This is a genomic window from Pseudomonas sp. ME-P-057, from assembly GCF_030208975.1.
Classification (GTDB): Bacteria; Pseudomonadota; Gammaproteobacteria; order Pseudomonadales; family Pseudomonadaceae; genus Aquipseudomonas; species Aquipseudomonas lutea.
This window is the reverse complement of sequence record NZ_JARVSX010000026.1, coordinates 56480-112423: the sequence shown is the minus strand read 5'-3', so window position 1 is coordinate 112423 and position 55944 is coordinate 56480. Positions and strand designations below refer to the sequence as shown.

The 55944-nt window shown below is 59.9% G+C and carries 53 protein-coding genes and 2 pseudogenes (1 of these 55 running past the window's edge); 28 read left to right on the top strand and 27 right to left on the bottom strand.

Annotated features, from left to right (window positions below; genetic code table 11):
• Positions 1–885 precede the first annotated feature (885 nt).
• The 3 genes from QRN48_RS14970 to QRN48_RS14960 all read right to left on the bottom strand — a co-directional run bounded on the left by QRN48_RS14970 (position 886) and on the right by QRN48_RS14960 (position 7147).
• Positions 886–1986, bottom strand: coding sequence for an endonuclease NucS domain-containing protein (locus tag QRN48_RS14970; protein ID WP_285351407.1), 1101 nt, complete (start codon positions 1984–1986; stop codon positions 886–888).
• A gap of 237 nt (positions 1987–2223) precedes the next feature.
• Positions 2224–2913: a DUF6933 domain-containing protein gene (locus tag QRN48_RS14965; protein WP_285351406.1), complete on the bottom strand. Its 690-nt coding sequence runs from the start codon at positions 2911–2913 to the stop codon at positions 2224–2226.
• A 103-nt stretch (positions 2914–3016) separates the two neighbouring features.
• Positions 3017–7147, bottom strand: coding sequence for a CheR family methyltransferase (locus QRN48_RS14960; protein ID WP_285351405.1), 4131 nt, complete (start codon positions 7145–7147; stop codon positions 3017–3019).
• A 474-nt stretch (positions 7148–7621) separates the two neighbouring features.
• Here QRN48_RS14960 and QRN48_RS14955 point away from each other — a divergent pair, with 474 nt between their 5' ends.
• The 3 genes from QRN48_RS14955 to QRN48_RS14945 are packed head-to-tail and all read left to right on the top strand — an operon-like array spanning position 7622 to position 9049.
• Entirely contained in the window at positions 7622–7843 is a 222-nt protein-coding gene (locus tag QRN48_RS14955; RefSeq protein ID WP_037017900.1) for a PLDc N-terminal domain-containing protein, read from the top strand.
• A complete protein-coding gene (locus QRN48_RS14950; RefSeq protein WP_274603724.1) occupies positions 7844–7972 on the top strand; it encodes a hypothetical protein in 129 nt (42 codons plus the stop codon).
• A 15-nt stretch (positions 7973–7987) separates the two neighbouring features.
• On the top strand, positions 7988–9049 hold the full coding sequence (locus QRN48_RS14945; protein WP_285351402.1) for a chemotaxis protein CheB: 1062 nt from the start codon (positions 7988–7990) through the stop codon (positions 9047–9049).
• 38 nt (positions 9050–9087) lie between these two features.
• On the opposite strand, the gene QRN48_RS14940 is transcribed toward QRN48_RS14945, so the two are convergent.
• The gene (locus QRN48_RS14940; RefSeq protein WP_285351401.1) at positions 9088–9486 is read right to left on the bottom strand and encodes a DUF1652 domain-containing protein; all 399 of its coding nucleotides are present in this window, start codon (positions 9484–9486) and stop codon (positions 9088–9090) included.
• 226 nt (positions 9487–9712) lie between these two features.
• Between QRN48_RS14940 and QRN48_RS14935 the strand changes: the two genes are divergently transcribed.
• The 6 genes and pseudogenes from QRN48_RS14935 to QRN48_RS14910 all read left to right on the top strand — a co-directional run bounded on the left by QRN48_RS14935 (position 9713) and on the right by QRN48_RS14910 (position 15919).
• Entirely contained in the window at positions 9713–10555 is an 843-nt protein-coding gene (locus QRN48_RS14935; protein ID WP_191945647.1) for an SRPBCC family protein, read from the top strand.
• The gene (locus QRN48_RS14930; protein WP_285351399.1) at positions 10555–11724 is read left to right on the top strand and encodes a zinc-dependent alcohol dehydrogenase; all 1170 of its coding nucleotides are present in this window, start codon (positions 10555–10557) and stop codon (positions 11722–11724) included. The genes QRN48_RS14935 and QRN48_RS14930 overlap by 1 nt, the downstream gene beginning before the upstream one ends.
• 388 nt (positions 11725–12112) lie before the next feature.
• Positions 12113–12268 (top strand): annotated as a pseudogene (locus QRN48_RS14925) (con-10 family general stress protein); the annotation flags it as partial.
• 342 nt (positions 12269–12610) lie between these two features.
• Positions 12611–12961: a con-10 family general stress protein gene (locus QRN48_RS14920; protein WP_037017891.1), complete on the top strand. Its 351-nt coding sequence runs from the start codon at positions 12611–12613 to the stop codon at positions 12959–12961.
• A gap of 208 nt (positions 12962–13169) precedes the next feature.
• Positions 13170–15365, top strand: a complete 2196-nt coding sequence (locus QRN48_RS14915) for an ATP-binding protein (protein ID WP_285351396.1) — start codon at positions 13170–13172, stop codon at positions 15363–15365.
• Positions 15366–15367: 2 nt separating this feature from the next.
• Entirely contained in the window at positions 15368–15919 is a 552-nt protein-coding gene (locus tag QRN48_RS14910; protein WP_037017885.1) for an ATP-dependent Clp protease proteolytic subunit, read from the top strand.
• Here QRN48_RS14910 and QRN48_RS14905 read toward each other — a convergent pair.
• Together QRN48_RS14905 and QRN48_RS14900 are read right to left on the bottom strand one after the other, a co-directional pair.
• The gene (locus QRN48_RS14905) at positions 15916–16167 is read right to left on the bottom strand and encodes a hypothetical protein (RefSeq protein ID WP_191945643.1); all 252 of its coding nucleotides are present in this window, start codon (positions 16165–16167) and stop codon (positions 15916–15918) included. The two genes, QRN48_RS14910 and QRN48_RS14905, sit on opposite strands and share 4 nt — an antisense overlap.
• Positions 16168–16394: 227 nt before the next feature.
• Positions 16395–17447 carry a M42 family metallopeptidase gene (locus tag QRN48_RS14900; protein WP_285351393.1) on the bottom strand — a complete coding sequence of 351 codons (1053 nt, stop codon included), beginning with the start codon at positions 17445–17447 and terminating at the stop codon, positions 16395–16397.
• Positions 17448–17649: 202 nt separating this feature from the next.
• Here QRN48_RS14900 and QRN48_RS14895 point away from each other — a divergent pair, with 202 nt between their 5' ends.
• From QRN48_RS14895 to QRN48_RS14880, 4 genes are all read left to right on the top strand, one after another.
• Positions 17650–18432, top strand: a complete 783-nt coding sequence (locus QRN48_RS14895; RefSeq protein WP_285351392.1) for a DUF421 domain-containing protein — start codon at positions 17650–17652, stop codon at positions 18430–18432.
• Positions 18433–18434: 2 nt separating this feature from the next.
• Positions 18435–19169, top strand: a complete 735-nt coding sequence (locus tag QRN48_RS14890) for a DUF421 domain-containing protein (RefSeq protein ID WP_285351390.1) — start codon at positions 18435–18437, stop codon at positions 19167–19169.
• Between the two features lie 133 nt (positions 19170–19302).
• Complete coding sequence (locus QRN48_RS14885; protein WP_191945640.1) at positions 19303–20472, top strand: hypothetical protein; 1170 nt, start codon at positions 19303–19305, stop codon at positions 20470–20472.
• A 10-nt stretch (positions 20473–20482) separates the two neighbouring features.
• On the top strand, positions 20483–21208 hold the full coding sequence (locus QRN48_RS14880) for a ferritin-like domain-containing protein (protein WP_285351388.1): 726 nt from the start codon (positions 20483–20485) through the stop codon (positions 21206–21208).
• Positions 21209–21394: 186 nt separating this feature from the next.
• On the opposite strand, the gene QRN48_RS14875 is transcribed toward QRN48_RS14880, so the two are convergent.
• The 4 genes from QRN48_RS14875 to QRN48_RS14860 form a co-directional block, all read right to left on the bottom strand.
• Positions 21395–21847, bottom strand: a complete 453-nt coding sequence (locus QRN48_RS14875; RefSeq protein ID WP_285351387.1) for an REP-associated tyrosine transposase — start codon at positions 21845–21847, stop codon at positions 21395–21397.
• Between the two features lie 393 nt (positions 21848–22240).
• Positions 22241–22534, bottom strand: a complete 294-nt coding sequence (locus QRN48_RS14870; RefSeq protein ID WP_191945638.1) for a hypothetical protein — start codon at positions 22532–22534, stop codon at positions 22241–22243.
• Between the two features lie 80 nt (positions 22535–22614).
• Positions 22615–23790, bottom strand: coding sequence for a baeRF3 domain-containing protein (locus QRN48_RS14865; protein WP_285351384.1), 1176 nt, complete (start codon positions 23788–23790; stop codon positions 22615–22617).
• A 17-nt stretch (positions 23791–23807) separates the two neighbouring features.
• On the bottom strand, positions 23808–24233 hold the full coding sequence (locus tag QRN48_RS14860) for an HPF/RaiA family ribosome-associated protein (RefSeq protein WP_191945686.1): 426 nt from the start codon (positions 24231–24233) through the stop codon (positions 23808–23810).
• A gap of 234 nt (positions 24234–24467) precedes the next feature.
• Between QRN48_RS14860 and QRN48_RS14855 the strand changes: the two genes are divergently transcribed.
• Complete coding sequence (locus tag QRN48_RS14855; protein WP_285351383.1) at positions 24468–24665, top strand: hypothetical protein; 198 nt, start codon at positions 24468–24470, stop codon at positions 24663–24665.
• Positions 24666–24963: 298 nt separating this feature from the next.
• A pseudogene (locus tag QRN48_RS14850) lies at positions 24964–25719 on the top strand (ZIP family metal transporter); the annotation flags it as partial.
• 114 nt (positions 25720–25833) lie between these two features.
• On the opposite strand, the gene QRN48_RS14845 reads toward QRN48_RS14850, so the two are convergent.
• Positions 25834–26523 carry an SOS response-associated peptidase family protein gene (locus QRN48_RS14845; RefSeq protein WP_350310430.1) on the bottom strand — a complete coding sequence of 230 codons (690 nt, stop codon included), beginning with the start codon at positions 26521–26523 and terminating at the stop codon, positions 25834–25836.
• A 447-nt stretch (positions 26524–26970) separates the two neighbouring features.
• On the opposite strand from QRN48_RS14845, the gene QRN48_RS14840 reads away from it, so the two are divergent.
• Together QRN48_RS14840 and QRN48_RS14835 are read left to right on the top strand one after the other, a co-directional pair.
• Positions 26971–27240: a DUF2934 domain-containing protein gene (locus QRN48_RS14840; RefSeq protein ID WP_285351377.1), complete on the top strand. Its 270-nt coding sequence runs from the start codon at positions 26971–26973 to the stop codon at positions 27238–27240.
• A gap of 105 nt (positions 27241–27345) precedes the next feature.
• Positions 27346–28617, top strand: coding sequence for a cytochrome P450 (locus tag QRN48_RS14835; RefSeq protein ID WP_285351376.1), 1272 nt, complete (start codon positions 27346–27348; stop codon positions 28615–28617).
• A 65-nt stretch (positions 28618–28682) separates the two neighbouring features.
• On the opposite strand, the gene QRN48_RS14830 is transcribed toward QRN48_RS14835, so the two are convergent.
• From QRN48_RS14830 to QRN48_RS14810, 5 genes are all read right to left on the bottom strand, one after another.
• A complete protein-coding gene (locus tag QRN48_RS14830; RefSeq protein WP_285351374.1) occupies positions 28683–29519 on the bottom strand; it encodes an MBL fold metallo-hydrolase in 837 nt (278 codons plus the stop codon).
• 215 nt (positions 29520–29734) lie between these two features.
• Entirely contained in the window at positions 29735–30616 is an 882-nt protein-coding gene (locus QRN48_RS14825) for a LysR family transcriptional regulator (RefSeq protein WP_285351372.1), read from the bottom strand.
• Between the two features lie 57 nt (positions 30617–30673).
• Positions 30674–31426 carry a maleate cis-trans isomerase family protein gene (locus tag QRN48_RS14820; protein WP_285351370.1) on the bottom strand — a complete coding sequence of 251 codons (753 nt, stop codon included), beginning with the start codon at positions 31424–31426 and terminating at the stop codon, positions 30674–30676.
• A gap of 408 nt (positions 31427–31834) precedes the next feature.
• The gene (locus QRN48_RS14815) at positions 31835–33220 is read right to left on the bottom strand and encodes an MFS transporter (protein WP_052075361.1); all 1386 of its coding nucleotides are present in this window, start codon (positions 33218–33220) and stop codon (positions 31835–31837) included.
• Positions 33221–33833: 613 nt separating this feature from the next.
• A complete protein-coding gene (locus tag QRN48_RS14810) occupies positions 33834–34775 on the bottom strand; it encodes a LysR family transcriptional regulator (RefSeq protein WP_191945630.1) in 942 nt (313 codons plus the stop codon).
• Between the two features lie 122 nt (positions 34776–34897).
• On the opposite strand from QRN48_RS14810, the gene QRN48_RS14805 reads away from it, so the two are divergent.
• Together QRN48_RS14805 and QRN48_RS14800 are read left to right on the top strand one after the other, a co-directional pair.
• Positions 34898–36073, top strand: coding sequence for a fumarylacetoacetate hydrolase family protein (locus tag QRN48_RS14805; RefSeq protein WP_285351369.1), 1176 nt, complete (start codon positions 34898–34900; stop codon positions 36071–36073).
• 217 nt (positions 36074–36290) lie between these two features.
• The gene (locus tag QRN48_RS14800; protein WP_037017843.1) at positions 36291–38075 is read left to right on the top strand and encodes an IlvD/Edd family dehydratase; all 1785 of its coding nucleotides are present in this window, start codon (positions 36291–36293) and stop codon (positions 38073–38075) included.
• 185 nt (positions 38076–38260) lie between these two features.
• Here the strand turns inward: QRN48_RS14800 and QRN48_RS14795 are convergent, their stop codons facing one another.
• Positions 38261–39166, bottom strand: coding sequence for a LysR family transcriptional regulator (locus QRN48_RS14795; RefSeq protein ID WP_285351366.1), 906 nt, complete (start codon positions 39164–39166; stop codon positions 38261–38263).
• 115 nt (positions 39167–39281) lie between these two features.
• Here QRN48_RS14795 and QRN48_RS14790 point away from each other — a divergent pair, with 115 nt between their 5' ends.
• The 6 genes from QRN48_RS14790 (at position 39282) to dxs (ending at position 46154) form a co-directional block, all read left to right on the top strand.
• Complete coding sequence (locus QRN48_RS14790; RefSeq protein ID WP_285351364.1) at positions 39282–40295, top strand: zinc-binding alcohol dehydrogenase family protein; 1014 nt, start codon at positions 39282–39284, stop codon at positions 40293–40295.
• Between the two features lie 45 nt (positions 40296–40340).
• Positions 40341–41540, top strand: coding sequence for an L-dopachrome tautomerase-related protein (locus QRN48_RS14785; protein ID WP_285351363.1), 1200 nt, complete (start codon positions 40341–40343; stop codon positions 41538–41540).
• Between the two features lie 28 nt (positions 41541–41568).
• Entirely contained in the window at positions 41569–42222 is a 654-nt protein-coding gene (nfsB, locus tag QRN48_RS14780) for an oxygen-insensitive NAD(P)H nitroreductase (protein ID WP_285351361.1), read from the top strand.
• Positions 42223–42980: 758 nt separating this feature from the next.
• Positions 42981–43223, top strand: a complete 243-nt coding sequence (locus tag QRN48_RS14775; protein WP_037017828.1) for an exodeoxyribonuclease VII small subunit — start codon at positions 42981–42983, stop codon at positions 43221–43223.
• Entirely contained in the window at positions 43220–44107 is an 888-nt protein-coding gene (gene ispA, locus QRN48_RS14770; protein WP_285351358.1) for a (2E,6E)-farnesyl diphosphate synthase, read from the top strand. Before QRN48_RS14775 ends, ispA begins: the two co-directional genes overlap by 4 nt.
• Positions 44108–44264: 157 nt before the next feature.
• The gene (dxs, locus tag QRN48_RS14765) at positions 44265–46154 is read left to right on the top strand and encodes a 1-deoxy-D-xylulose-5-phosphate synthase (RefSeq protein ID WP_285351356.1); all 1890 of its coding nucleotides are present in this window, start codon (positions 44265–44267) and stop codon (positions 46152–46154) included.
• 357 nt (positions 46155–46511) lie between these two features.
• On the opposite strand, the gene ribA is transcribed toward dxs, so the two are convergent.
• The 10 genes from ribA to nrdR all read right to left on the bottom strand — a co-directional run bounded on the left by ribA (position 46512) and on the right by nrdR (position 54098).
• Positions 46512–47129 (bottom strand): GTP cyclohydrolase II, encoded by a 618-nt coding sequence (gene ribA / locus QRN48_RS14760; protein ID WP_037017819.1) that lies wholly within the window; start codon positions 47127–47129, stop codon positions 46512–46514.
• 106 nt (positions 47130–47235) lie between these two features.
• On the bottom strand, positions 47236–47982 hold the full coding sequence (locus tag QRN48_RS14755) for a substrate-binding periplasmic protein (protein WP_285351412.1): 747 nt from the start codon (positions 47980–47982) through the stop codon (positions 47236–47238).
• Positions 47983–48034: 52 nt separating this feature from the next.
• Entirely contained in the window at positions 48035–48544 is a 510-nt protein-coding gene (locus QRN48_RS14750) for a phosphatidylglycerophosphatase A family protein (protein ID WP_037017816.1), read from the bottom strand.
• On the bottom strand, positions 48541–49506 hold the full coding sequence (gene thiL / locus QRN48_RS14745; RefSeq protein ID WP_285351353.1) for a thiamine-phosphate kinase: 966 nt from the start codon (positions 49504–49506) through the stop codon (positions 48541–48543). Before thiL ends, QRN48_RS14750 begins: the two co-directional genes overlap by 4 nt.
• Positions 49507–49543: 37 nt before the next feature.
• A complete protein-coding gene (gene nusB, locus QRN48_RS14740; protein WP_037017811.1) occupies positions 49544–50044 on the bottom strand; it encodes a transcription antitermination factor NusB in 501 nt (166 codons plus the stop codon).
• Positions 50041–50517 (bottom strand): 6,7-dimethyl-8-ribityllumazine synthase, encoded by a 477-nt coding sequence (ribH, locus tag QRN48_RS14735; protein WP_037017809.1) that lies wholly within the window; start codon positions 50515–50517, stop codon positions 50041–50043. Before ribH ends, nusB begins: the two co-directional genes overlap by 4 nt.
• A gap of 147 nt (positions 50518–50664) precedes the next feature.
• Positions 50665–51756 carry a bifunctional 3,4-dihydroxy-2-butanone-4-phosphate synthase/GTP cyclohydrolase II gene (gene ribBA / locus QRN48_RS14730; RefSeq protein WP_037017807.1) on the bottom strand — a complete coding sequence of 364 codons (1092 nt, stop codon included), beginning with the start codon at positions 51754–51756 and terminating at the stop codon, positions 50665–50667.
• 17 nt (positions 51757–51773) lie between these two features.
• Positions 51774–52445, bottom strand: coding sequence for a riboflavin synthase (locus QRN48_RS14725; protein ID WP_037017805.1), 672 nt, complete (start codon positions 52443–52445; stop codon positions 51774–51776).
• Between the two features lie 46 nt (positions 52446–52491).
• Positions 52492–53631 carry a bifunctional diaminohydroxyphosphoribosylaminopyrimidine deaminase/5-amino-6-(5-phosphoribosylamino)uracil reductase RibD gene (gene ribD, locus QRN48_RS14720; RefSeq protein WP_191945620.1) on the bottom strand — a complete coding sequence of 380 codons (1140 nt, stop codon included), beginning with the start codon at positions 53629–53631 and terminating at the stop codon, positions 52492–52494.
• A 2-nt stretch (positions 53632–53633) separates the two neighbouring features.
• The gene (gene nrdR / locus QRN48_RS14715) at positions 53634–54098 is read right to left on the bottom strand and encodes a transcriptional regulator NrdR (RefSeq protein WP_037017800.1); all 465 of its coding nucleotides are present in this window, start codon (positions 54096–54098) and stop codon (positions 53634–53636) included.
• Positions 54099–54273: 175 nt separating this feature from the next.
• Between nrdR and QRN48_RS14710 the strand changes: the two genes are divergently transcribed.
• The 3 genes from QRN48_RS14710 to trxA all read left to right on the top strand — a co-directional run.
• Complete coding sequence (locus QRN48_RS14710) at positions 54274–54726, top strand: YbaY family lipoprotein (RefSeq protein ID WP_037017798.1); 453 nt, start codon at positions 54274–54276, stop codon at positions 54724–54726.
• A complete protein-coding gene (locus tag QRN48_RS14705) occupies positions 54723–55388 on the top strand; it encodes a class I SAM-dependent methyltransferase (RefSeq protein ID WP_191945619.1) in 666 nt (221 codons plus the stop codon). The genes QRN48_RS14710 and QRN48_RS14705 overlap by 4 nt, the downstream gene beginning before the upstream one ends.
• Before the next feature lie 137 nt (positions 55389–55525).
• Positions 55526–55944, top strand: the start of a protein-coding gene (trxA, locus tag QRN48_RS14700) for a thioredoxin (RefSeq protein WP_037017791.1). The gene runs 454 nt beyond the window's last position; only the first 419 of its 873 coding nucleotides appear in the window; the start codon lies at positions 55526–55528; the stop codon falls past the right edge of the window.

Sequence of the window (55944 nt, the reverse complement as noted above, 5' to 3'; positions counted from 1 at the left end):
GCGCCAATGCTAACGGCCGTTAAAAAACTCGGCGAATTATGAACTAAATCAGTAGCTTATATTTTGTTTGATGGGAGCCGGCTTGCTGGCGAACCTGGTTGATCTGACGACGTTGCGGCGTCTGGACAAATGCATTCGCCAGCAAGCCGGCTTCCATCAAACAAGATGCTCACTTAGATGTACCTGCTGAAAAATGAACTGTGGGAGTGAGCTTGCTCGCGAAAAAACCCAGTACATGCACTGAATCTTCCGAGGAAGTTCGCCTTTTTTACCAGTCAGGCGCAGCTGTAAATCGCATTTGATCACTAAACCGTCTGGCTGGCCCTGCAGCACTCGGCTGAGGTTTTGCGCGATATAACCGGTAATCTAGCGAAGCCTGAAACATCATTGACAGTGGCAACTTGCAAGGTGAGACAGTTGTTGCGAATAAAGCAACAACTGCCTCTTGCTGGAAAACTACCCCAGTCGAGTACCTCAACCTCGCGGCATCGCCTGCCTAATCGGATTTTCGGCGCTCACGCTCGACGGGGAGCACCCGCACCCGTACGCACTGGCGCTGCGGTCGGTGGGTCCATAACAGATTTGCTGCGATACGCCCGACTACATGTCGCGGCGCTAAATCCTTCGCGCCGCAGAGGCCAACTGCTAAGAATTCCTTAGCAGTTCGCGGAGACCGGGCACGCCGGGGTAGAGTGCATCAAGCACCTCACCCTCGATGTCAGCATCTCGGAAGACTATCGCTGGGCCCTAATGCCGACTCCCTGAACAACAAGCCCGCTATGTCGAGATATGCTTTGACAGCCCATTACAATCAGCGGGTCCTTGTTCAGATGATGTGCATTCCTGAGCTGCGACTGACAAATTTCCTCCGACTCCATCAAATCGCTAGGTAGCCTTTGCGTCATCATCAAAACTTGGGAAAAAGGTTTTTAACCGCTCTACCGTCCAGCGCCACTTCGGAGTGCTCGGCCGGCAAATTGTATTTTGATTACCAAAGAATCCAATCTCGCGCACCGCTTGCGAAAGTGCGACGGTCTGCAGCCATTCGACGCCGACAAAATATTCGCAGCGCTCTAAATCATCCAAGAACTCGGCGTGATAACTGCCCCGCTTCGCCGCATCTAGCACAGGGACGTCTACGCCATCTCTCATGACAGTAAAAGCAGTGGCCGGAGCTGCAGCGGCAATGACCCGGCATACGCCAACATAGCCTTGCTGCGGAACGTTCACCCACACACGGTCACCCGGGGCGAGGACTCGAAGAGTTTTGCTGTACCAACTTCCACCGCCCCCGGAGATGAAGCCGAACTCAATCGCGTCATCCCAAGACCTTGCCGATGAAGCCCCGTATGAGCAATAGAACTCCCCGTTCCACGGCTCATTCTGAGTCTCTCCCGTTGACGCGGCGTTAACCTGAGTCTGCGCAGGATCAAGCAGCCACGAGCGGCTAAGCAACTGACGCTCGCCCGCCTGGAAGATCTGGAAACAGAGGACATTTATTGGGATATCCCGCTCGCTCAAGTAGGAGACGATGCGCTCACTGCTCGCGTCCAGCTCTGTTGCGACAATGATCAGCTGATGGCTGTTGTTTAGATCGCCTTCACCCAGCATGCGACCAAAACGCTGCCGAAAGTCTTCGCCCAAGCTTCTGCCAGGCCGGAAGCGCTTGTAGATCAACTCGATTTCGTCGCTTCTTAACTTCTCAACCCAAACCGCGTAATCAATCGCTTGAGCAACGACCTCGCGAGGGGTGCGATCACGCTTGAGCTCAATGAGCACCAATGCACCGTCAGGAGCCACAGCTAGCAGGTCAATCCGCCCGCCCATCCCAGTGCTTTCCTGTCGCCCGATGAGCATCCATTCGTCTGAGAGGATATCCGGCGCATTCACGATCATGTCTTCGAGAAACTGCTCGCTTGGCAACCGGCTCGGTACAAGCTTGGTGGGCGCAGCGTCTACGGTCCAAATATCCGTTTTGATTGGCAAAGCTCATTCCTTGGAAAAAAAACAGCGGAAACCACTTTATAGCGTTTTGCCGAGATTAGACGTTGGTCAGCATGTGGAAGACCCAAATCGGGCTAGTGCCGATGGCGATTATTTTTTAGCCATCCGCCCCGGCACGCTTCTTCAATAAACAAAGGGTACCGGACAATAGTCCACGCAGTGGCCAGGCAAAACGTGTTGGATAATCTGAGGCCGTGGCTCAAACCCAGCACGTTTCTGTCAATCCTCATCCCCAATCTCAACCCCCCGTCGCATGCTTCTCAACCGGCTATAACCCTCATCGATCTGCGCCTCGGTCATGTCCATGCCCAAGCGCGGGCAGGCCTGCTGGAGTTCCCGCTGCACGGGTATGAAGCTATCGGTGCCTCGGACCGTTCGAATCATGCTGTTCACTGAAGCATCAAACTCAACCAGATCGTCGTACTCCACCGCCAGCCCTCGCCCCTCATAGGCGTCATAGGCGGCAAAGCCGAGGACCTCATTGAGGTGGCCTTGAACGCTTCGGTCGCCGCGCTTGAAAAAATGCACTGGCTTGAGGCTTTCGTCCCACGCATCGATGCGCCGCTGGAGATCGGCGCGATCCGGCATTTGCTGCCGCACGTTGACCGCGAGTTCAAGCAAAGAACCGATATACCGGCGGGTGAACTGCTCAAGAAAACCTTGCACGTCGTTACGCTTGAGCCCCACAAAGAGCATGGCGTAACGCGTGTCGACTTTCATGGCGGCAAGCACGTTAGTGCGTCCGAAGGTGATGGCGTGCAGCTGCCAGCGATCGACCCGCTCATCGGCGGCGCTTTCATTTTCCAGCGCCTGGGCGGCAGCTGCGGGCTGCACAATACTGGTGTTCTTGCCTTTGATTTTCTTCGAGAAAAAATTGCACGCGTCTTGGGTGCAGTCAAAAATCAGCATGGAATAGCGAGGTTCCCTGGTCGATGGTTAAAGCAACACTGCCCCCCGCCGACGCAGCCAGAGGCAGCTGCGCCAGTGAGTGGCAAGCAGGCTGCCGACCTTATTACTTAAGCACCAATCGACGCAGCACCTCAATGAGGTCGTCATAGGGAACAGGCTTCCCGACGCATTCATCGAAGCCGCTCGCATCCTTGCCAGCGGTGACTTGATCGGCGCCATAGCCCGTCAGCGCTATGCACGGCGTACGGGCGTAGTCAGGCATTTGCCGGAGCAGCCGCACGAATTCGTGGCCATCCATGAAGGGCATGCCGACGTCCGAAATCACTACATCAAAGGCGGTATCTTTGGCGACATCCAGCGCCTGCCTGGCATCTGCAATGGCAACGACGTGTGCTTGTTCCATCTCCAGCAGCAGCGTCATTGTTTCCAGCACCTCGGGCGAGTCATCCACCAGCAGGACCTTGATCCCGCTGAGCTGACCTTCGTCGTCGAGTGCTTCGCTCTGGATCGATCTCACCGGCGGGCTGCTCAACGGGAAGCCGACTTTGAAGGTCGCGCCCTGGCCCGGTCCGTCGGAGTGCGCACTGATCGAACCGCCGTGGGCTTCAACCAGCTGTTTGACCAGCGACAAGCCAATGCCAAGCCCGCCTTTATGGCCATTGCTTGGCCGGTGGTTGGCCTGGCCGAACATCTGGAAGATGTGCTCAAGCTGGGACTTCTCTATGCCCGGGCCTGTATCACTGACCTGCAGCCACGCAAAGCTGTCTGCGGACGTGACGCTGACCGTCACTGAACCGCCCGCCGGGGTGAACTTGATCGCGTTGTTGATCAGGTTCCAGACGATTTGCTCCACACGCGTGGCGTCCGCCTCGATGTAAATGCCTTCGCCGTCCGGCATGTCAAAAGTAATGCTGCGCTGGTGTTCGCTGTGTTCAACGACACCGCGGATCTCTTTCACCAACACCAGGAAATCCACCACGCTGCTTTCCAGCTTGAATTTGCCGGTGCGAATACGCGCAACGTCCAGCAGGTCGTCGATGATCCGCGCTTGGCTGTTCACGGCGTCGTTAATGGAGGCCACGGCTTTTAACGCTGCGGTTTCCCGCTTGATGGCCGGCAGCCTGCGCAGCAGGTGCGCATTGAGCTGGATCAGGTTGAGCGGATGTTTGAGCTCGTGGGACATGACGGCAAAGAACTCATCCTTCAGCTCACTGGACTGACGAGTCTCTGCCAGATGCTGCGATTGCTCTTCGTGCAGGCGCATGTGCTGGGTCAGATCGCGGGCGATCTTGACGAACCCCTGAAAGCCCTCGCCTCGCAACAACGAAACCTCGCCGCTGCAATAGAACTTGCGACCGTCCTTGCGCAGGTGCCAGCGCTCGTCTTCGCTGCGACCCAGCTTGCGGGCAACGCTCAGTTCCTGCTCCGGGATGCCGGCGATTTTGTCTTCGTCGGTAAAGAGGAACGCGAACGGCTTGCCTTCGGCCTCGCTTTTGGAATACCCGAAAATCGCTTCGGCGCCATTGTTCCAGCTGGAAATCCGGCTTTGTTCATCAATCACAATGATCGCGTAATCGCGGGTGTTCTCGGAGATCAGGCGCAGTCGCTCTTCCCCAAGCCTGAGTTCTTCTTCGGCGTCGCGACGGGTAGTGATGTCGATAAAGGTCAGGACGATGCCATCGATTTGATCGGAGCCAGAGCGATAAGGCAGAAGACGGGCGATGTACCAGCGGCGGTTTTTGCCTTCCACTTCGCGCTCGATGACGCTCAGGGTTTCGAACACTTTCAGCGCGTCGCTCATCATGTCGTCGTAGTGCAGACGGTGCGTGATGTCCATCAGCGGCCGCCCGGTATCGACCGTAAGCATGCTGAAAATGTCGGTCGCGCGGGGCGTGAACCACTTGATGCAGCAGTTGCGGTCAACGAATACGGTGGCGATATCGGTCGATGAAATCAGGTTGCGGAGGTAATCGTTGACCTGATCGGTCTCTTCGACCTTGATCTTCAGCTCATGGTTGACGGTCAGCAGTTCTTCGTTGATCGACTGCAGTTCTTCCTTGCTGGTCTCAAGCTCTTCAGTGGCGGAACGCAGTTCTTCGTTGACCGCCTGCATTTCTTCATTGGACGCTTTCAGCTCTTCGCTGGAGATCTCGGAATGCTCGATGGTGTCCTGCAGCTGTATCTTGGTGCGCTGCAGCTCACTCTCCAGGTTGGAGAGCATCTGATTTTCGGATTGCGTCTTGGGATTTTCATTGAGGTCCTTGGCGTCTATTTCGTCTTCGGCGAAGACAACCAGGATGCACTCCATGTCGCTTATTTCGTCGCTGAATGGATACGCCGTCATAACAACCTGGAAATGCCGCCCGTCCCTCCCAAGCATGACCGGACGGGTCTTGACCGGCAGCGCTGTCTGCTGGGTCTGAAACACGGCGGTTCTGAGTTCCAGCCTGAGGTCCGGAATGATCAGCGATAACAGATTCCGGGTGACCTCGCCGCTGACGTGGTGCAGGTAGCGACCCGCGCCGTCACTGATGTGCAGCACGTCCGCCACGTTGTTGACCAGAATGCTCGGCGTCACCAGAAACTGCTGCAGCGCCCGCTGATGGATCGACCCAATGGAAGGCTTGCGCACGGGCTCGACGAACGGCGGGCGTGGTGCGGACGTGACCTGGGCATAGCCACCGCGTGGTAGCGTGGGCATGCGATGTGACGGTATGGCACCGGTGCGCGCGCGAAAGATTCGGTTTTTCTTGTCAACGACGCTGAACAGCTCCTGACACAGGTCAGCCGACTCAGAGCTGCCCAGGAACAAGAAGCCACCGGGGTTCAGGGCGAAGTGGAACATCTGCAGGATTTCGCGCTGCACGTCCCGGTCAAGATAGATCAGCAAGTTGCGGCACACGATCAGGTCGATCTGCGAGAACGGCGGATCGGTCAGCAGGCTGTGCTTGGCAAACAGCACGCTGTCGCGCACCTCTTTGCGCACGCGGTAGCGGTCATCTTCTTTGGTGAAATACTGCCGCAGCCGCGTCGGCGAGATGTCCGTCACGATGGCCTGGGAATACAACCCTGCGCGTCCCGCCGATATGGCTCTGTCGTCGATATCGCTGGCGAACACCTGGATGCCGACGTCCGAACCGACGCTCGCCTTGTGATCCGACAACAGCATGACCAGCGAATAGGCTTCCTCGCCGGTGGAGGCGCCCGCGGACCAGATCCTCAGGTCATGTTGCTCAGTGTGATCTGCGTAACGAGAGAACAGTTGAGGCGCGACGTCCCTTTCGAGCGCGTCGAAGGCTTCACGGTCCCGGAAGAAATTGGTGACGCCGATCAGCATGTCGTCCAGCAGCGCTTTAACCTCGGACGGGTTCGCGCTCAGGTACTCGTAGTAGCCCGTCAACGTAGGCTGCGCGGTGACCTGCATGCGTCGCTCTATCCGGCGCAGCACGGTGGCACGCTTGTAGTGCTTGAAGTCATGGCCGGTGCCGACCCGCAACTTGACCAGAATGTCATGCAGTGTCTGCTCTGCAACCGCTACGGAGCGTTCATCTCTAGGCGCCACGGCGTACGCTTCCAGATCATTGGACGCCGGCAGCTGTATGTGCCGGGAGTTTTCCCAGAGCTCCATGAGCTTCGCCGGCATATCAGCCACCGGCAGCACGAAGTCGACCATTTCGGTGCGGATCGCAGCTTGGGGCATGCCGTCGTGTTCGGCGTCGGATGGGGACTGCACAAGCGTAACGCCGCCTTGCTCCTTGATCCGTGACAGACCGACGGCGCCGTCTGCCCCAGCGCCGGACAATACGAGGCAAAACGCTCTTTCCCTGTGCACATCAGCCAGATCGCGGAAGAACAGATCGATGGTGACGTGAGCACCCCGTCGTGGACCTTTAGGCGATATCCGCAGATAGCCGTCGTTCATCGACAGGTACTGCGCCGGGGCAATCACGTAGACGTGGTTTTCTTCAATCGGTAGCACAGACTCGACCTGGATGACGGGCATCGTGGTCATCTGGCCAATCAGCTTTGCGGCACTGCTCTCGTGGTCCGGAGAGAGGTGGAAGACCACGACGAACGCCATGCCGCTGTCGCTCGGCATGTGCTCAAAAAAACGCCTGACAGCGTCCAACCCACCTGCTGAAGCGCCGATCCCTACAACCGGAAAAGACAAATGGCTGGGCAGCTTGCCTACTTGTGCGGGGTGGCTGGGCTGGGGGTCAACTTCGTGAGACATGGAGCTTCCTTTCCAAAGAATTCCCGCGGGTTTCGGCGAAGGAATGCTAGATGATCTTGATATATTGGGTGGTATTCAGAAGCGCGTCCAGCCGAACCTTGGCTGCTTATAAGACAGTAACGAGGCCTGCGCCATTCATATGAGCAGAAACTGCCATGGCGCAGCGCGTCGAGTCGCTGCTGAGTGCTGCGTGACGTCTAGCACTAGGCCGTTATGGGTAGAGAGTTCAAGCACACCACCAAACGATGGTGTTCAAGTGATCATGACGTGTTGATGTTTGACCCACTCCAGGTCTAACTAACAAAGTCATCGCCGGGTAACTAGCGAAGGCGCGTTAGATGGCCGCTGCAGAGCGATTTGCAATCTGACCCACAGGATGACCGACCTCGCCGCTCGTCACTTAATCCGCGCGTTGATGAAGACTAACAAGCCTCGGGCCGGTCTTCCGATTAACTATCGGCGGGAGTTACTCACATGGAAATCACACTCTTCACGACTGCAATGCTGTTGATCATATTGCTCATCGACGCCTGGATCATTTACAGCGTCTCTCGAAGCAACAAGAGCGGGTCGGTCAAAGTTGCTTGGGCCGCGCTCGTACTTATCATTCCGGTCGTAGGCTGGGCCATCTGGGGCATTGCAGGCCCGCGCGGCATTGTCCGCTCCCCCTCTTCCCCTGAACACAGTAAGGGTTGAATGATGGTGCCTCTTCTTGATTGGGGAGGCCTCGTTTCGCGCCTCACGCCTGGCGTGACGATGCGTCACTGGACGCTGAACGTGGTACGCATGACGAATGCCATGGACGCGCTGTTGAACACCGACTGAAAGAGACACTGGCCAATGCCCCACCCAAACGATGCTGCTCCCCTTGCCCGTCGCTTTATCGTGATCGGCACCTCAAACGGTGGCCTCGCCGCTTTGCGCACAGTCGTCGCGCAACTGCCTGCCGACCTGCCAGCGGCGGTGCTGGTGACGATGCACATTGGCAAACAGCACAGCGTATTGCCCACACTCCTTGAAACCCACACCCCACTGCCGGTCACTTTTGCCAAAGACGGCGAGGCTCCGCTTGAGGGTCACATCTACATCGCGCCTCCCGACTTGCACCTGCTGCTGGACGGCGGGGCCATGCGCCTTGTGCGGGGCGCGAAGGAAAATCACTCTCGCCCCGCAATCGACCCGCTGTTCCGCTCTGCGGCAATCACGTTGAGACGCGCCGTCATCGGTGTGGTGCTGACCGGTGACCTGGATGACGGAACTGTCGGTTTGCAGGCGATTAAAGCGAGTGGCGGGGTCACTGTCGTGCAGGACCCTGCTGAAGCCGAGGCGCCGAGCATGCCCGCCAGCGCCTTGCGTTATGCCTCGGTCGATCACTGCCTGCCGCTGGCGGAAATCGGCAAGTGCCTGGTGGCTCTGGTGCGCAAGCCCGACGAGGCAGATAGTCCGGCTCCGCAACCCCGGCGTATTGAACCGTTCGAAACGGAGCATGAGATCTGCCTGCAAGGAGGAAGTATCTCGATAAAGCAGTTGAGCCGTCACGGTGAGATCTCGAATCTGACCTGCCCTGAGTGCGGCGGGGGTTTGTGGGAAATGGGCTTCGCGCCGCCTCGCTTCCGCTGTCACACCGGGCACAGCTACACGGTCAAGACGTTGGCCGAACAACAAGATGTTGTGATCGAAGAGGCGCTTTGGGTGGCCATTCGGTCGTTGCATGAGAAGAAGGCCTTACTCGACCGGCAGGTCGCTGCTGCTCAGTTGTCCGATCGTCCCGACGTGGCTGCGGAGTATCAACTCGCAGGCCAGCAGCTCGATGCTCACGTCGAGGCATTGATGCGTTTGATCGGCTCACTCGACAACGAAATCGACAAGTATCGTCGGGTGTCAGACCCGTCTGAAGTCTGACCGTCCAAGTCCAACTACCCCTTCAATATCGGCACAATTTAGCCGCTGACTCGATGGCGTTGCGTTGTGCCTTGCACCAGCAGGTACCGCGCTTCGCCGATCAGGTTGGCAATGGCACGGCTGGACTGCAAAGACTCCAGCGGTATGCCGTTCAACACGACCTTTTGCGCGGGATCGTCCAGTTTTTGAAGCGTCAAATCCAACGTCCGTCCGTCTGTGCATTCGCATGTGCAAAGGTCGGGGAGTAACGCGCGCTCAATCAAGTTGCGTATTTCGAGTGTGGATAAAAATGGAACGCTCATAAACACCTCCGTCTTGATACAGGTTTGACGGAACGGGCCATGCGCCTGTTCGGCATATTTATTCATCGCCCGGGCTATATCGATAGCGCCAAGCGGAAGGTTTGCAACTTTGATCGCGTGCGGGCCGCCGTTCATCCGGCAACGGTTTGCGTGAGCTGAACCACGCCCTGCGATGACTCTTCTACCCCTAGGACCGGCGGCCGCTCGCCCTCTTCGTTTCCGGGTAACTCAACATGTTGCCGGAGCCTGATGCGTACGCCAGACGTTAACCGGAGCTCAGCGACACAGGCGGCTCGGACATTGTTTGCCTGAGACCCATCCATGCCTGCCTCGCTGTGTTCATGACTCAGGGATGCTTCATATGTCTGAACAACCGTTAATCGCAACGCACACCAGCCAACAGATTTCCCCTCCAGGGACCATGACCTCCGTGGAACGCGGCCTCTCGCTGGCGGCCGGCACGGCGCTGGTCGTCAATGGCCTGCGGCGTGGCGGATTGGGAGGTTTCCTGCAAATCTTCGCTGGCGCTTATGGGGTGTTTCGTGGAGCTACGGGGCATTGCGCCCTGAAGCAAGCCTTGACGCCGACGCCCTTTGAACAGCGCTTCAGCGCCGAGCACGACTGGCCGATCAGCGAGGCGCTGAGCCGAAGCGTGACCATCAGCCGCCCGCTGGAGGAAGTCAGGGAGTTTCTTGCTCAACCCGAAAAAGTCGGTGCGTTACTGCGCTGGGTGGAAAGCGTCGAGGCGCTCGGCCCTGACAGAACCAGCTGGACCGTACGCGCGCCGGTCGGTCGCAAGGTCCAGTGGACGCTGATCAGCGTGCCAAGCGAAGCGACAAACGAGTTGCAGTGGCACACGCCTGAGGGCACCCGATGGCAGCACGACATATCGGTGCACCTGAGCGAAGCGCCCGCTGGCCGTGGCACTCAAGTCAAAGCAGTGGTGGTGTGCAAGCCTTCGCTGGGCAAGCTCGGTTATGGCATCGCACGGGCGATCAGCGCGTTTTCGGATAAAGCGCTGTTGAATGCCCTACAGGCCATCAAGCAGCAGATGGAGACGGGCGAAGTCACCACGTCACGACTGCGCCCTGATGACGACAATGATTTCTTCTATCTGCACGGGCAGCTGGAAAATGAGGCGGGCTCCTCACACGGCCCGGACTCGGTCAAAACCGGCGTAGCCGTTGAGCGGGGGGTGGTCTGATGCGCGCACTGACTTGGCAAGGCCCCAATCTTCTTCAAGTCGACAACGTTGCCGACCCCTCAATCCTCAACCCGCGCGACGCGATTATCCGCGTCACGCTGTCGTCTGTGTGCGGCTCCGACCTGCACTTGCTGGGCGGGTATGTGCCGGCCATGAAGCCTGGGGACATCATCGGTCACGAGTTCATGGGCGAGATCGTCGAGGTCGGGCCGGGCGTTACCGGGCTGTCGAAAGGCGACAAGGTCATCACCATTTCCATCATCGGGTGCGGTAACTGCGAACACTGTCAGCGCTCGGACTTTTCCTGCTGCGACAATTCCAACCCCAACCCATCCGCCACTGATCTTGCCTACGGCCAGCCGTGCTGCGGCATCATCGGTTACAGCCATGCGTTTGGTGGCTATCCGGGCAGTCATGCGACGTACATTCGAGTTCCTTACGCCGACGTGAACCTGTTCAAAGTCCCCGACGGGGTGACTGACGAGCAGGCCGTGTTTGTTTCCGATGCCGCGCCCACCGGCTATTTCGCTGCGGACAATGCAGACATTCAGCCGGGTGACACGGTGGCCGTGTGGGGTTGCGGGGGTGTGGGTCAGATGGCGATCTGCAGCGCCTATTTGCTGGGCGCCGAGCGTGTCATTGCGATTGATCGTTACCCTGACCGGCTGCGCCTGGCCCGTGAGCGCGGCAAGGCGATTACCATCAACTATGAAGAAACCAATGTGCATGAGGCGCTGCTGGAACTGACGGGAGGACGCGGGCCGGATAGGTGCATCGATTGTGTCGGCATGGAAGCGCACGGCACAGAGATCGACTACGCCTACGACAAGGCCAAACAGATGCTGCGCTTGCACACCGAACGCGGCACGGTGCTCCGGCAAGCGATTCGCGCCTGCCGCAAAGGCGGAACCGTGTCGGTGGTCGGGGTGTACGGCGGGCTGCTGGACAAATTCCCTATGGGTGCAATCGTCAACAAGGCACTGACGCTCAAGTCGGGGCAGCAACCGGGCCAGCGCTATGCCAATACCCTGTTTGAACACATTCAGAAAGGCGAACTCGACCCGTCCTACCTGCTGACCCAACCCATGAGCCTTGAGGATGCTCCAGAGGGCTACAAGATGTTCAAGGAAAAATCCGAGCACTGCCTGCGTGCGGTCTTCAAGCCTTAGAAACCGCTAAGTCCCCCGTCCGATGCGGTGATGAACGCCGCATCGGACATCTTTCGCCCAGCCCTTCTTAAACTAAGCAAACGCTCGTTTTAAATAAATAACGAGCGCATTGCTGCGTCAGAAAAACCAACGCCAGTATTTAATCCATGAATTAAACCACCTAAAACCATCCGTTCAAGTGCAAAAAAAACTTATACAAACCGATCAATCGAAGAGCCACTTTGTACAAGTTTTAAGTGACACTACCGTTCATCGGCCGCCGTTAAAATCTTGAAAGCATTTTTTTTCTCACCGCTATCCCAGAAGTATCCGTCATCAACGATGGATCATGAACGCAACAGCAAACTGATATCGGAGAGCTATTATGACAACTAGCAATAAAAATCCAGGTAACTTTGCAAACGATCGTGAGAAAGCATCGGAAGCTGGTAGAAAAGGTGGACAGGCCTCTGGCGGCAACTTCGCCAACGATCGCGAAAAAGCGTCGGAAGCCGGCAGAAAAGGCGGCCAGAACAGCCACGGTGGTGGTCGTAAATCTGAGTAATACACCAGCGCTTATTCATTAACGAGTCGGGGTTTCTATCGTGGATCGCTACTTTTCAAACAACCGGAACGCCATGTCCGGAGAAATTAAGGACGGCACTTTTAGCAGTGGTTTTGAACATATCGAAACGTCACTGCTCAACGAGCCGACGCCATCCGGTCGATATGGAACACACCGACAAGTTTATGAAAAGCGCTCTTCCAAGGGCGACGCAGAAGGGCGATACAGTACTGCCCTGCTTGAGCGCGATTGCCGGAATGATGGCAGTCGTTCTGCGCCACACTTTGAAGGCAGTCGCTAGTTTGTTTAGATTCAATTAATCCATTCGAGAGGACATTGAAAATGGCACAAGATAAACAAGGCAGCATGTCGGTCAGCGAAGCGGGCAAAAAAGGTGGCGAAGCCACTTCCGCCAGCCACGACAAAGAGTTCTACCAGGAGATTGGTAGTAAAGGCGGCCAGAACAGCGGAGGCAACTTCAAGAACGATCCTGAGCGCGCAGCCGAAGCCGGCAGCAAAGGCGGCCAGAACAGCGGCGGCAACTTCAAGAACGATCCTGAGCGTGCAGCCGAAGCGGGCAGCAAAGGTGGCCAGAACAGCGGCGGCAACTTTGCCAACGACCGCGAGAAAGCGTCCGAAGCAGGACGTAAAGGCGGGCAGAACAGCCACGGTGGTGGCCGGAGTGATTCCTGACCCAGCTGCAGGGGAGCCTGGCTCCCCTGTTCCACTATGATCACCCTGAGCATGCCGCGCGAACGCGTCGGGGATACCCGATCGATCATTGCGGCATGCCTTCAGGGTTTTATATTTTCTGCCGTCCGGTTCGGCGGATTTGCCCATACTTGCCATACTTGCGTCCACTTGGAAGCTCCACGACCAACTGAGGACGCGAGGCAAATCAATGACTAGTTCAGCGACGGAGCGCCACTTGCTGTGCCAACGGCGGATTCTTGCCGAGTTCGGGGAGCAAGCCGTCATTGGTGCGGATCTTGACGCGATCCTTCAGGCGGCTTGCAAAGGTGCCGGTGAGGGCTTGGGAACGCACCTGGCCAAATTCATTCAGATCGATTCGGAAAAGCGCCAGATGTGGGTCCGCAGCGGTGTCGGCTGGACGTCTGGGGTAGTGGGGCAAGAAACCCTCGATTTGGAGCCCGGCACACCCGAATGGTATTCCCTGAGCGTTGAGCATCCGGTAATTTCGCAAAGCACCGCACTGGAAAACCGCTTCACCCTTCACCCCTTCCAGCTCGACAATCGCGTCGCCGCGTTCGTCAACGTCACCGTTTACGCGCCCCATGACCAACGCCCCATCGGTATTTTCGAGGTGGACAGCCGCACGCCCCGCGCTTTCACCGAAAGCGATGTGGATTTCCTGCGCAATTACGCAAGCTTGATCGCAGCCTGCTTCGAACGGTTCCGGATCACCGATGCGCTCAAGGAGGCCGAAGCGAAACTGCGGGAAAGCGAGCGTCGCTTGCGCCGGGCCGTCGAGTTAAACCCGCAAATCCCCTGGACGGCAGACGCCAACGGCGCCGTCACCTCCATCGATGCGCGATGGGCAGAATTTTCAGGCCTGGAGCGCGAACAAACCATGGGCCAGGGGTGGCGAGAATTTACCCACCCCGACGACATGCCCATGATCATCAGACAATGGAGCGCGTCGCTGGCCAGCCTGACACCCTTTGATGTTCAGGTGCGCCTGCAAAAAAAAACCGGCAAGTACGACTGGTATCAGGTCCGTGCGTATCCCGAACTGGATGAGGCAGGCCATTGCCAGCAATGGTATGGCACGGTGGAGGACATCAGCGATCGCGCTCGGCTTGAAGCCTCCCTCAGGGACTGGAATGACAACCTGGAAGCACGAATTTCCGAACGCACCCGACAGTTGCAGGAAGAGCAACGCGAACGTGAAGCTGCCGAAGCCAAGTTGCGGCAGAGCCAGAAGATGGAAGCCGTCGGGCAGCTGACTGGCGGAATCGCCCACGACTTCAACAACCTGCTGGGCAGCATCTCGGCCAGCCTTGAGTTGATGCAAATGCGCATTGCAGCGGGTCGCGTGGCCGACATCGGCAAGTACCAGACGCTGGCCCTGACGTCCGTCAAAAGAGCCGCCGCGCTGACCGGCCGGTTGCTGGCGTTTTCACGACAGCAGCCGCTTGACCCCAAGGTGGTGGACCCCAACGAAGTGGTCGCCGGGCTCGAAGACATGATTCGCCGAACGATGGGCCCCGACGTGGTCGTGCGTTGCGACCTGGCGTCGGTGGGGTGCATCAGTTGCGACACCAATCAGCTGGAAAATGCCTTGCTGAACCTGGCCATCAATGCGCGGGACGCGATGGCCGCAGGCGGCACGTTAACCCTGCGCACTCAGCGGTTGGACATCGACGAACGCACCGGCAAGGACAAGGAAATGCAGCCGGGCCCGTACGTGCTTATTTCAGTCACCGACGATGGCTGCGGAATGAGCGAGGATGTGCTGAGGCGCGCGTTCGATCCGTTTTTCACCACCAAAAAACCAGGCCAGGGCACCGGGCTGGGGCTCTCGATGACTTATGGTTTCACCCAGCAGTCCGGCGGGCAGATCCGCATCCACAGCACCCTGAACGTCGGCACGACCATTTCGATGTACTTCCCGTTGGATACGCGCAACGCCGACAACACGCGTGAGGCAGTGGCGAACGCTGCGTCACTTCCTTCAGACAGGGGCAACGGTGAGGTCATTCTGGTGGTTGACGATGAAACGGGCCTGCGCGAGATTGCAGTGGAGCTGCTTACCGATCAGGGGTACGCCCCCTATGAAGCCATCGACGGCGCATCAGCGATGAAGCAGTTCGAGAAGCTGGACCGCGTTGACCTGCTCATCACTGACATCGGTCTGCCAGGGGCCATAAACGGCCTTGCTCTGGCCAAGACCCTCAAGGCACAGCGCCCTCAGCTCAAAGTGTTGTTCATCACCGGCTATGCCAATGCCGAGGGCATCACCGAGGGGCTGTCGCTAGGCAAAGTGCTTTCCAAACCCTTCAGCGTCACAGAGCTGTCGGACTACGTAAGGTCCGCGCTCGCTTCGGAGGCTGTCGAATCTGAAAACAGGAGATAACCATGACGATGCACGTCATTAACTTCACCGCCCCCATCACTTCCGCCACGTGCGGCCAACTGATTGAAAAGTCGTCACTGGCCATCGAACGCGGTGCCTCGTGCCTGGTGGTCAACATTGCGACCATGGGCGGCGAATGCAGCTACGGCTTCACGATGTACAACTTCTTGCTGTCGCTGCCGATCCCGGTGCATACCCATAACCTCGGCACGGTTGAGTCGATGGGCAATATTGTGTTCCTGGCCGGCGAGCGGCGCACAGCCTGCGTGCACAGCAAGTTCCTGTTTCACCCGTTTCACTGGCACGTCAGTGGTTCAGTGGACCACTCAAGAATGTCCGAATATGCGATGAGCCTGGATTACGACCTGCAGCTGTACGCAAGAATTGTCGCGGAGCGCACGGTCGATGCGCGTGAGGTGCTGGAAACCGAAAAGTACCTGACCGCTGCACCGCGCATTATCGACCCTCAGCAAGCGCTGGCCACCGGGATGATCCATGCGGTTGAACAACCGCAAATCAACGCCGCCTGCGTCAGTTACTGCATCCACGCTTAGCCGGCTACCCGCCGCGCAATCAGATGAATCTGGTCAATGTCCCGAGGCGCCGTGATGCTGACGTTGGGCGCACTTGGGCGTGCGACCACCCGGCGCCAGTTCGCCACGGCCCGGGCGTGCCGTTCGCTGGCCGCCGTCCATTGCGGACCAAAGGCAGTGTTTTGCCTGACAAGGCGCATGTACTCGTCCGTGGCTGCCTGCAGTTCGAGCTTCACGGTCAGAAGCTCGATCTCGTATGGATTACTCATTTAGCTGGCTGTTACCTAGGTGCTCAAGCTCCAAAAAACGAAGCGATGACGGTCAGAAAGCGTCTGCGCCGAAGCACGTGACGCTTGCAAGACTGGCAACGTGACAGTCCGTTTATACGGTTTAGCCAAGACAGTTCAATGGCAATTTGACGATTGTAGACGAATGACCGCGCCACCATCCGGCAGGAGTTTATCCCACCTCCTACTAGCGAAACGGCGCGAGCGGGTTAACGATTGAGGGCATATTCGGTCAGCGCAGCGGCACAGGCTTCGATGCCATTCTCAGTGATGATTTCAAACCCGTGTGTGTTCTCCGTAGGGATCGCGATGCACCCGGCCTTGGCGGCCGAGCCGACGCTCATGACGGCGCTGGCATCCGAGGCAAATTCCACCAGCAGCGCCACCTGTGCCTCATACCCTGCCCGTTCGCTGGCGGCCATCAGGTCGGTAACGACACGTCGGGTATAAACGCCTTTCTGGTCCCCGGTGTTGATGATGGGGTGATCGTCCAGGCGCGTGCCGTATTCAGCCAGTACCGGGCCCACCTCAACCGCAATGACCGTGTCCCCCGGCAACCGGGACGCAGCGTACATCGCGCCGGCGTTGGATTCTTCCTCAAGGGTTGTGCAAACCAGCCATACATCCTGGTTCAGCTCCGCACGTCTCTCGCTCAGACCTTTGGCGGTCAGGATGACCGCAAGCAGCGGCGCCCTGTCATCCAGAAAGTGCGCCGCAATGGCGTCTGGCAGATACCACGGCGCACGCCAGTGTTTGCTCAGGACCACGCGAGTGCCCGGCCGCACGCCGCCGTTGGCGAGGTCCTCGCGCGCGCGTCGGGTAACAACATGCACATCGGCCCACTGGACGTTGCCTTGCAGCACATCCTTGCTTTGTTGAGAGCCGCCGCTGCTGTGCATCGACCCAAACGACAAGACACCGGGCAATACGCCGCTGTCACCCAAAATATCCACCGGCGCCGCGCCGAAGCTGATTGGCTGTGCGCCGCCGAGCGCTTGAACCTGCAGCGTGCCGTCTTCGTCGACCAGCTTGACGACCATCGCGATCTCGTCGAGGTGCGCCATGATTTTTATGCCGTCGTGGGGATCGGCATCACGCGATGCCTTGATGCGGCCAACGACATTGCCAGCGCGGTCCTCAGTCACTTCATCGCAATAACGCGCCAGCTCTGCCTTGCAGATAGCGCGCACTTCATCTTCCTGACCACCGGGCCCATAGGCCATAAGCAGTTTTTCCAGAAGGCTTTTGTTCTCGCTGTTCATTCACATCTCCAGCAACGATTTCGCTGCAGGTAAAAAACGCCTGCATGGCCATGGCAGATCAGGCGGTCCCAGCCCGTGCCGTGTCCAAAAAGTGACTGTCCAGCCCCATCATGGTTCGGCCCCTGAGCCTGAACGTAGCTTCAACGTAGCCTGAACGTAGCCTGAATGTAGCCCCGGCGACCACTTGTCCGGCCGACCCGTGATGCTCTTGGCACTCTGCCAATGCAACACGTCAAAAAAATCAGAGCTATCGCCATCCGGTGATGAACACACAACGCAGCACTGTGGTGAAACACGAATGTTTACGGCCGAGACAGCCCATCGTCTCCTCCTCGGGCAAGGAAACTGGGTCACGCTGTTGGAAATCGCCCTGCGCGCAGCTGTTCTGTTTGCGCTGATTATCTGCTCAATGCGCATGCTCGGCCGCAGGGTCGCTTCGCAGTACACCTTGTTCGAGCTGTCGGTGGTGGTGACACTCGCCGGCGCGGTGGGCGTGCCTTTGCAAGCCACTGAACGGGGCCTGCTGCCACCGGTTTTCATCATGATGGCGGTAATCGTTCTGCAGTATGCGATGGCGAAATGGAGCGTTCGCTCGCCGGGGTTCGAGACCGTGATCTCCGGGGCCGTCAGCACCATCATCCACCATGGCGAGCTTCAGCTGGACGAGCTTAAACGTGCGGCACTGTCACGCGAGCGGCTGTTCGCCATGCTTCGCTTGCGGCAGGTTCAGCACCTGGGTCAGTTGAAAAAAGTTTACCTGGAGCCTTCTGGCGATCTTTCGATTGTCTACGCCGAATCGCCCCGCCCCGGGCTTTCGATACTCCCGAAGATAGACTCGCGGCTGCGTGAAGCCGTCGCCGTGGCCACCGAAGTGAGTTGCGGCAGTTGCGGGCACACGGAGCCGGACACCCAGCAGCAGCGCAACACGTGCATCAATTGTGGCGACACGGAATGGATACCCGCCGCCCGAGAGCTGGACGACTGACCATGGAACAATTCCTTTCCAACGCGCATCGCATCCTGATCGGCGACAACCCTTGGTCGTTTCTGCTGGAGGTGTTGCTCAGAAGCGCCGTTATTTATGTCCTGCTGTTTGTCACCATGCGCCTGATGGGCAAGCGCATGGCTGCACAGCTGAGTGTGTCTGAGCTTGCCGTGATGATCACCCTGGGTGCTGCCGTTGGCGTGCCGCTGCAAACCGCGCAACAGGGTTTGTTGCCCGCTGCAGTGCTGCTGATCTGCGCGCTGATTTTTCAGCGTGGATTATCGACCCTTTCGGTTCGCAAGCGCTCCATTGAAGTCCGCGTGCAGGGCGATGTCACCCTGTTGCTGATCGACGGGCGCCTGCTGATGGGCAACCTGCATGCCTCGCGCCTGACGCCGGCGAGGGCTTTCTCCGAGTTGCGCGCCCAGGGTGTCCATCAGTTGGGCGAGCTAAGGCGGGTGTACCTCGAATCAACTGGCGACTTCAGCATCGTCCGCTACAAACGACCGCGCCATGGCCTGCGGTTAATGCCCCCTGCCCGGTTTGCACTCGATCTGCCGGGCCATTACAGCGGTCGTCTGGCCTGCTGCTGTTGCGGCAACGTCTGTGAAATCCGACCCGGCGGGCAGACGCAAAAGTGCTCGTATTGCCATAACGTGCAGTGGACCGTCGCGGTCGGCGAGGACCTGCGCTCCGAGCTGCACGATGAGGGCGGCTCTGATCCCCATTTGCAGTGAGTGATCAACCATTCGTCAGGCGGCGCCGCTTGCCAGGCGGCCGCCCGTCAGACACGGGAAGTCCGGCGTTTGGCCGTGCAGTCGGTAAGTTGAACCCGGTAAATGTTTTCAATCCGGCGACTGGAGACTGCAGATGACGACGACCCTATCCAACTTGCTCGACAACAAAGGCACGCCCCTGGACAAGCAGGTGTTCACCTGGAAGGACATGGCTGGCAAGCCGATTTCAAAACTCGACGATGATGCATTTACCCGCGTACGCGTCATCCTGATGAATGGCGTGGAGTCTGATGCCCTGCGCCTGAAACACTTCGGGGCACGCTTCCACAAAGAACTGCAGGCACCGCTGGCGCTGGTGCGTCGAGCCGAACAGCACCAGATGACCATGGTGAACTGGATGCTCAGCGCCGATCACTCACCACTGGAAACGACCGTGGCGTATGAACAGGTCGCCATCGAGGTGACCGCCGCGGTCGCGCAAACCGAGCCTGACCCGTATCAGGCGCAAACCTACCGCTTCGGATTGCTCGAAGACTTCGACCACTTGTACCGCTACTCGGCGATGCTGGATCGGCTCGAGGGCAAGGACGCCAACAACATCCTGCAGGGCTACACCGACATTGTCCCTGGCCGGCCTACCAGCGAGCACCACCGGGCACCCAGCGACGACCTGCGCGACAACTACCAGAAGGACAGCGCGGCATTGATCACCAAGATCCATGCCGCGCTGATCACCGGGGCGGAATACCAGACCCACGATTACTACATGAACATCGGCCCGACCTTCGCCGACCCGGTCGCCCGCGCCTTGTATGCCGAAATCGCCTCGGTTGAGGAGCAGCACGTCACCCAGTACGGCTCACTTCAGGACCCCAGTGAGACGTTCATGGAGAAGTGGCTGATCCATGAGGCGATGGAGGTTTACACCTACGCCAGTTGCGCGGAGCAAGAAGAGAATCCGCGCATCAAGGCGATGTGTGAGCGCTTCTTGGACTACGAGCTGGGGCATTTGAATCTGGCGTGCGAGTTGTTCAAAAAGCATGAGCGGCGCGACCCCGCTGAAATCCTCGCGGGCGATTTGCCGAGCATGATCGCCTTCAAAAGCCAGCGTGACTTCGTCCGCGAAACCCTCTCCCGGGAAGTGGACCTGCGCGCCCATGGCATCGATTACGTGAGCAAAGAGAACGAAGGCCACGCCTCGCTTGAGTACCGGGCGCAGCTCAACGCTCAGGGCGTACCGGCAATGGCTGTGTCGGCCGGCTACACCTGGAAACCCGGCACCGAACTGAACCGTAAAGCGTGAGGAATCCCACATGAGCAACACAGAATTGAAGCTGGGCATGAATCGCACCGGCGCTCAGATGTCCCCTCTGGACACGCAGAAGCAAATCGAAGCCACTGAACGCTTCCCTGCCGACATCCCGGCTGACGGCATGCAGTTGTTCGAGGAGCGCCAGCAGGCGATTGTCGACGCAGACAATGTGGGCTCGATTCCCGTGCCCGGTTCAGCCAAGGGCATGCTCAAAAGCGCGCTGGACAAGCTGAGAGGGCACAACCCCGAAGTGTTGATGGACAAGCTCGGTGAACGCCTGGCATTCGAGCGCACGGGGGTTCGGCTGTATGACGCGATGATCGCCAAGGCGTCATCTGCCGAGGGCGGCAACCTGGAGCTGGCCGAGTCGCTGCGCCACATCCAGCGTGAAGAGCAAGAGCACATGGAGATGGTCTGGCGAGCGATCGAAACACTGGGGGCTGACCCCACGAGCATGACGCCGTGTGCCGATGTCGCCGGGGTGAAGGCCCTGGGGGTGATGCAGGTACTTACCGATCCGCGCACCACGGTTTCACAATGCCTGAACACGCTGCTGACGATTGAACTGGAAGACAACGACGCGTGGGGGCTGTTGATTGAGTTGACGCGGCAAGCGGGTCATCCGCTGATTGCCAAGGAGTTTCAACACGCGCTGGAGCAGGAAGAGAAGCACCTGAGCACTGTACGGGCTTATGTGCGTGACAACCTGATGGCGCAGGTCAGTTAGCGATTGACCCTGGGCAGACGTTAATCCCTTTCGCGGGCAAGCGCGCTCCTACAATTGACCGCGCCGTTGGGGGCATTTCCGTTCAACGCCTGATCGGGGGTGCCACCCGACAACGCGGACTATGGAGTGTACGAGATCGCCGGCAAACGCGGTCCCTTGTAGGAGCGCGCTTGCCCGCGAAAAATCTCACAGCCAAACAGCATCCCACAGCGGATAATCGCCCACGCGTTTTACCAGGCCGGCTCTTAACGGGTTGGCAACGATATAACGCGCTACCGCCAGTAGATCCTCCTCCCGCCTGATTGCCCGGTCGTGGTAACCCTTCTGCCATACGCGATGCGGGGTGCAACCGGCTCGCATGATCGTGAGCGCGCTCGCTGACTTAACCCGCCGAACCAGCATGCCCAGGGTCCCTTTCTTTAACGTCACCAGCCAATGGAAATGGTCGGGCATGACAACCCACGCAAGAGACTCCGCTATGCCCGCCTGCTGGGCTCGCCGGAACTCATCGACGACGTACCGCCCGGTGCGCCAGTTGGAAAAAAGGGGTTGCCGGCCATTGACCACGGAGGTAAGCAGGTAAACCTGCCCGACTTCAGAATATCGTCCTGACCGCAGATCAGCGCTTCTTTGTGACATCGGCGTTCCTTCGCACATGTTCATATGGACAGGCTCAGGCTAGAACGAATCCATTAGCCCTGCAGTGAACAGATGTTCTCGATGTGTCTGTGAAGACGCCTTCGCGGGCAAGCGCGCTCCTACAATTGACCGCGGCGTGGCCTCCTTTGTCGCCAAGACGATAATCGCGGTAATTATCGTCGGCGCAGACAGACGCGCCAATGCAGACGGTGCAGGCACATGCCAGCTGTGGACTGGCGGATGCCCACGATATCGTAGGTCGATACGGTCCGGTGTAGGAGCGCGCTTGCCCGCGAAGGCGTCCTTCCACGCGCTGCGTCTGCTGGGCCACGACACGCCGGTAATGCTCCACGGAGCGTTTCTGGAGGATGGCGGGCAAAGCTCCGCGCCGCCTCAACTCTGGCTGGCTGTTTTTCGGGCAGTGTCGATGTGTAGATCGTTCGCCACTGTGTCCACGCGGTCCCGCTGGCAGACAGACAGCCCTTGCAGCGTCTTGGCGTAGACCTCATCGGCGGTGTCTTTGAGCTGTTGCCATTCCGACAAGTCGATCACTTCGCGCAGCACTAACTCATCGGCCCGGTTGATCAGCGTCTGATAAAAATCGTCCGGGAGATCGAGCCGGTAGTTGTCGTCCTCAAGCAACAAGTGCCAGGCCCTGACTTCCCTCTCTTTGGTGGTATTGGTCATCGTTCGGCTCCTGGTTTCGTTTCAGGTCTGCATCCGAAAAGGTGCGGGCTTGAAACCCGCACCCTGGAGCAGCCCCTGCATCAATATCGGTAGACGGCCGCAGCGCCTGTCTCTGTCGGCATCAGCCGTTCAGGAGGCACGACCACCACCTCGCCGCCGCAGCGGATCACCGACAGGATCAACTCATCAAGCACGTCTTCCGACTCTGCCGACGCGTCGGGCTGCAGCACAACGTCGCCGCTTTCGGGGTTCAAACTGCCTTGCACCCAGCGCTCAGCCTCGACCAGCAGCAATGCGACCCTGCCCTCTGTAGCGGCGTGGGCGATCTCCGGCAACTCGCTGGCACTCTGGCGCTGCCCCACGGCGACACCGTAACGATTAAGTGCAGTGCTGAGGCGCTCATCGTGTCGCAGGCGCATCATCTCGCCGCACAGCGAACGAAGCTTGTCCGGTGCCAGGGTTGCGGGGTCTTTTTCAATCCCCGTCGGCAACAATGAAGGATTGCGGCTGACCGCTCTGAACACGGCCTGGTTCTCCGGCAAGGCGACCAGAATCAGCGGCAGCCCGGACAGGCTTGAGCAATGTTCCGTGATCTTGCGATCGACAATCCGGAAGAACCGCTCGCGGTCCAGATTGATCTCGTCCTGCTTACCGCCTCCGCCGGACTCATGCATCATCGGATCGCCACGCTCGCCGCCGCCGCTGAACCCATCCGGATGCCCCTGCTGGTTGCGTGGGGTCAGTTCATCGCCCAACGCCTGCTCAAGGGTGGTCGGTACGGCGTCCGGCAGCTGGATCTTTTGCAGGGTCTGCGCCGAGCCTTCGTACAGACACACGCTGTTTCTCGACAGGCACAGCACTTGATAGCGCTCGGTCATGGGCGCCAGTCGCAGTAAAGGCTTGAGATACGGGTGGCTGTTGACGACAGCGATTTCCGGCACGGGCTGCTGCAGCCCCACCACATGAAAATGTTCGAGGCCTCCAAAGACGGCGATTCCCTCCGGACAGCCATTCCAGAAGTCGTGGTCATCCACCAGCGCCTGGAAAGGCTCAAGCAGGGTGTCGGGGGCGATTTGCGGATAATGCTGCACCAGCGCGCCGCCCAACGTCTTGATGAGATTTTTGAAGCGGATCGGGTCTTGGGTGCGCTCCGGGAAAGTGCGGTGGGTGGGCATGTACACGCTCAAGTTCGGTCGGTCTGCCAATGCCAGCAGCGAACTCAGAGTCTGTTGGGTAAACGGTTGAATCGTGACCATAACGTACTCCTACGCTTTTACTCTTTTCCCAAATCCGCCTGTTTGGCCAGGAACTCGTCTTCCAGCATCGCGTCGATTTCGGCTGCGGAATCTTCCTGGACCGGTGGCGCCGTGAGGTGCCCTGTGGATTCAACTTTGGGGGACAGGCGGCCTACCAAATGGTCCAGCGCGTGGCTCATCTTGCGAGCAGCACCGGCAACTGCCAGATCAAGACTTTCTGCATGATGCGTGACCGACAGTGAGCTGTGCCCCTTGGGCCGCGCCTCGATCTGGCACCGTTTGTCCTGAGCGCCGGACTTCTGGGCATTGACGTCACCGACATGTATTTCAATACGGCTCAAAAGTTCGGTGTAGCGCTCCAGTTCATCGACCACTGCACTGCCGACCCACTCCTGAAGTTCGGCACTGCCTTCAATATGATTGCTGTCCACTTGAACTTGCATATATCCATCCTCCACGTCGATACAGAATGTGTCTGTTTGCCTGTAGAAGAGACTCGCGCGCATCAGTTCCTGACAACGAACACTTGGGCAACTGAGCGGTAGTTGCAGCGGTCTCGACTGTTAACTAACGAAGCGGTGTTTTATTCAGCCGTCCTGCGTTCCGTGGCAGTCGGCAGTGCGCGGTACGCAATAACCAACTCAACGCGCCGGCCCACTGGTCCTGCGGGCTTACTGATGAGCCCGCTGTTCGCTTACCCGCTGGGGCTGTTGATTAAGCCGAGCGGTGTTCACCGGCGGGTTTGTTTGAAACAACGCGGCAGTAAAGAGCGTCACGCTTTTCTTGACGCCGTTTTGTACATAGTGAAATTCGAAATGCGCTGGAATATTCATGAGCGTGCCCAACCACTTTTATTTTTTGTTCAACTCTTTTGAACGGACCTGCGGTTGTTCCTGAAAATCTACTGGTGCGACAGGCGGCAGCTCCCCCAATACTTCCCCGGCATTTGGACGCAACCTCTGTTCAGCGGACCGGTCCATGCTAAGTCACGACTTAGAGCAAGGTGTTTTTTCGATGAAATCAACCGTCGCCGCCTCAGGCTGGTCCCGGCGCTTCAAGCAGCAGCCACGTTTATGGACACTGACGTGCGCCTTCGCGGTAGGGGCTGTAATGCTGACGGTCTGGAGCGTCGTCAAAGCGGTGTTCCACACCGAGGGCCCATACGCCTGGTACGCCTTCGCGGGTGGGACCGGTGGCTTCATCGCCACGGCATTGGGTGCGGCCGTGGCGTTGGCCCTCAGGGAGATCTCGGCCAAGGTTCAGGACGTCATGCTGGGGTTTGCAGGCGGCATGATGCTCGCGGCGAGTACGTTCTCGCTGATTCTGCCCGGGCTTGAGGCCGCGAGAACCCATACCGACAGCGCGCCATTGGCGGCGTCAGTGGTGATCGCCGGGCTGGCATTGGGTGTGGCCTTGATGCTGGCGCTGGATAATCTGGTGCCGCACGAGCATGAAACCATTGGCCGGCAAGGGCCGACCTCCGAACGAATCCATCGGGTCTGGCTGTTCGTTCTGGCGATCACACTGCACAACTTGCCTGAAGGCATGGCCATCGGCGTCAGCCTGTCCAACGGTGACCTGGGCGTGGGTATCCCGTTGACGAGCGCGATTTTGTTGCAGGATATTCCTGAAGGGCTGGCGGTGGCGATGTCGCTGCGAGCCACCGGCCTTAGCGCGGGTAAAGCGGCGTTGGTCGCGATGGGCTCGGGGCTGATGGAGCCACTGGGTGCCATTATCGGCTTGGCAGCATCGACCGGCTTTGCCTGGTCCTATCCGGTCAGCATGGGGATCGCTGCGGGCGCGATGATCTTCGTCGTGTCCCACGAGGTCATCCCCGAAACTCACCGCAACGGTCACCAGACCCCAGCGACGCTGGGGCTGATGTTGGGGTTTGCAGTGATGATGTTCATGGACACTGCGCTGAATTGATCTGGAAAGCGGCCGCTGGAACCTTGCCTGGGAGCGGATGAGGGAGAACCTCATCCTGGCGGCCAGCAGCTTCCCGGCTGAAGCCCCACAAAACTGGTTGCAGAGAAGGTGAAGTCAGCGCCGGAAGTTGAATCGTTGTCGTACGGCAACGGTTTCAAAGTTCTGGTCCGCATCCGAATTGCGCGAAGCCAGTTCCAGTGCTTGTTGCCAATCAAGGGAAGGGTCTAGCCAGCGCATCGCGCTGTCACGGTCCAGAGCAAGCAGTTGCAAAGGCCCCAATGCGCCTCCACCCCCATACGTCACCAGCACCAGCCCGTTACACCCGCTCGGGGATTCGCTGACCTGCGCCAGAGCCGCAAGGTAAGTCGGCTCGCCGCCAACAGGTCGCTTGTAGGTGAAACGGCCCGCGCCAGTGCTCGTATTATCCAGGCTGAAATCAAACCAACCGTCCACTGCCACCACCGCACGGCCTGTGCTGCGCATGCGGTCGAATACTTTTGAACGCATGACGATTTCCAGCGGCAAATGCGTCAGCGGCGGCCGGGTGCCCATGCTCCAGACCGGGGACCATCCCCAGCGAACATGCTGGCAGCACAACTCGCCGTTTCTGTTCATTACCGCGGCCAATCGATGGTTTGGGCGAATGATGTGGTCATGGTCCCTGAGGTCCGGGCGGACACGGCTGCCTCCCGGCCCCACGCTTTCAAGGGGCTGCGTGCCCGTGAGTTCCGGAGGCCAGGCGCCATGCGCCAGGCAGTGAAGGTACGCGTCGGAAGAGTACAGCTGAGCAATGCATTCACACATATCGGACACCTGGCAGTTTGAAGGCGCTGCTGTTGTCCTCTTATCGCCAACCCCGTCGCCGGTTTTGCCAAGGCACAGAACAGCAGTGCGAAAATTCTCGTGCCCTCTTCTTTGTGAAGGGCTACGCAATTTCGAGCGGGGTACCCGAGCTGGGTTCGTCCGTGAAGGGTGCAAAGCCGACCAGCGGAACCTTCGTAATTTCAATCGCTTATGCATGTCTTCGTTTGGATCGGCAGTGTCGGCGCATGCACCTGAGTGAATGCAAAAAAGCGGGACCAACGCCAATGCACCGACTGTCGGCCAACGGCTCGCACGCGTTAAACCATTCGGTTTCAACCGCCCTCAACCCTTCAAGCTGATCACGCAGCGCTGCTGCCGGAGACGCGCGTAAGCGAGAGCGCTTTTTGAGCTCGACAGCCAATCCACTGACTTGAAGGAGCATAAAAAATGGATGAGGAAACCCTCAGAAAAACCGCCTATCGCATCTGGGAAGAACGAGGCCGGCCCGACGGCCAGGATTTTGAACACTGGCTACAGGCCAGGCAGGAATATGACGACAGCGGCAACGATGGTTTGCCGGGCTCTATTTCCAGCAGCGTGACGCCTCCGGGCGTCGGAGAGTCGCTGGACAACCTCAGCACCGATGCAACCCGCGCTGATACGCCCCCACACACAGGCGCCAGAAGCAAAGGCAAACGCACAACCAAAAGAAGCTAACGGATCTGCCGCTGGTCGCACGTCTGGGCCAACGGGTTTATCTCGCCAAGTTGTGTGTCATGCCAGCGCAGCGAACGATGCGATCTTTTTTCAGAGGAGGCTGACGTGGCCGATGTTCCAGACAGCGCCCGCTTCGACGAGTCCGTGCGACTGCTGATCGAGGGTTATGGGTTTATCTCGAAACGCTGCAAGGCGCTGCAAAGCGATGTCTTCCAGACGCGCCTGCTCGGCAGACGCACCCTGTGCATGAAAGGTGAACCTGCAGCGCAGCTTTTCTACGACGAAGCACGGTTCACCCGCGAAAAAGCCGCCCCCTTGCTGCTGCAAACGACCTTGTTGGGGCGAGGTGGTGTTCAGGCCCTGGACGGACAGGCGCATCGCGTGCGCAAGCGAATGTTTCTGTCGCTGCTCACTCAATCCGGGATCGACGCGTTGCTCGCACAGGCCGAGCGCGAGTGGGACAGTCGCATGCATGAGTTAACCACCGCGACAGATGCGCCCATCGATCTCTTCGTGGAGGTGCAGGCAATTTTCTGTAGGGCGGTGTGCGCCTGGGCGGGCATGCCGCTGCGGTCCGAGGATGTTGCGCCAGTGCGAGCAGACCTTGCTTCGTTGATCGACGGCGCAGGCAGTGTCGGCCCGCGCTACCTGCGCTCAGTGATTGCTCGTCGTCGCGCGGAGCGCTGGTGTGGCCGCTGGATAAAGCGCACTCGTGCCGGTGAATACGTGCCCGCTGCCGACAGCGCGCTTGCAGTGATCAGCGCCCATGTCGACGCGAATGGCCGGCCGCTGAGCGTCAAGACCGCGGCTGTAGAATTGCTTAACGTGCTGCGCCCAACGGTTGCGGTGGCGCACTTCGTGTTGTTTTGCGCGCTCAATTTGCGCTGGCACCCGGAGTGGAAAGACCGGCTCGTGGAACAGCCCCAGCTCGTCGAGCCCTTCGTTCAGGAAGTGCGCCGTCTTCACAGCTTCTTCCCCTTCGCGGCGGCTCGCGTACGGCAGACATTTTCCTGGCAAGGGTTGGAATTCAAAAAAGGCCGGCGCGTGCTGCTGGACCTGTTCGGCACCAATCGTGACGGCACGCTCTGGGCTGATGCAGAGCTGTTTCGCCCCGAGAGGTTCGTGCATAAAACACCCGGAGCGTTCGAGTTCATCACACAGGGCGGCGGCTCGCCCGAAGAAGGCCATCGCTGCCCCGGCGAGCGATTGACGATCGCACTGCTCAAGCTCACCACATTGAAGCTGGTCAACGATGTGGAATACAGCGATCACTCATTGCCTGCGGACATCGACTTGCGTCGCCTGCCGATGCTGCCAACGGATCGCTACTTGATCAAAGGTATTCGGGCCAGCCGCACCAGCGTCCATCCTGACTAGGCAACGTTTGCCGGCCGGCTCGCGTGTGCGCGTTTCGAAGGGCTGTAGCGGCGGTCTGCGTTTGATCACGCATCCAGCGACGCCGCCTGCAGGTCGCACAGTTCAGTCCGGTCGTGGCTGCACATGATTCGCAAGCCTTCCAGTTCGGTCAGCGCCAAGGCGCGCAGTCGGTTTTGCGTGGTGACGCGCGCCGCATGATCGTGGTCCATCATCCGTTGGTAGAACCTCAGCCCAGGCGGGCAATGACGGCTGGGCTTGTGCACTTCGTCGCGATGGAAGTAGGCATCTCCGGCGTGCAGTTTCCAGTGACCCTGATTGTTCACGGCGATGCCGGCATGGCCGGGGCTGTGGCCGGGCAGTGGCATCATCAAAATGTCCACGTCGCTGTCCAGAACCGGCCGAACGCTAGAGAAGCCATTCCACTGCTCGCCGCCGGGTTCGTAAAAACGCCAGTAGCGGCTGCGCTGCCATTGCGGCTCGCGGTAGCGACGGACCGCGCGCCAGTTGTCCAGCGTCTTGGCCGCCGTGTATTCGTTTTGCATCACATGAATCATGGCATCGGGAAAATCGCTCAGCCCGCCTGCGTGGTCGAAGTCCAGATGCGTCAGCACGATGTGGCGAACATCCGAGGGCTGGAACCCCAGTTGCCGAACATGCGCCATTGCCGTCAGCGAGTGCTTGAGTTTGATGTTGTTCAGGCGCCGAAAGAACGGCGCAATGCGGTCCGGATTGTCGACATCGGCGCTGCCGAACCCGGTGTCCACCAGGATCAGTCCGTCACGGTCGGTTTCTATCAGCCAACAGTGGCAGACCAAGTGGGCGAACAGCCCAGGCGTGCTCCCGTCAAACAAGCGTCCGCCAAAGGGACACATGCACCCGCAATCCAAATGATGAATGTTCATGATGAAGTCGCCTGCGCTGGAGATTCAAACCGTCAGGGTTGAGTGGCCAGATGCACGGAAAATTCGAACTGGCTTGACTGGATGACCCGTCGAGGTGCGGATGATTCAGCTTTTTGGCGCAGGCTTTCACGGACGGTTTTCATGTGTCCCAGAACGACTGGCCACAAACAGACTTACGCGGCCAGCGCCTGTGGCAAGCCGGGATCATTTAAGGCTCAGTGCGCTAACAGATGCTGCAAAAACAGCTCGCCTGCCGCCGACAGTCCAGCGCGCGAGCGCACGCAAACACTCAGTTCACGGCTCGCCCATTCGTCCTCGATCCGGATGATTTTCGCGCCGTTCAGGTGGTAAATACCTGCGCTGCCTTCGGGCATGATGCCAACGCCGATGCCCGCCTGCACCATCAGAAACAGCGCGTCGTAGCTGGCGACTTCCATGCGGATGCGCAATGAGCGACCCGCGTCGTTGGCGGCCTTGATGAGCTGGAAATTCAGATGGGTGCCACTGCGCAAGGCGACATACGCGTGGTCAAGGGTCTCGCTGAAGCGTACAGACTGACGCGCAGCGAGCGGGTGGTCAGCGGGCACGATTAGCACCAGTCGGTCGCGGCGAAACGGGAACACTTCAATGTCGGCCCCGTGGGGCAGTCGCGTGAAGATGCCCACCTCAGCACGGTTCTCGGCGACGGCTTTGGTGATCGCCAGGCTCTGTTGCTCCTCGATCACCACATTGATCAGCGGGTACAGCGCCATGAATGACTTGATCAAGCCAGGCAAGAATTGAGTGATGGCAGAGATGTTCGCGAGCACCTGCACTGACCCGCGTGTCCCGTTGGAGTAGTCGCGCATCTGCACGACGATGTCATTGAGGTTATTCAACGCACTGCGGGCCATGAACAGCAGTGACATGCCCGCGTCCGTGGGGGTGATGCCCTTGTTGGTGCGGTTGAGCAATCGGGAGTCGAGCAGGTCTTCCAGCTCGCTAAGTCTTTTGCTGACCGCCGCCGCTGCAATGTGCTCGCGCTTGGCCGCGGCGGCGATGGTGCCTTCTTCGACGACGCTGACAAACAGTCGCAACGAGACGGGGTCGAGCTTCATGTGGGATACCGGGCGTGCTGCCTGTGTGGCCGTCATAGTACCCCGTCGGACGTCGACTCAGAATGCGCCAGACAACAGATGCCCTGCGTTCGGAACCTGCGCCTTGAGGCCGAGCGTTTTGAGCATCTGGTAAACCGTGGCCACCGATGCCGACAGCACGGGCTTGTCGAGCCGGTCCTGTACGACCTGAATGGCTGGAAGCGAGGGCATCTGTACGCAGCACGACAGCACCACCCCGTCGGCTTGCCCGATGTTGAGCCGATTGGCGTGGGAAACCAGATCCATGGGGTCGAGCCTTCCGACCTGCAAATTGTCGGAAACCTCCAGGCTGATGGCGTCCACCACCTCGATTCCGGCCGCCTCGATGTAATCGATGACCTGCTGGGTAAGGGGCTTCATGTAAGGCGTGATGATCGCCACTTTCTTGTAGTCGAGCATGTGCAAGCTATCGATGAGCGCGCCGGCCGAGCTCAACACAGGGGCATCTGAGGCGTTACCGGCGACGGTCTTGCTCAACCGCGCTTGGGAAACCGAGTGATACCCGGCGCCCTGGCACATGATCGCCACCAGGCAGGCGTAAGCCATGACATCCACCCGTGCATCGCTCAGTTCCAGTGCGCAGCGGTCGCTGTCGATGTCCATCTTTTTCAGTTCTTCCGGGCTGACTTTCATCATGCGCATGCGTGACGAATGGAAGGTGAAATGCTCGTCCGGAAACAGGGAATAGCGAGACGTAAGCATCGCCGGGATCTCGGTTTCCATGGTGGTGTTTGAGCTGGGCACGATTTGGCCAATGCGGAAATGCTTCACAGGGTTTCTCCATTTCGCCAGACGGCGCGGGTCAAGTGCGACCCATGCTAGGAGCGGCCGGGTGAGGCGTATATCAGGGAATGGCGAGGCTGCCATCGCGGTGGGCGATGGCAGGCGGGTCAGGCCGATCACAGCAGATCACAGAGGTCACGCTAACCTCAATCGCCCTGTAGGAGCCGGCTTGCTGGCGAATGCGTCGTGTCAGTCGACACCTTCAGCGCTGAACCAGCGCGTTCGCCAGCAAGCCGGCTCCTACAGATCGCGTTTGCCGCAGAAGGATGTGTACGGCGGCAAACCCAGTGCAGGCGTTTGTCGCAGAAGGACGTGTACGGCGGCAAACCCGGTGTAGGCGTTTGCCTCAGAGGGGTGTGTACAGCGCAATCCCGATGCAGGAGCGCGCTATCACGACTACGCGTGAGAAAGCGCCTCGGTCGACGCAGGCGCTTGCGCCTTGTGATTGCCCAGCATCGCCCGTGGGATCGACAGAATCAGCCCGGCGCTGATGAACAAACAGGCCCCCAGCACGTAGGTGCCGTTGTTGATGTTGCCCGTCAGGTTTTCAGCGACAGCGGTGATCATCGAGCCCGTGAAACCCGACAGGTTACCGATGGCGTTGATCATGCCGATCCCCGCGGCGGCGGCGACACCCGACAAGACAGTCCCAGGCAAGGTCCAGTAGATCGGCATCAGGCTCAACACACCGGAGGCGGACACGCTGAGGAAGATGATCGACAGCACGACGTTGCTGGCGAAGTAGGCGCTGAGAATCAGGCCGATGCCGCCGATGATGGCTGGAATCGCTGCGTGCAGGCGCCGCTCGCCGGTCTTGTTGGAATGCCGCGCGTTGAGGGTCATGGCGATCACCGCGATGCCGTAGGGAATGGCGGTCAGCAGGCCGATGTCCAGCGGGTTGGAGACGCCGGCGCTTTTGATGATCGACGGCATCCAGAACGCCAGACCATAGAAGCCGGTGTTGAATGTCAGCAGTATCAGCACCAGCAGCCACACTCGCCCGTTGAAAAACACCTCGCGCAGGCTCGACGCCTTGCCCTTGCTGTCGCTTTCGAGATTGGCCTTGAGCATGGCCTTTTCCTGGGGAGAGAGCCATTTGGCAGCGTCGATGTTGTTGGCCATGAACGCCAGCACCACGAATGCCATCACCACCGAGGGGATGCCTTCGATGATGAGCAGCCACTGCCAGCCGGCCATGCCGTTGACGCCTTGCATATGGGTCATTAGCCAGCCGGAAATCACACCGCCCAAGGTCAGACTGATCGGCATTGCCATCAGGAAGCCTGCCATCACACGGCTTTGCCGACGTATTGGAAACCAGTAATTGAGGTAGAGAATTACGCCCGGAAAGAACCCTGCCTCACAGATGCCGAGCAAAAAGCGCAGCACGTAGAACATGGTTTCCGATTCGACATGGAAAAACTTTGCCAGCGGAACGGTGAAGGCGACCGCCATGGACACGATTGCCCAGCTGAGCATGATCCGGGCAATCCAGAAGCGAGCGCCGAAGCGATGCAAGAGAAGGTTGCTCGGGACTTCAAAGATGAAATAGCCCCAGAAAAACATGCTCGCGCCGAGGGCGTAGACGGTGTTGCTGAATTGCAGGTCGTTGAGCATGTCCAGCTTGGCAAAGCCGATGTTCACGCGGTCCAGGTAGGCGGCCATGTAGCACAGCAACAGAACCGGAAGGATGCGGAAAATGACTTTGCGATAAGTGCGGTCTTCAAAGCTGGCGTGCCCGGGCCCCGAGGACTCGGGCAGGCGATGGGAAGCGGTTTCCATGGTGGGACCTCCAGGCACTCGGACGCGCCTGTATTGTTGTTATGGAGGGTCGAAACACGGACGGATGTTACCGATAACAGGTTTGATTAGGATAATGACTTGTTTCCATTGATTGATAACGGTTGGTTATCGTAAGCAGGCACCAGTTGAGGGTGACGTCGCAGCCATTTGGTAGGGTGCAGGACGGTTGCAGAAGCGAGGGCAGCGCCACATCGAGTGCGGAAGCGCGCCCGCTTGAAGGGCGCGGTTGCTCGCGAAGGCGGTGGGTCCGTGGCTCATGTGGTGGGTGAAATATTTTTCGCGGGCAAGCGCGCTCCTACAGTTTATCGGGCAACCCCGGAGACCAGAGGCGTACGCAAATCTGTAGGAGCCGGCTTGCTGGCGAACGCGGTGGGTCAGGTTTATCGGGCAACCCCGGACCACATGCGTACGCAAATCTGTAGGAGCCGGCTTGCTGGCGAACCCGGCGGGTCAGGTCCTCCGATACCTCGGGCGGATATTTTTCGCGGGCAAGCGCGCTCCTACAGTTGATCGGGCAATCCTGGAAACCATCGGCATAACGTCGCCTGCCTGGGCGGTTTGCTGCGTATTAAAACCATCCCCGTCTGGCGAACTACCGACGCGCCAGGTGCGCGTTGGCGAGCAGTATCCCGGCGAATTCCGACGCAGCCCCGAGCAAGGGCTCGCCTCGGCGGGTCAGAATGCCGTAGTCCTGAGGCGCCAGTTTAAGGGGCGTGTTCAGCACTTTAAGCAGGCCAGAGTCCAGATGCGGCTGGGCCATGGACGCCGGTAGCATGGCGATCATGGGGCCGGCCTGTAGAACCTGTAAAAAGGTCTGCATCGAAATGGTGTCGATGGTGTTCGTCGGCGTAGCGATCCCGGCTTTGGCAAACGCCAGCTCCATCCGCGCGCGTATCGGCGTACCCAGCGGATAAAGAATCCACGGCCAGTTGCCCAGCTCCTGCAATGGGGTCTGCGCCAGTTCGGTCAGTGGATGACGACTGTTGACCACCATGCAGAACGGCTCCGGCGCCAGCGCCTGAAAGTCATACACCTGCTGCTGGTTCTCATGGGTATAGCGCGCCACTGCCAGGTCGAGTTTCTTGTCGTCGAGCATCTCCATCAGATGGTCGCTGGTTTGCTCCACCACCTCGATCGACAGCAGCGGCCAGCGCTGTTTCAACTGCACGATGGCTTCTGGCAGTACCACCGCGGTCGCTGCAAAGATCGCCCCCACTTTCAGAAAACCATGCCCGCCCTCGCGCAGGCTGCTGATTTGGTCAACGAACTTGCTCGCGTCATTCAGCGCGATTTGCGCGTAGCGCACCACGTGTTCGCCGAGCGCGGTCGGTGGCATGTTGCGCGGCAGACGCTCGAACACATCAAATCCCAGGAGCCGCTCGATCTCACGCAGCATTTTGCTCACCGCGGGCTGACTGAGGCTCATGTGCTGCGCGGCGGCGTGCATATTTCGGGTCCGCGCCAACGTTTCAATGAGCACGAGATGCTTGAACTTCAGCCAGTTACAGACAGTAGAAAAAGAAATGTCCGACACACGAGCGCCCTCCTTAAGCGATAACCTAGTGTTATCGATAATTGAGCAGATGTCATTGGAGTTTATCGCCAGCGCTGATTAGGGTCGTGATCAAAACCACAAAAATGTTCGAGGATGTCCCCATGCCTATCCAGCTCACACCTGAAAACACCCTCCCCGCCGACGGCCTGAACGGCACATTGATCGGCCGCGCGTGGGTGCCCGGTAAAGTCAGTGGTCCGTCGCCGGTGGTGTTGCGTAACGATGGCGTGTTCGATCTGTCGTCCAGCTTCGCCACCTTGAGCGAGTTGCTGGAGCTGGAATCCCCGCTTAACGCCGTGCGCGACGCACAAGGCACGCGCATCGCCAGCATCGAAGAATTACTGGCCAATTCGAGCACAACACCCGACGCCAACAAACCTTACTTACTGGCCCCGGCGGATTTGCAGGTCATCAAAGCCGCAGGCGTGACGTTCGCCGCGAGCATGATCGAGCGGGTCATCGAGGAGCAAGCCGCAGGCGATCCCGCAAAGGCCGAGAGCGTGCGCGCCATTGTGCAGAACGCCATTGGCGACAACCTGCGCGCGATCAAGCCGGGTTCGGAGCAAGCCAGCACGCTCAAGGCGCTGCTGATTGAGCAAGGCATGTGGTCGCAATACCTTGAGGTCGGCATCGGGCCAGACGCCGAAATCTTCACCAAAGCCCCGGTGTTGGCAGCGGTTGGCAGCGGCAGCCAGGTCGGCATTCATCCCAAATCCGAATGGAACAACCCTGAGCCGGAGGTCGTGCTTGCGGTCAACAGCGCCGGACAGATTCTCGGTGCGACGCTGGGCAATGACGTCAACCTGCGTGACTTCGAGGGCCGCAGCGCGCTTTTGCTGAGCAAGGCCAAGGACAACAACGCATCGTGCGCCATCGGCCCGTTCATTCGCCTGTTCGACGAGACGTTTTCCCTCGACGACGTGCGCAATTGCGTGGTCGATCTGCAGGTCAAGGGCGAAGACGGCTACGTGATGAAAGGCTCAAGCTCGATGGCGCAAATCAGTCGCGACCCGGCAGACATTGCTGGTCAGGCGCTTAACGCCAATCATCAATACCCCGACGGGTTCCTGCTGTTTCTAGGCACCCTCTTCGCCCCGACCGAAGACCGCGACCACGCTGGCGGCGGCTTCACCCACAAACTCGGCGATCAGGTCAGTATCAGCAGCAGCCTGTTCGGCAGCCTGCACAACGAAGTTACCCACAGCAGCGAAGCAGCGCCGTGGAAGTTCGGCGTCGGCGCACTGATGCGCAATCTTGCGGTGCGCGGCTTGTTGTAATCCTGAGCGATTGATGTGTCAGGCGGCGCAGTTCAGTCAGCTAGACCGCGGGTTCGCCAGCAAGCCGGCTCCTACAAAATCCGCGGCTCGCCAGTCCAGCGAGCCCTTTTTTGCAGGATCAGCCAAGCCGATGAATCGTTCGCCAGCACGCCGGATCCTACACAAACGCGTCCTGTCATCGCTGTTCACACCCCTAATTCCAAGAGAGACCCGAATCATGTCCGACACGCCTAAACGCCCCCTTCGCAGCCAGCAATGGTTCGATGACCCGGATCACGCCGACATGACGGCCTTGTACGTCGAGCGGTACATGAATTACGGCCTGACCCGCGAGGAGCTGCAATCGGGCCGGCCGATCATTGGCATCGCCCAGACCGGCAGCGACCTGGCGCCCTGCAACCGTCATCACCTGGAACTGGCGCAGCGGGTCAAGGCTGGCATCCGCGACGCAGGCGGCATTCCTATGGAGTTTCCGGTCCACCCGATGGCCGAGCAGACCCGCCGCCCCACCGCCGCCCTTGACCGCAACCTGGCGTACCTGGGGCTGGTCGAGATTCTTCACGGCTACCCCATTGACGGCGTGGTGTTGACCACCGGTTGCGACAAAACCACCCCGGCCTGCCTGATGGCAGCGGCGACCACTGACCTGCCGGCTATCGTCTTGTCCGGCGGGCCGATGCTGGACGGTCGTCACAAGGGCGAGTTGATCGGCTCCGGCACCGTGCTGTGGCATGCGCGCAACCTGCTGTCGGCGGGCGAGATCAATTACGAAGGCTTCATGGAAATGACCACGGCGGCATCACCATCGGTGGGCCATTGCAACACCATGGGCACCGCCCTTTCGATGAATGCACTGGCTGAAGCGCTGGGCATGTCGTTGCCAGGCTGCGCGAGCATTCCGGCGGCCTACCGCGAGCGTGGGCAGATGGCCTATATGACCGGCAAGCGGATTTGCGATCTGGTGCGCGAAGACGTGCGCCCTTCGCAAATCATGACCCGGGAAGCTTTCGAAAACGCGATTGCCGTTGCCTCGGCGCTGGGCGCCTCCAGCAACTGCCCGCCGCACCTCATCGCCATTGCCCGGCACATGGGCGTGGAGCTGAGCCTGGACGATTGGCAGCGCATCGGCGAAGACGTGCCACTGCTGGTCAACTGCATGCCAGCTGGTAAATACCTCGGCGAAGGCTTCCACCGCGCGGGCGGCGTCCCGGCGGTGATGCACGAGCTCCAAAAGGCCGGCAAGCTGCATGAAGCGTGCGGCTCAGTGTCGGGCAAAACCATTGGTGACATCGTGCGTAACGCGGTCGCCCATGACACTGACGTGATCCGCCCTTACGAAGACCCGCTCAAGCACCGCGCCGGTTTCATCGTGCTGAGCGGCAACTTTTTCGACAGCGCGATCATGAAGATGTCAGTGGTGGGCGAGGCTTTCCGCAAAACCTACCTGTCAGAGCCGGGCGCCGAAAACAGCTTCGAGGCGCGGGCCATTGTGTTCGAGGGCCCGGAGGACTACCACGCACGCATCAACGACCCTTCGCTGGAAGTCGACGAGCGTTGCATCCTGGTGATTCGTGGCGCGGGGACCGTTGGCTATCCCGGCAGCGCCGAGGTCGTGAACATGGCGCCGCCGTCTGCGCTGATCAAACAGGGCATCGACTCATTGCCGTGTCTGGGGGATGGACGGCAGAGCGGCACCTCCGCCAGCCCGTCGATTCTCAACATGTCACCGGAGGCGGCAATCGGCGGCGGTCTGGCGCTGCTTAAAACCAACGACCGCCTGCGTGTGGACCTGAACAACCGCAGCGTCAACGTGCTGGTCAGTGATGAAGAAATGGCTGAGCGCCGCGCGCAATTCGAACCGAAGATGCCTGCCTCGCAAACACCGTGGCAGGAGCTGTATCGCCAATTGGTGGGGCAGTTATCCACAGGCGGCTGTCTGGAGCCTGCGACCTTGCACCTTCGAGTGATCGCAAGAAGCGGCGAGCCGCGGCATTCGCATTGATGCCGTAACCTGTCGGCGGCCATCTGAATTGTGGGAGCGAGCTTGCTCGCGAAGATAGCCGCTGAGCTGCAAATTTCTCAGCGACTGGGATGCAGTCTTCGTGAGCAACCTCACTCCCACAAGGGCTACATTTGCTGAGCGATAGCGGGGCGGATGGACGACGAGGCGCAAGCATCTTCAACGCATCACAACAACACCGGCAACCCTTTCTCCATCTCGGCAAACCGGTTGCGCAGCAGCGAGTGCAACTGCTGCACCGCCGGTGAGAACTGCTTGCGGTGCGGGCAGACCAGATTGAGCGGGGTCGGCTCGCCCGGGTAATCGGGCAGCAACAGTTCCAGCCGTCCGGCGCGCACGTCTTCGCAGACATCCAGCCATGACTTGTATGCCACGCCCTGCCCGGCCACTGCCCAGCGCCTTACAAGATCGGCGTCATCGGTGAGCAATGGCCCCGACACCGAAAACACGCGCCCCCCAAGCCGCCATTTGTCGTACACCCGCCCGCCCAGGGTGAACAGCAAGCATTCGTGCCGCAGCAAATCGTCGGACACCATCGGCCGGCCTTTGCGCGCCAGGTACTCCGGCGAAGCGACCAGCACCCGCCGGTTCCAGGAGGCCAACGACAGCGCGATGTAATTGGCGTCCTCGATCACCCCGTAGCGAATGGCCACGTCCACTGGATCGCGGAACAGATCGGCGACTTGATCGGAGATGAACAGGCGCAAGCTCAGCGCCGGGTGCTGACTGCGAAACTCCGTGAGCCAGGGCAGCAGCAGGTTGCGCCCAAGGTCCGACGGAGCCGCCACTTGAAGCGTGCCCTGGAGTTCAGCACTCTCACGCCGCAGCTTTTCGCGACCGTCTTTCAGCGCATCAAGCACTGTCTGTGCGGTCGGCAGGTACTGCTCGCCCTCTGCGGTAAGACGCAAACTGCGCGTCGAGCGGGCAAACAGCCGGATATCCAGCTCGCGCTCGAGACGCTTGATGGCGGCGGCGACCTGGCCCGGCAACAGGTCCACTTCCCTCGCCGCATTGGAAAAACTGCCCAGCGCAGCGGTGCGGACGAACAGCGCAAGGTCATCAATGCGGACCATTTTCACTCCAGCCGTGAAAGTGTTCCCGGATTCTGCGGGTTTTTCTGCCTGACGAACAAGAACAAGATAGGTCCAACCTTGTTAACCCCATTTCATCCCATTCATAGAGATCACCATGAAAGCCATTGCATTCACCCAGCACGGCCTGCCCATCGAAGATCCCAATGCGCTGATCGACATGGACCTGCCCAAGCCGACACCCGGTCCCCGTGATCTGCTGGTCGAAGTCAGAGCGATTTCGGTGAATCCGGTCGATACCAAAATTCGCGCCGGCTCTGCTGCCACCGAACCCAAAGTGGTCGGGTGGGACGCTGTCGGTGTGGTCCGCGAAACCGGCAACGAGGTGACGTTGTTCAAGGTGGGCGATGAAGTGTTCTACGCCGGTTCCATTGCCCGCCCGGGCAGCTACAGCGAATTCCACCTGGTCGATGAGCGCATCGTCGGGCACAAGCCAAAAACACTCGACGACGCCCACGCCGCCGCACTGCCGCTGACGTCGATCACCGCCTGGGAATTGCTCTTCGATCGGCTGGGCGTCGCGCAAGGCGGTGGCGAAGGTGAAAGTCTGCTGATCATCGGTGCCGGTGGTGGCGTCGGATCGATCCTGGTGCAACTGGCGCGTCAGTTGACCAAGCTGACCGTAATCGGCACCGCATCGCGCCCGGAAACCCGCGAGTGGGTCCAAAGTTTGGGCGCTCATCACGTCATCGACCACAGTCAGCCACTGGTGGAGCAATTGGAGCAGATTGGCGTCGGCCAAGTGAGCCACGTCGCCAGCCTGACCCACACCGACACCTACTTCACTCAGCTCATCGAAGCCCTCAAGCCGCAAGGCCAGCTGGCGCTGATCGATGATCCAAAAGCCCTCGACGTCGTGCCGATGAAGCGCAAGGCGCTGTCGCTGCACTGGGAGCTGATGTTCACTCGTTCGCTGTACGAAACGCCGGACATGATCGCTCAGCACGAACTGCTCAACCGTGTCGCCGAACTGATTGATCAAGGCGTGCTGAAGACCACCCTCGGTGAACACTTCGGTGCCATCAACGCTGCAAACCTGCGCCGCGCCCATGCCGTGATCGAAAGCGGCAAGGCCCGAGGCAAGATCGTCCTCGAAGGTTTCTCGGCCTGATCATATTTTTTGAATGGCCTGCCGCGGCAGGCCTGGAGTTCGCTTATGTCCGCTAAACACAACATCCTCTGGTCGACGCTGGCGCTTTCAGTCGCTCTGATCAGCCAGAACAGCTCGGCCGCTGCAGTAGCCGCCAGCGCTTCACCCTTCCCCGCCAACGCTCCGGCAGAGAAAACCATCGGTCAGCTGGAACAGGTGTTCACCTTCCATGACGCGATGCCAACGGGCGTGACGGTCACGGAGACCGGGCGCATCTTCGTCAATTTCCCGCAGTGGGGCGATGACGTGGCGTTTACCGTCGGTGAAATACGCGACGGCAAAGTGGTCGCTTACCCCGACGCGTCCTTCAACAAGGCGGACCCTAAAGATCCGGCCAAGGGGCTGATCAGCGTACAGAGCGTGGTTGCCGACGGACAAGGCCGCGTCTGGTTGCTGGACACCGCTGCGCCGAATTTCGCAGCGCCCAAAGCCGGGGGCGCCAAGCTGGTCGCGGTGGACCTTGCCACGAACAAAGTGGTGAAGACCCTGGTCTTCCCGGCCAACGTCATCTTGCCGAGCACCTACGTCAATGACATGCGCTTTGATTTCCGTACCGGCAAGGAAGGCACGGTGTACGTGACCGACTCATCGGTCTCGGGCCCCGGCGCGATCATCGTCATGGACATCGCCAGCGGCAAAGCGATCCGGCGCTTGAGCGGGGCAAAATCCACGTCGGTGGACCCAACGTTCGTCCCGGTGGTGGAGGGTCAGGCCGCGCTGGTCAGCAAAGGTCCTGACGGCAAGCCCAAGACACTGGGCGTGGCATCGGATGGCATCGCCCTGTCGCCTGACGGCAATACGCTGTATTTCAGCCCACTCTCCAGCCGCCACTTGTTCGCGGTACCGACGGCTCTGTTGCGCGATGCAAAGGTCAGCGAGGCGCAACTGAGCGCTGCGGTCAAAGACCTCGGCGAGAAAGGCGCCTCCGACGGTCTGGAAGCGGACGCCAACGGCGCGGTGTACGCCGGCGACTACGAGCATAACGGCATCCGCAAACGCCTTGCCGACGGCAGCTGGCAGACCATCGTCCACGACCCCCGAGTGCTTTGGCCTGACACCTTGTCGGTGGGCCCGGACGGCTATCTGTATTTCACTGCCAACCAGTTGCAGCGCCAGGCCGGCTTCCATGACGGCAAGGACCTGCGCGAGAAACCTTACAGCCTGCTGCGGGTGAAGATCGACGCCGCGCCAGCCCCCACTCGCTGATCTCATCGTTTAATTTCGGAGCTCCATCATGCAGATGACCGCCCTTGCAAAATCGCGCTACACCACCAAAGCGTTCGACGCTTCACGCAAGATCCCTCAGGAAACAATCAACGAGCTGCTCGATCAACTGCGTCACAGCCCGTCATCGGTGAATTCACAGCCCTGGCATTTTGTCGTTGCCTCTGACGAGCAGGGCAAGGCGCGTGTGGCCAAGTCCGCTGAAGGCGCATTTGCCTACAACGAAGCGAAAATGCTCAACGCCTCGCACTTGATCGTCCTGTGCACGCTCACCGAAATGCCGGAGTCGCACCTGCAAGCGCTGCTGGCGCAGGAAGCACTCGACGGGCGTTTTGCCAGTGACGAGGCCAAAGCCGGTCAAGACAAGACCCGGCGCGGCTATGTGAGCATGCACAAGTACGATCAGAAAGACGTGCAGCACTGGATGGAGAAGCAGACCTATCTGGCGCTGGGCACTTTATTGCTGGGCGCCGCATCGCTGGGCCTGGACGCTACGCCCATGGAAGGCTTCGACTTCAAAAAGCTCGACGAAGAACTGGGCTTGCGGGACAAGGGATTTACCAGTTTGGTGGTGGTCAGCCTGGGCTATCGCAGCGACAGCGACTTCAACGCCAAACTGCCAAAATCACGCCTGCCGGCCGAGGCGGTGTTTACGTTTATCTGATCGCAATCTTCCGCGTCGCGGTGTCGGCTTGCTGGCGAACGGGTTCGGTCAGATGAATTTCCATTTGCTGACCAGGCGCTTTCGCCAGCAAGCCGGCTCCTACGGATGGTGTGTCAGGCCGCGCATTGGGGGCTGAAGATAGACCCTCGCATGGCCGCAACTGCCGCAACCACGCTGGCTCGGACAACACGCGGTGCATGCCCTGGCACATGACCTGTAGGAGCCGGCTTGCTGGCGAACGGGTTCGGTCAGATAAATTTCCGTTTGCTGACACGACGCTTTCGCCAGCAAGCCGGCTCCTACGGATGGTGTGTCAGGCCGCGCATTGGGGGTGGAACACAACCTTCGGATGGCCGCACCTGGCGCAACAACGCTGGCTCGGACAACACGCGGTGCATGCCATGGCTCCTACGGGCCGGGTGTCAGGCGGCGCATTGAGGGTGGAAGATAACCTTCGCATGACCGCACCTGGCGCAACAACGCTGGCTCGGACAACACGCGGTGCATGCCCTGGCACATGACCTGTAGGAGCCGGCTTGCTGGCGAACGGGTTCGGTCAGATGACTTTCCGCTTGCTGACACAGCGCATTCGCCAGCAAGCCGGCTCCTACGGGCCGGGCGTCAGGAAATTTCCATTTCCTGACCCCCGCCTTTGCCAGCAAGCCTGTTGCCAGGGATCGTGCCTCACCTTCTCATTTGCCCCGATGCCTGAGCTCTGCTAGTGTCCTGCCGGTTTAACGTCTACCGGGATAGCCGCCATGGCCCGCAAGAAAGCTGCACTGGATTTCGAACAGTCCCTCACGGATTTGCAAGTGCTCGTCGAGCGTCTGGAGAACGGCGAGCTGTCGCTCGAAGACTCGCTCACCGCTTTCGAACAAGGCATCCGCCTGACGCGAGAGTGTCAAAGTGCGCTGGCCCAGGCTGAGCAAAAGGTTCAGGTACTGCTGGAGCGGGACGGCGAATTGGCCGAAGAGCCATTCGAAGCGGATCAGCCGGAATGATCGCGGCGTATCAGGCCCTCTGCCAAGCGCGCGTCAATGCGGCGCTGGAGACCCTGTTCAACGCGCCCGCCCCCGAACTCACCCGTCTTTATGACGCCATGCGCTACAGCGTGACCAATGGCGGAAAACGCGTGCGCCCGCTGCTGGTCTACGCCGCCTGCGAAGCTCTGGGCGGCAATGCCGAACACGCAAACGGCGCGGCCTGCGCGGTCGAGTTGATCCACGCATATTCGCTGGTACACGATGACTTGCCGGCCATGGACGACGATGATTTGCGTCGCGGCCTGCCGACCACCCACAAGGCCTTCGACGAAGCCTGCGCCATTCTCGCTGGCGATGGCCTTCAGACGCTGGCTTTCAGCGTGCTGACTGATAAACAGCTGACACCCCAAGACGCCGACACCCGCCTGAAAATGGTCGCCGCCCTCGCCCACGCCGCAGGACCTGCCGGTATGGTCGGCGGCCAGGCCATCGACCTGGGCTCGGTGGGACTCAAACTCGATCAGACGGCGTTGGCGTTCATGCACCGGCACAAGACCGGCGCATTGATCGAAGCCAGTGTCAGGCTCGGCGCTTTGGCCAGCGGCAACCCGACGCAGGTCCAGCTCGATTCCCTGCAGATCTACGCCCGTGCCGTGGGTTTGGCCTTCCAGGTGCAGGACGACATTTTGGACGTCGAGAGCGATACCGCGACGCTTGGCAAACGCCAGGGCGCCGATATCGCACGCGACAAGCCGACTTATCCGGCGCTGCTGGGTCTGGAAGAAGCCAAGCATTACGCGCTCGAATTGCGTGATCAGGCCCTCGCTGCGCTACGACCATTCGACGATGGCGCCGAGCCGCTGCGAGCCTTGGCGCGTTATATCGTCGAACGCCGCAACTGAGCGCAGGTCATAGGACTTGACGGGCACAAACAGCACATCGCTGCTGCCCGTTCCCTTCGGCAATCGTTGCCTGTGAACATCGCAATGCTGCACATCGTGCGCAGCCTGCAATGCATCAGGTAAACTGCCGCCTCTTTTACTTATAACGATTCGCCTGATGCCCACGACGTTCAAAGAGATTCCCCGCGAGCGCCCGTCCACGCCTCTGCTCGACAAGGCAGTGACGCCGGACGGCCTGCGCCGGTTAGGTGAAGCAGAGCTTGAAGCCCTGGCCGACGAACTGCGCCTGGAGCTGCTCTATACCGTTGGCCAGACCGGCGGTCACTTCGGCGCAGGCCTTGGTGTCATTGAGCTGACCGTAGCGCTGCACTACGTCTTCGATACCCCCGACGACCGGCTGGTCTGGGACGTCGGTCATCAAGCGTACCCGCACAAAATCCTTACAGGCCGTCGCGAGAATATGTCGACCCTGCGCCAGAAAGGCGGAGTGGCGGCATTCCCGCGTCGCAGCGAGAGTGAGTACGACACCTTCGGCGTCGGCCACTCCAGCACGTCTATCAGTGCAGCGCTGGGCATGGCAGTTGCGTCCCGGTTGCAGGGCAGCGAGCGCAAGTCGATTGCCGTGATCGGCGACGGCGCACTGACTGCCGGCATGGCTTTCGAAGCGCTGAACCACGCGCCCGAAGTCAACGCCGACATGCTGGTGATCCTCAACGACAACGACATGTCTATCTCGCGCAATGTGGGCGGGCTGTCCAATTACCTGGCGAAAATCCTTTCGAGTCGCACGTACAGCAGCATGCGCGAGGGCAGCAAGAAGGTGCTGTCGCGTCTGCCCGGCGCGTGGGAAATCGCTCGTCGTACCGAGGAATACGCCAAAGGCATGTTGGTCCCCGGCACCTTGTTCGAAGAGCTGGGCTGGAACTACATCGGCCCGATCGACGGCCACGACTTGCCGATCCTGATCGCCACGTTGCGCAACATGCGTGATCTGAAAGGCCCGCAATTTCTGCACGTGGTTACCAAAAAGGGTAAAGGCTTCGCGCCGGCCGAGGTGGACCCGATTGGCTATCACGCGATCACCAAACTGGACCCGTTGAACGCTCCGGTTTTGCCTAAAAAAGCCGGCGGGCCCAAGTATTCGGGCGTCTTCGGGCAATGGCTGTGCGACATGGCCGAGGCTGACGAGCGCGTGGTGGGCATCACGCCCGCCATGAAGGAAGGCTCCGATCTGGTTGCGTTCAGTGAGCGGTTCACCGATCGGTATTTCGACGTGGCCATCGCCGAGCAGCACGCCGTTACACTGGCGGCGGGTATGGCCTGCGAGGGCGCCAAGCCGGTCGTTGCGATTTACTCGACCTTCCTGCAGCGCGGCTACGACCAGTTGATCCACGACGTTGCGGTGCAGAACCTGGACGTGCTGTTCGCCATCGACCGAGCAGGCCTCGTCGGGGAAGACGGTCCGACCCATGCCGGCAGTTTCGATCTCTCTTACCTGCGCTGCATCCCCGGCATGCTGATCATGACGCCGAGCGATGAAAACGAGCTGCGCAAAATGCTCACCACCGGCCACCTATTCAAAGGCCCTGCGGCTGTGCGTTATCCGCGCGGTAATGGCCCGAATGCCGTCATCGAAAGCGGACTCGATCCGCTGGAAATCGGCAAGGGCGTGGTTCGCCGCACTGGCAGCAAGATCGCCATTCTGGCATTCGGCGTACAGCTGACCGAGGCAATGCTCGTCGCAGACAAGCTCGATGCGACCGTGGTAGATATGCGTTTCGTCAAACCACTGGACGAGGCACTGGTGATTGAAATGGCCAGCAGCCACGACTTGTTGGTCACTGTGGAAGAGAACGCCATCATGGGCGGCGCGGGTGCGGCAGTCAGCGAGTTTCTGGCTCGGGAAAACATCCTGAAATCAGTGCTGCATCTGGGTCTTCCGGATGCCTACGTCGAACACGCCAAACCGGCGCAGATGCTTGCAGAATGCGGGCTGGATGCTGCCGGTATCGAAGCTTCGATCAATCAACGCCTGCTCAAAATGTAGTATTTGCCGACAAAGCCCACTCCTGACGCAGCGATGCTGGGGCGGGAGTGGGCTTTTTTGCGAAGCGATATACCTGCCGCCACGTCGTAAGCCGATAAGACGCCTTCGCGGGCAAGCGCGCTCCTACTGTTGCTTGTCGCCCCTTATTTCCGGAGACCGGCACCCTTGTAGGAGTGAGCTTGCTCGCGAGGCGGTGTGTCTGGGGTTGCGGTGTTGGCTGATACAACGCCTTCGCGGGCAAGCGCGCTCCTACAGTTGCTCGTCGCCCCTTATTTCAGGAACAACCGCCATTTTGTGGGGGTGAGCTTGCTCGCGAAGCGGCATGTCTGTGGTCGTGGTGGCATAAGATGCGAAGTGTCAGGCCGGGTCAACTTCGCTCTGATGCTCGTTGCCCATCATGTGGCCCAGTTTGCCCGCCTTGGTGGCCAGATAGAGCTTGTTGTGCGGATTGTGGCCGGTATGCAGCGGCACTCGCTCGGCGACGGTGATGCCCATGTCAGTCAGGGCTTTGACCTTGCGCGGGTTGTTGGTCATCAGACGCAGAGACTTTATGCCCAGGTGTTCAAGCATCGGCAGGCAGATGGCGTAATCGCGCTGGTCAGCGGCGAAGCCCAGGCGTTCGTTGGCTTCGACGGTATCAGCGCCACCGTCCTGCAGTTCATAAGCGCGGATCTTGTTCATCAAACCAATACCCCGGCCTTCCTGACGCAAATACAGCAGCACGCCCCTACCTTCTGTGGCAATGGCGCGCAATGCCGCTTCGAGCTGAGAACCGCAGTCGCAACGCTGACTGAACAACGCATCACCGGTCAGGCATTCGGAATGCACACGGCCAAGGACAGGGGCGCCGTCTGCTACATCCCCGAGGGTAAGAACGACATGCTCACGGCCGTTTTCCTGCTCGAGAAAGCCGTTCATCTTGAAAGTGGCAAAAGGCGTAGGCAGCTTGGAAGCCGCGACAAATACGACAGGCACCGTGTGCTCCTGATCAGTATGAGGGCTGGAAATTCGCAACATTGTAACAGCAGGTTCCGGCGGACGCTTAGGCCGAATTACCGACCAATCAGATCAACAAGTTTGATCAGTGGCTCGCACCCGTCCGAGCCTCACCTGCGGACGCATCGAACGGATAGGGATGCTTCCACTTTGCAAATACAGGCCTCAGCTTGCCGCTGCGCACCAGTTCACTCATCCGGGCATCGAACAGATCGCGCAAGGCATGCCCCCGCACCGTATCAGCGAAGCTAAGGTACAAAGGGATGGAAGTCAGGTACGTCAAACGGTAGCGCTGCGGATCGCTGCTTTGAGCAAGAATGAAATCCATCTCCGGCCTGGCATCGATGTACAAGTCGGAGCGACCGTATTCAAGCATCGGCAGGATGTGATCGCGTCGGGCGACTTCGTTGAAGTGCAGCACATTCGGCAGGTAGTGCTGGTATTCGTAGCCGCGCACCCATGCCAGGCGATACTTGGCGAGCGTATTGAGGGAAGGCGCAGGTTTCGATGCCAGACCCAGGCCGTAAATCTCGTCGATGTCGTAATGCCACACCGAGTAAAGCGTACCTTCCACTTCATCCTTGTATGCGGCAATCCAGGCATCGGCTTCGCCCCGCTGTACGAGGCCCACCGCCCGCGTATAGGGCTCGATGCGCTGCTCGACCTTGACGCCGGCCGGCTCAAATATCTCGCGCATCAGTTCCCAGCCCAAGCCGGTGCCGTCGGCTTCGGTGTAGCCAATCCAGTGCTCGCTCACCAGCAGAATATCGGAAGGCTTCTCGTCGGCCGATGCAGGCGTCGCCCCAAATACAGTCGCCGAAGCGGCGAGCATCAGCAGCCCGAGGCTTAACAGAAGACGCGCCACGACACGGTTCATAGGCGGCCTACATCACAGCCCACAGCCAGACCAGCCCCTGCATCGCCAACCAGGCGAAGACGCCGGCTAGAACGTCGTCGAGCATGATGCCGACACCGCCGTGCACGTGTTTGTCGATCCAGTGGATGGGCCAGGGCTTGAGAATGTCGAAAAAGCGGAACACCAGAAAACCCACCAGTAGCCAGACCCAACCCTCGGGCACTAGCCACAAGGTGATCCACATCCCGACCATTTCGTCCCAGACGATGCCTTCGTGGTCGTGAACGCGCAGGTCGTCGGCCACTTTGCCGCATAGCCAGAAGCCGAACAGGATGGTGATGCCGAGGACCAGCCAGTAACCCCAGTCGGGCAGCATTTGCCAGAGCGGAATAAACGGCACAGCGACCATGGAGCCCCAGGTGCCCGGCGCTTTGGGCAGTGTACCGGAGCCGAAACCGAAGGCCAGGAAATGCCACGGATTGGTCCATACGGACGGAGGAACGTTTTCCGCCGGGACCTGATTAGGATGATCTGTCACCGTGTCTCCTGAAAATGTTGATAGCCCCGAGTCAACGGAGTGACGTCTTGCCCGAGTGAATCGATCAGCGCCACACCCTGCCCATCGACCACTCGACCCAGAACGAAGACAGGCCAGCCTGCGGCCTGTAACTCAGCCAGCCATGATGGCGGCAGTGTGAACGCCAGTCTGTAGTCATCGCCCCCACTGAGCCCGGCATTCAACGCCGCGTCATATCCGAAAAAGCTCAGCAGCGCGTCAGACATGGGCACTTTTTCGCGCTCAACGAGCAAGCGTACGCCCGATGCCGTTGCGATATGACCGCAATCGGCGAGCAGCCCGTCGGAGATATCCAGCGCTGCGCTGGCTTTGCCCCGCAGCGCCATTCCCAAACCAAACTGCGGCTGCGGCGACCAGTAACGCGCCAGCAAGGCCTGAGTGGTAGACGCTTCGGTGCTTCGCTGGTTCAACACCAGCGGCAACGCCCCTGCGGCGTCCCCCAGCGGACCTCCCACGCACAGAAGATCGCCTGGCCTGGCGCCGCTTCGGGTCAATGCCTGCCCGACAGGAACAGTGCCGAACACAGTGACAGTAATGCTTAACGGCCCGCGTGTTGTATCGCCACCGATCAGGCGCAAGCCGCAGCTTTGGGCCATTGTGTTCAAACCGCGCGCGAAGGCTTCCAGCCAGTCGGCGGAAACCTGCGGCAGCGTCAGAGCCAGGGTAAATGCGAGGGGGCTGGCGCCCATGGCAGCCAGGTCGCTGGCCGACACGCCGAGTGCGCGCTGGCCAAGCAGGAAGGGATCGCAGACCTCGGGGAAGTGCACCCCCGCGACCAGCGTGTCAGTGGAGATAGCGAGTTGCTCGCCAGTTGCCACCGACAACAGAGCACAGTCATCGCCGATGCCCAAGGCAACGCCCTCGCCTGGCTGCGCACAGGGCGCAGCGGCAAAGTAATTGCGGATCAGCTCGAACTCGCCCATGGCGCAGACGCTCAGGTTCCGGGGAAACCCGGAAACCTTAGCGTTTGTGAGCCTTTACTTCGACTTCACGCAGGCGCGGAGCCAGCTTGTCGAGCACACCGTTGACGAACTTGTGGCCGTCGGTCGAACCGTAGACTTTCGCCAGCTCGATACCTTCGTTGATGACCACGCGGTACGGCACGTCGATGCGCTCCAGCAGCTCCCAGGTCGACAGACGCAATACCGCCAGCTCCACCGGGTCCAGTTCTTCGATGGTCAGATCCAGACACGGCGCCAGCGCCGCGTCGATCTTGTCCAGATTGGCCGGGACGCCGTGCAGAATGTCGTGGAAATAGCTGGCATCGACCGTGGTGAAGTCGTTGTCGACACGAAACTGTGCTTCGATTTCGTTCAGCGCCTGACCCGCCATGTGGCGCTGATACAGCGCCTGGGTCGCCATCTGCCGAGCTGCACGACGCTTCTCGCTTTTAGAGGGCTTGCCAGCGTCTGCCGCACGGGGATCGCGTGGGTTGAACTGATCGCTTTCGTCGTTAATCACTTGGCCTCCAACTGCGCCAACAGGCTGACCATCTCAATAGCGGAAAGGGCTGCTTCAGCGCCTTTGTTGCCCGCCTTGGTGCCGGAGCGCTCGATCGCCTGCTCAATGGAGTCGACCGTCAGCACGCCGAAAGCAACAGGCACGCCGAACTCCATGGACACTTGGGACAGGCCCTTGGTGCATTCGCCAGCGACGTATTCGAAGTGCGGGGTGCCGCCACGAATGACGGCGCCAAGCGCGATAATGGCGGCGAATTCGCTTCGTTGAGCGACCTTCTGCACAACCAGCGGGATTTCGAACGCGCCCGGTGCGCGGATGATAGTGATGTCGCTCTCGCTCACGCCATGGCGAACCAGGGCATCAACGGCACCGCTCACCAGGCTTTCGACGACGAAGCTGTTGAAGCGGCCAACCACCAGGGCATAGCGGCCTTGGGGGGCGATGAAGGTACCTTCGATGGTCTTCAGGGTCATTCGGCTGAGTCTCGTGTTCTCGTATTAAAGAGCATGAAAGCGCGCATCAGTGCGCGCTCTCAGGGATTTTAGGCCACGAATCGGGGGACCGCAGGGGCAAGAACCACCCACAGCTGAGCGCTGTCGGGGCCTGTCGCCTGCCGGTCTTTATTCGGAGGGCACGTATTCTACAACTTCCAGATCGAAACCGGATATCGCATTGAACTTCATTGGTGAACTCATCAGGCGCATTTTACGCACGCCGAGGTCACGAAGGATCTGCGAACCGGCCCCGACCGTGCTGTAAGTGGTCGGCGTCTTGATGGGCGTGCCGCCCGCAGTCTCACGCACATGGGCCAGCACTGTGTCGCCGTCGAGGGGATGCCCCAGCAACAGCACCACGCCGCTTCCAGCCTCGGCCACGGTGGTCATGGCTGCGCGCAGGCTCCAGCGGCCGGGCTGCTTGACCATCAACAGGTCGCGCAGCGGGTCCATGTTATGGACGCGAACCAGCGTGGCTTCTTCTGCGCAAATTCTGCCCAGCGTCAGCGCCAGATGCACGTCGCCTTCAACGGAATCACGGTAGGTCACCAGATTGAACTGGCCCAATTCGCTGTCGAGCGGCTGCTCGGCAATCCGCTGAACGGTACGCTCGTGGATCATCCGGTAATGAATGAGGTCGGCGATGGTGCCGATCTTGATGTTGTGCTCGGCGGCGAAGGCTTCCAGCTCCGTGCGGCGGGACATGGTGCCATCGTCATTCATGACTTCGCAGATCACGCCCGTGGGTTCGAAACCGGCCATGCGCGCCAGGTCACAGGCCGCTTCGGTGTGACCGGCGCGGGACAGTGTGCCGCCCGCCTGCGCCATCAGCGGGAAGATGTGCCCCGGGCTGACGATGTCTTCGGCTCTGGCGCCTTTCGCCGCAGCGGCCTGCACGGTGCGCGCGCGGTCGGCGGCGGAAATACCGGTGGTCACGCCCTCGGCGGCTTCGATGGACACTGTGAACTTGGTGCCGAAGCCGGAGCCATTACGCGGCGCCATGAGCGGCAATTTCAGAGTCTCGCAGCGCTCACGGGTCATTGGCATGCAGATCAGGCCGCGCGCGTAACGGGCCATGAAGTTGATGTGCTCGGCCTTGACGCACTCGGAGGCCATGATGAGATCGCCTTCGTTTTCGCGGTCTTCGTCATCCATGAGGATGACCATCTTGCCTTGGCGAATGTCTTCAACCAGTTCTTCGATGCTGTTGAGCGCCACGCGGCACCCCCTTCAATTCAGGATTTGAGGTAGCCGTTGGAGGCCAGAAAGCTTTCAGTGATGCCGCCGCCCTGAGCTGGCGTCGGATCGGCGGCCTTGTCACCGAGCAGCAGACGCTCGAGGTAACGTGCCAGCAGGTCGACTTCCAGGTTGATCTTCCGGCCCGGGCGGTAGTCGCCCATGATGGTTTCGGCCAGCGTGTGCGGGACGATGGTCAGCTCGAACTCGGCGCCATTGACCGCGTTTACGGTCAGGCTGGTGCCGTCGATGGTAATCGAGCCCTTGTGCGAAATGTACTTGGCCAGTTCGCGGGGGGCGCGCATGCGGAACTGGATCGCACGGGCGTTCTCTTCCCGCGACAACACTTCGCCGACACCATCAACGTGACCACTGACCAGGTGCCCACCCAGGCGGGTGGTCGGCGTCAGGGCCTTTTCGAGATTGACGCGGCTGCCGGTTTTGAGATCGACAAAGGCGGTGACGTTCAGCGTCTCGCGGCTGACATCCGCCCAGAAGCCGTCGCCAGGCAGGTCAACGGCAGTCAGGCAGACGCCGTTGACCGCGATGCTGTCGCCCAGTTTGACGTCGGAAAGGTCGAGCTTGCCGGTCTCTACGTAAACGCGGACATCGCCGCCTTTCGGAGTAATGGCGCGGATGCTGCCGATGGATTCAATGATGCCGGTAAACATGGGTGCTCCTGGAAAACAGGGCCAGCGCAGGGCGCGAAAGCCGAAATTATACGCCGGGGTGCGGCGCGGGTATCGCAATGACTCGCCAGTCATCACCCACGGCGCGCATTTCGATGATCTTGAGTTCGAGCGCCTCGCTCATCTGCGCGAGCGGCAGGTCCAGCAACGGCCGCGCCGAGGAGCCCATGAACTTGCCCGCCACAAAGAGCTGGAATTCATCCACCAGGCCCAGCCGGGTAAAAGCGCCAGCCAGTTTGGGCCCGGCCTCGACCAGCACATCATTGACGCCACGTGCGGCCAGTTCGGTCAGCAGTTTGCGCAAATCGACGTGACCGCCGCTGCTGGCCAGTGCCAGCATTTCATGGCCTTCGTCGTGATAGCGACCGCGCGCCGAGGCTGCTGCGCAGGTTGCCACCAGTGCACTGCCCGCTTTGAAGAACGGTCCGTCAAGTGGCACGCGCAAGCGACCGTCGATGAGCACGCGCAGCGGCGGCCGGGTCGAGGCTAGTGCGGTCAGCTCAGCGTTGAGGCCCAGTTCATCCGGGCGAACGGTGAGCCGGGCGTTGTCGGCCAGCACGGTGTCGGCGCCGGTCAGCACCACGCTCGATTGCGCGCGCAGGCGCTGCACAGCCGAGCGAGCCTGGGGGCCGGTGATCCACTGACTTTCGCCGCTGGCCATCGCCGTCCTTCCGTCCAGGCTCATCGCCAGCTTGACCCGCACATACGGCAGGCCGTGTTCCATGCGCTTGAGAAAGCCCTTGTTCAGCGCTCGCGCCTCGCCTTCGAGTACGCCGCTCTGCACCGCAATGCCAGCGTTCATCAGTCGCAACAGGCCGCGACCGGCGACATCGGGATTGGGGTCTTGCATGGCCGCGACCACACGCGCTACGCCTGCATTGACCAACGCATCGGCGCACGGCGGCGTGCGCCCGTGATGACTACAGGGTTCGAGGGTGACATAAGCGGTACCGTCTTTGGCCTTGTCGCCCGCCTGACGCAACGCGTGCACCTCGGCGTGGGGCTCACCGGCGCGCACGTGCCAGCCTTCGCCGACAATCGCGCCGTCCTTGACGATCACGCAGCCCACACGCGGATTGGGATGGGTCGAGTAGACGCCCTTGCGCGCCAGCTCCAGCGCCCGCGCCATATAGGCAGCGTCCAGCACGCTTTGCTCTGTGGAGGTCATGCTCACTCTTTAGCCGGCTCGCGTGCCAGTCGGTCGATTTCTTCGCGGAATTCGTTGAGATCCTGAAACCGCCGGTAAACAGAAGCAAAGCGGATGTAAGCCACTTCGTCGAGTTTCTGCAGTTCGCCCATGACCAGCTCACCGACGATCAGCGATTTCACTTCGCGTTCGCCGGTCGCTCGCAGCTTGCTTTTGATGTGGGCCAGAGCAGCTTCCAGACGCTCGACACTGACCGGGCGTTTTTCCAGTGCGCGCTGCATGCCCGCGCGCAGCTTCTCTTCGTCGAAGGGCTGGCGACTGCCGTCCTGCTTGATTAACCGGGGCAAAACCAGCTCAGCGGTTTCGAACGTGGTGAAGCGTTCACCGCAGGCGACGCATTCACGGCGGCGGCGAACCTGGTCGCCTTCGGCAACGAGGCGCGAGTCAATGACTTTGGTGTCGTTGGCACCGCAAAAGGGACAGTGCATGGTGGCAGGCAACAAAAAAAGGGAGGGCCATGGTAGCGCATCTCGCCGGCAAGACAAGTCTCGGGGTTTGAGGTATATAGACGCGCATCCGATGCGGTGAAACCCGCCACACTCGGCGATACTGCGCGTTGCCGTGCATACCTCGCCCGCATTCTGCTTTTGTCTGGAGCTGTTCATGACGCTACGTACGCTTGCTGTAATCAGCCTTATGGGCCTGCTCGCCGCCTGCAGCACGGCCGAGGCGCCAAAACCTGCAACACCTGCCAAACCGGCGCCCAACGCTATTAAATTGCCGGACGGCCCAGGCCCGTTGCAGCCCTTCCAGCGCGAATTAAGCGGTCAGTTGCTGGGCGTGCCGGCGGGCGCCGAAGTCGAGCTGGCCTTGCTGGTGATCGATGACCGCAATCGCCCGCAAAAACTGCTGAGCAGTACCAAGCTGATGGGTAACAACCAGTCGCTGCCGTTCCAGCTGCGCTTCAATCCGGAAGCATTCCCGGTGGGTGCCCGTGTTGAGCTGCGTGGCCGCGCCAGCCAATCAGGGCAGTTGATTCTGCACCTGCCTTCGGTCCTGATCGCTCAACCCACCACACAGGCGCTGGGCCAGCTGCAATTCGCTCCTGCGCCGTGACCGCCCCGCATCAATTACAAGCCGCACTGAGCGAGCTGCTGGGCGACGCGCAACTGGTCGCCGAGCCGCTGCCCGGCACGGACCTGAGGTTATGGCTGATCGACGCGAACAATATGGACCGTGCCTTCAGCCCCGAGGAAACCCGGCGCATTCTCGAAGACCCGCCCTATTGGAGTTTCTGTTGGGCGAGCGGCCTGGCACTGGCGCGGTTCCTCGCCGAGCAGCCGCAGTGGGTTAAAGGCAAACGAATTCTGGATTTCGGCGCGGGTTCCGGTGTTGCAGGCATTGCGGCGATGAAAGCCGGCGCCCTTGAAGTGGTCGCCTGTGATCTTGATCCCGTGGCCATTCAGGCCTGCCGGGCCAATGCTGAGCTGAATGGCGTGACCCTGCAGTATTCGAACGACTTCTTTGCCGAGGAAGACCGCTTTGATCTGATCCTGGTCGCCGACGTGCTATACGACCGCGCCAATCTGCCTTTGCTGGATCAGTTTCTCAGTCGTGGGAAACAGGCGTTGGTGGCCGACTCCCGCGTTCGGGATTTTCAGCATCCTCTGTATAGACGCCTGGGCATTCTTGAAGCGCTGACGCTGCCGGATCTGGCAGAGCCTTGGGAGTTTCGCAAGGTGAGCCTTTATCACGCGCAGCGGCCCCTTATCGAATAAGCCGGTTCTACGACGACTTCGTCGCCGATCGCGGGCAAGCGCGCTCCTGCATTTGAGGCAGGGCATCAAGCCTGCTTTCGACATTCCCCCCAGCCCTTTATAGTTCGCGCCATCAAGCCTTTTTTTCGAGACTAGCGATGAGCCAGGACACGCCGTACATCTTCGATGCGACCACTGCCACTTTCGATCAGATGGTCATCGAGAATTCGTTTCACAAACCCGTGCTGGTGGATTTCTGGGCCGAGTGGTGCGCGCCATGCAAGGTGCTGATGCCGCTGCTGCAACAGATCGCCGAGAGTTATCAGGGCGAATTATTGCTGGCCAAGGTCGACTGCGACGCCGAGCAGGACATCGTTGCGCGCTTTGGCATTCGCAGCCTGCCGACCGTCGTGCTGTTCAAGGACGGGCAGCCGGTCGATGGTTTCGCCGGCGCCCAACCTGAATCACAAATTCGGGCGCTGCTCGAGCCTCATGTGCAGATGCCGCCTCCCGCCGCAGCCGATCCTCTGGAAACGGCTCAAGCGATGTTTGCCGAAAGCCATTTTGCGGAAGCCGA

What these genes read in the sequence shown, in the direction of transcription:
- ribD (WP_191945620.1), bottom strand. Translation starts at nt 53,631, where the DNA reads ATGACCTCCACAGAGCAAAGCGTGCTGGACGCTGCCTATATGGCGCGG.
- QRN48_RS14910 (WP_037017885.1), top strand. Translation starts at nt 15,368, where the DNA reads ATGACGATGCACGTCATTAACTTCACCGCCCCCATCACTTCCGCCACG.
- QRN48_RS14775 (WP_037017828.1), top strand. Translation starts at nt 42,981, where the DNA reads ATGGCCCGCAAGAAAGCTGCACTGGATTTCGAACAGTCCCTCACGGAT.
- QRN48_RS14880 (WP_285351388.1), top strand. Translation starts at nt 20,483, where the DNA reads ATGAGCAACACAGAATTGAAGCTGGGCATGAATCGCACCGGCGCTCAG.
- QRN48_RS14900 (WP_285351393.1), bottom strand. Translation starts at nt 17,447, where the DNA reads ATGAACAGCGAGAACAAAAGCCTTCTGGAAAAACTGCTTATGGCCTAT.
- QRN48_RS14860 (WP_191945686.1), bottom strand. Translation starts at nt 24,233, where the DNA reads ATGCAAGTTCAAGTGGACAGCAATCATATTGAAGGCAGTGCCGAACTT.
- QRN48_RS14800 (WP_037017843.1), top strand. Translation starts at nt 36,291, where the DNA reads ATGTCCGACACGCCTAAACGCCCCCTTCGCAGCCAGCAATGGTTCGAT.
- QRN48_RS14845 (WP_350310430.1), bottom strand. Translation starts at nt 26,523, where the DNA reads ATGTGTGAATGCATTGCTCAGCTGTACTCTTCCGACGCGTACCTTCAC.
- ribH (WP_037017809.1), bottom strand. Translation starts at nt 50,517, where the DNA reads ATGACCCTGAAGACCATCGAAGGTACCTTCATCGCCCCCCAAGGCCGC.
- QRN48_RS14915 (WP_285351396.1), top strand. Translation starts at nt 13,170, where the DNA reads ATGACTAGTTCAGCGACGGAGCGCCACTTGCTGTGCCAACGGCGGATT.
- QRN48_RS14870 (WP_191945638.1), bottom strand. Translation starts at nt 22,534, where the DNA reads ATGACCAATACCACCAAAGAGAGGGAAGTCAGGGCCTGGCACTTGTTG.
- QRN48_RS14840 (WP_285351377.1), top strand. Translation starts at nt 26,971, where the DNA reads ATGGATGAGGAAACCCTCAGAAAAACCGCCTATCGCATCTGGGAAGAA.
- ispA (WP_285351358.1), top strand. Translation starts at nt 43,220, where the DNA reads ATGATCGCGGCGTATCAGGCCCTCTGCCAAGCGCGCGTCAATGCGGCG.
- QRN48_RS14795 (WP_285351366.1), bottom strand. Translation starts at nt 39,166, where the DNA reads ATGGTCCGCATTGATGACCTTGCGCTGTTCGTCCGCACCGCTGCGCTG.
- QRN48_RS14905 (WP_191945643.1), bottom strand. Translation starts at nt 16,167, where the DNA reads ATGAGTAATCCATACGAGATCGAGCTTCTGACCGTGAAGCTCGAACTG.
- nrdR (WP_037017800.1), bottom strand. Translation starts at nt 54,098, where the DNA reads ATGCACTGTCCCTTTTGCGGTGCCAACGACACCAAAGTCATTGACTCG.
- QRN48_RS14725 (WP_037017805.1), bottom strand. Translation starts at nt 52,445, where the DNA reads ATGTTTACCGGCATCATTGAATCCATCGGCAGCATCCGCGCCATTACT.
- QRN48_RS14890 (WP_285351390.1), top strand. Translation starts at nt 18,435, where the DNA reads ATGGAACAATTCCTTTCCAACGCGCATCGCATCCTGATCGGCGACAAC.
- QRN48_RS14785 (WP_285351363.1), top strand. Translation starts at nt 40,341, where the DNA reads ATGTCCGCTAAACACAACATCCTCTGGTCGACGCTGGCGCTTTCAGTC.
- QRN48_RS14865 (WP_285351384.1), bottom strand. Translation starts at nt 23,790, where the DNA reads ATGGTCACGATTCAACCGTTTACCCAACAGACTCTGAGTTCGCTGCTG.
- QRN48_RS14815 (WP_052075361.1), bottom strand. Translation starts at nt 33,220, where the DNA reads ATGGAAACCGCTTCCCATCGCCTGCCCGAGTCCTCGGGGCCCGGGCAC.
- QRN48_RS14885 (WP_191945640.1), top strand. Translation starts at nt 19,303, where the DNA reads ATGACGACGACCCTATCCAACTTGCTCGACAACAAAGGCACGCCCCTG.
- QRN48_RS14875 (WP_285351387.1), bottom strand. Translation starts at nt 21,847, where the DNA reads ATGTCACAAAGAAGCGCTGATCTGCGGTCAGGACGATATTCTGAAGTC.
- QRN48_RS14950 (WP_274603724.1), top strand. Translation starts at nt 7,844, where the DNA reads ATGATGGTGCCTCTTCTTGATTGGGGAGGCCTCGTTTCGCGCCTCACG.
- QRN48_RS14895 (WP_285351392.1), top strand. Translation starts at nt 17,650, where the DNA reads ATGCTCTTGGCACTCTGCCAATGCAACACGTCAAAAAAATCAGAGCTA.
- QRN48_RS14945 (WP_285351402.1), top strand. Translation starts at nt 7,988, where the DNA reads ATGCCCCACCCAAACGATGCTGCTCCCCTTGCCCGTCGCTTTATCGTG.
- QRN48_RS14955 (WP_037017900.1), top strand. Translation starts at nt 7,622, where the DNA reads ATGGAAATCACACTCTTCACGACTGCAATGCTGTTGATCATATTGCTC.
- QRN48_RS14940 (WP_285351401.1), bottom strand. Translation starts at nt 9,486, where the DNA reads ATGAACGGCGGCCCGCACGCGATCAAAGTTGCAAACCTTCCGCTTGGC.
- thiL (WP_285351353.1), bottom strand. Translation starts at nt 49,506, where the DNA reads ATGGGCGAGTTCGAGCTGATCCGCAATTACTTTGCCGCTGCGCCCTGT.
- nfsB (WP_285351361.1), top strand. Translation starts at nt 41,569, where the DNA reads ATGCAGATGACCGCCCTTGCAAAATCGCGCTACACCACCAAAGCGTTC.
- QRN48_RS14755 (WP_285351412.1), bottom strand. Translation starts at nt 47,982, where the DNA reads ATGCTCGCCGCTTCGGCGACTGTATTTGGGGCGACGCCTGCATCGGCC.
- QRN48_RS14825 (WP_285351372.1), bottom strand. Translation starts at nt 30,616, where the DNA reads ATGAAGCTCGACCCCGTCTCGTTGCGACTGTTTGTCAGCGTCGTCGAA.
- dxs (WP_285351356.1), top strand. Translation starts at nt 44,265, where the DNA reads ATGCCCACGACGTTCAAAGAGATTCCCCGCGAGCGCCCGTCCACGCCT.
- QRN48_RS14960 (WP_285351405.1), bottom strand. Translation starts at nt 7,147, where the DNA reads ATGTCTCACGAAGTTGACCCCCAGCCCAGCCACCCCGCACAAGTAGGC.
- QRN48_RS14855 (WP_285351383.1), top strand. Translation starts at nt 24,468, where the DNA reads ATGAGCCCGCTGTTCGCTTACCCGCTGGGGCTGTTGATTAAGCCGAGC.
- QRN48_RS14830 (WP_285351374.1), bottom strand. Translation starts at nt 29,519, where the DNA reads ATGAACATTCATCATTTGGATTGCGGGTGCATGTGTCCCTTTGGCGGA.
- QRN48_RS14930 (WP_285351399.1), top strand. Translation starts at nt 10,555, where the DNA reads ATGCGCGCACTGACTTGGCAAGGCCCCAATCTTCTTCAAGTCGACAAC.
- QRN48_RS14805 (WP_285351369.1), top strand. Translation starts at nt 34,898, where the DNA reads ATGCCTATCCAGCTCACACCTGAAAACACCCTCCCCGCCGACGGCCTG.
- QRN48_RS14935 (WP_191945647.1), top strand. Translation starts at nt 9,713, where the DNA reads ATGTCTGAACAACCGTTAATCGCAACGCACACCAGCCAACAGATTTCC.
- QRN48_RS14920 (WP_037017891.1), top strand. Translation starts at nt 12,611, where the DNA reads ATGGCACAAGATAAACAAGGCAGCATGTCGGTCAGCGAAGCGGGCAAA.
- QRN48_RS14965 (WP_285351406.1), bottom strand. Translation starts at nt 2,913, where the DNA reads ATGCTGATTTTTGACTGCACCCAAGACGCGTGCAATTTTTTCTCGAAG.
- QRN48_RS14790 (WP_285351364.1), top strand. Translation starts at nt 39,282, where the DNA reads ATGAAAGCCATTGCATTCACCCAGCACGGCCTGCCCATCGAAGATCCC.
- QRN48_RS14710 (WP_037017798.1), top strand. Translation starts at nt 54,274, where the DNA reads ATGACGCTACGTACGCTTGCTGTAATCAGCCTTATGGGCCTGCTCGCC.